Below are 57,671 nucleotides of genomic sequence, written 5' to 3' on the forward strand. Positions count from 1 at the left end.
CCCCGAACGGTGATCGCGTCCGGATTCCAGCCGGGGACGACCTCCGGGCCCTCGGCATAGGGCAGCGCGTAGCCGTAGAACGGCCCGACCGTCTGCGACGGCGTCGGCGCGAGTGCGGGAGCCGGCTCGAGGATGTCGGTCAAGACGCCTCCATCGGGGTGTCGCCGAGAACGATGTCCCACTGGTAGCCGAGGGCCCACTCCGGGGTGGTCGTGTCCAGGTCGAAGCGGGACACCAGCCGGTCGCGGTCCCGCTGCTCGGGGATCGACTGCATGATCGGGTCGTGGGCGAACAGCGGGTCGCCCGGGAAGTACATCTGCGTGATCAGGCGCTGGGTGAACGCCGTCCCGAAGACGGAGAAGTGGATGTGCGCGGGCCGCCAGGCGTTCGGGTGGTTGCGCCACGGGTACGCGCCCGGCTTGATGGTGACGAACCGGTAGCGGCCGTCGTCGTCGGTCAGGCAGCGTCCCGCGCCCGTGAAGTTCGGGTCGAGCGGGGCCGGATGCTGGTCGCCGAGGTGGGCGTACCGTCCGGCGGCGTTGGCCTGCCAGACCTCGACCAGCGCGCCGCGCACCGGACGTCCCGCCGAGTCCAGCAGCCGTCCGGTCACGATGACGCGCTCGCCGATCGGCTCGCCGGAGTGCTGCCTGGTCAGGTCGCCGTCCAGGAGGCCGAGCTCCTGGTGCCCGAACACCGGGGACGCGAGCTCGATGGCGTCCGGCCCGAGCGTGGGCATCACGAGCTCCTGCGCGGGCGCGCGCAGCACCGTGCTCTTGTAGCCCGGGGACAGGTACGGGGGGTGGGTCATGCTGCTCTCCTACGCGCGGATGGGCGCGGCGGTCCGCTCGCGGACCTCGGCCTCGGTGACTCCGGGGGCGGTCTCGACGAGCGCCAGGCCGCCGGGCGTGACGTCCAGGACGGCGAGGTCGGTGATGATCCGGTCCACGCAGGCCGCGCCGGTCAGCGGCAGCGTGCAGGTCTCCACGATCTTGGACGCGCCGGACCGGTCGGTGTGCGTCATGACCGCGATCATCCGGCGCGCGCCGTGCACCAGGTCCATCGCGCCGCCCATGCCCTTGATCATCTTTCCGGGGACGGACCAGTTGGCGAGGTCGCCGCGCGCCGACACCTGCATGGCGCCCAGCACGGCGACGTCGATGTGCCCGCCGCGGATCATCCCGAACGACAGCGACGAGTCGAAGTAGGACGCGCCCGGGAGCACGGTCACCGTCTCCTTGCCCGCGTTGATCAGGTCGGGGTCCACGTCGTCCTCGGCCGGGTACGGGCCGACGCCGAGGACGCCGTTCTCGGCGTGCAGCACCACGTCCCGTCCGGCCGGGACGTGGTTCGGGATGAGGGTGGGCAGCCCGATGCCCAGGTTCACGTAGGCGCCGTCCGGCAGCTCGGCCGCCGCGCGCGCCGCGATCTCGTCTCGGTTCCAGGGCATCAGTCCCGCGCCTCCCGGACGGTCCGCTTCTCGATCGGCTTGTCGGCGGCCTGCTCCGGCGTCAGCGGGACGACCCGCTGCACGAACACGCCGGGCAGGTGGACGTGGTCCGGGTCGATCTCCCCGGGCTCGACCAGCTCCTCGACCTCGGCGATCGTGATCCGCCCGGCCATCGCGGCCAGCGGGTTGAAGTTGCGGGCGGCCTTGTCGAACACGAGGTTGCCGCGCCGGTCGCCCCTCGCCGCCCGGACCAGCGCGAAGTCGGTGGTGATGGACTCCTCCAGCACGTACGGGCGGCCGCCGAACTCGCGCACCTCCTTGGCGGGGGAGGCGACCGCGACCGAGCCGTCGGGCGCGTACCGCCAGGGCAGCCCGCCCTCGGCGACCAGCGTGCCGACGCCCGCGGGGGTGTAGAACGCGGGGATGCCCGCGCCGCCCGCGCGCAGCCGCTCGGCGAGCGTGCCCTGCGGCATCAGCTCGACCTCGATCTCACCGCCGAGGTACTGCCGCGCGAACTCCTTGTTCTCGCCCACGTAGGAGCCCATCGCGCGGGCGATCCGGCCCGCCGCGAGCAGCCGCCCGAGGCCCCGGCCGTCCAGCCCGCAGTTGTTGGACACCACCCGCAGGCGGCCCGAGCCGCGCTCGTGCAGCGCGTCGATGAGCACCGCGGGGACCCCGCAGAGCCCGAACCCGCCCACCGCGAGCGAGGCGCCGTCGCCGATGTCGGCGACCGCCTCGGCCGCCGAGGCCACGACCTTGTCCGAACCCACTGCCGCTCCGCCTCCCGATCCGCCCGAGCGCTCCGGGCGCCGTCCGCTCCGGGCGCCCGGCCGTGCGCGCGGACGCGCGGAACCACCGGGCGTGCCCATCGGGACACACCCTCCCAGCGGCGCGTGAACGGACAAAGCCCGGTTTTCCGTCCAGCGGAAAACCCGCTGGACGGAAAACCGGGCTCCGGGGCCTCGAGGCCCCTTCCCATCGGGCCTACAGCGGTCTCAGACCGCCTCGGGCAGGCCGAAGAACGCGAACAAACGGGTGTCGAAGAACGCCGACGCGTGCTGGATGCCACCGCGCGCGATGTCGAGGACCTGGATCTGGAAAGGGCGGAACGCACCGTCCCCGGCGCGCTTGTAGACCGCGTAGCCGGGCTGCCCGTTCGCGCCGATCGGCCGCAGCCGGAACGTGGCGGGCCCCGCCCCGCACTGCGACCTGATGAGCCGCGCGATGCGCTCGGGGCCGACGAACCACTCGGGGAAGGGCGGCATCTCCCACACCGCGTCCTGCTTGAACAGCTCGACGAGGCCGTCGATGTCGGACTCCTCGAACGCCTTGGCGTAGCGCTCCAGCAGGTCGCGCTGCTCCGGATCGGTCGGCTCGACGAGGTGGTCGCGCTCGGGGCCCGCCTCGGCGAGCTGCGCGCGGGCGCGCTGGAGGGCGCTGTTCACCGCCGCGGTGCTGGTGCCGAACAGCTCGGCGACCTCGGCCGCCTTCCAGGCGAGGACGTCCCGCAGGATCAGCGTGACCCGCTGCCGCGCGGGCAGGTGCTGGAGCGCCGCGACGAACGCGAGCCGGGTGCTCTCACGGGCCGCGACGATCGACGCCGGGTCGGCCGGGTCGGCGCCGAGCAGGCCGTCCGGCACGGGCTCCAGCCACGGCACCTCCGGGGTGGCGGTGAGCGGCCGCTCGGGCTCGTCGGTCGGGCCGCCGAGCCCGGTCGGCATGGGCCGCATGCCGCGCTGCTCGATGGCCGTCAGGCAGGCGTTCGTCGCGATCTTGTAGAGCCACGTGCGCAGCGAGGAGCGGCCCTCGAAGTTCCCGTAGGAGCGCCAGGCCCGCAGGTAGGTCTCCTGGACCAGGTCCTCCGCGTCGTGGACCGAGCCCATCATCCGGTAGCAGTGCGCGAGGAGCTCGCGGCGGTAGGGATCGACGAGCTCCTCGAACTCCCGTTCCTGCGCGATGGTGTTGTTCGCCATTCGGGGTCACCCTCACTGACCGGGTCGGTGGTTGTGGGACCGATGGCCCGACCGTAGGCGACGCCACCGACATTTTCGGCCGAGGTCACGCTCCGAGCCTCTCACCCTACGCGTACCCGCAGGTCAGAACCCGAACGCGGCACTTCGTCCGCCGGTCGGCGCGGCGTTCGCGGCGATCCGCCCCGCCGACGGCGCGGAGGGCGGCGTGGTGCCCGGCCGGGCGAGCAGGCGGCGGGCGGTCGCGAGCAGCCGGCGGCTGCCGTCGAAGGCCGCCTCCAGTTTCTGGTCCAGACTCGTCCCCGAGCCTCCCTGCCGCAGGACGACCCCGAGGACCAGCCGCGAGCCGTCACCGGACGGCACGCGCGCCGCCCACATCAGCGCCCCGCCCGCGGGAGTGCTGGACCCGGTCTTGAGGCCGACCACGTCCGGTTCGTCGAGGAGCCGGTTGGTGTTCCGGACGACCCCGACGCCCGGCACGGTCGCCTCCCTCGCGCCGACGACGGCGGCCAGCGCGGGCTCGCGCATCGCCGCCCTGGCCAGCGCGAGCTGGTCGACGGCCGTGCTCACCGTGCTCGCCTCGTAGCCGCTGGCGCCGGTGTAGACGGTGTCCCGCATGCCCAGCCGCGCGGCGGCCGCGTTCATCTTCCGGACGAAGGCGCCCTCCGACCCCGCGTCCCAGCGGGCCAGCAGCCGCGCGACGTTGTTCGCCGAGGGGAGCAGCATGAGCTGGAGCATCCGCCGCTGGCTGAACCGCTGCCCCTCCCCCAGGAACACCGTCGACTCGTCCCGGTTGCCCGACTCCACCGACGCCGTCCGGTCGATCACGATGGACGGCCCGTCCTCGCCCGCCCGCAGCGGATGCCCGCGCAGGACGAGGTAGGCCGTCATCACCTTCGTGACGCTCGCGATCGGCACCCGCTTCCGCTCGCCCCCGGCGACCGGCCCGCCCATGCCCTCGATCTCGACCGCCGCCTGCCCGGTCTTCGGCCACTCCATCCCGAGCCGGTTCCCCGCCTCCGCGTCGCCGGCGTCCGGAACCGGCCCCAGGCCGAGGGCGAACGCGAGCCCCACGGCCAGCAGCCCGACGAACATCGCACCCACCAGGACGATCGGGTTGAGCACCCGCAGGCGCCCGCGCCGAACGGGCGAAGGAGAAGTCACGACATGCCTCCAAGGGATCCATGTGCGCCATTCGCGCACATGGATCACCTTGCGAGCCGCGCATGTCGGCCCCGTCGGAACCGTGTAGCGACCACCGCTTGATCGCGTATCAGCCGTGTATCAACCGGCCGGGGCGTCGACCACCGGGACGTCGGACGCGGGGAGCCGGACGGTCACCATCGCACCCCCGTCGGACGCGTTCGCGAACCTCAGCCGCGCGCCGATCACGCCGGCCTGCCCGGTCGCGATGGTGAGGCCGAGGCCGTGCCCGTGGCCGCGCTCGGGCGTCCCGGTGCGGAACCGCCGCGGCCCGTCCGCCCGCAACTCGGCGAGCAGTTCGTCCGGAAAACCGGGCCCGTGGTCACGGACGGTGACCACGACGTCCCCGGCGTCCCGGGCCACCCGCACCTCCACCGGCGCGCGGCCGTGCCGGTGCGCGTTGATCACCAGGTTCGCCACGATCCGGTCGAGCCGGCGCGGATCGGTCTCGGCGACGGGAGTGCCGACCACCTCGACCCGCGCGTCCAGGCCGGTGCGCCGCACCGACTCTGCCACGACCTCGCCCACCGGCATGGGCTCGGGGTCGGCATGCTCGGCCCCCGCGTCCAGGCGGGAGATCTCCAGCAGGTTCTCCACCAGCGCGCGCAGGACGCCGACCCGGTCCCGGACGAACCCGGTCGCCTCCCCCTCGGGCAGCAGCTCGGCGGACGTCACGAGGCCCATCAGCGGCGTGCGCAGCTCGTGCGCGACGTCCGCGGTGAAGGACCGCTCGGCGCGCAGCCGGTCCTGGAGCGCGGCGGCCATCGTGTCCACGGCCGCCGCCATCTCGGTGATCTCGTCGTGGCCCCGTCCGCGCGCGCCGATGCGCGCGTCCAGGTCGCCGTCCGCGATGCGCCGGGCCGTGGCGGCCGCGCCCCGGACCCGCCGCCGCAGCCGCAGCGCCACCAGGATCCCGGCCGGGACGACGACCGCGAGCGCGAGCGCGCCCGCCCTGACGAGGTTGCGGTCGAGCGCCTGGAGACTGCGCTGCTCGGTGCCCATGTCCGTCCACACGGCCACCATCGCGCCGCCGTCCTGGGGGCGGACCGCCCACATCCGCGGGCCGTTCCGGGCGTGCTCGTCGTACCAGACGTCCTCCTGCCCGGACCGTGCGATGGCGACGACCTCGGGCGGCATCGCGTGCGGATCGGTGATCACGTCCCGCATCGCCTCGCCCGTCCGCTCGTGCGCCGTGATCTCTTGCGTCAGGCCGCTCAGCGCCCGGCTCCGGCCCTCGGCGAGCATCCGGTCATGGCTCAGCCGGTGGACGAGCAGGCCGTCCGCTACCGCGACCGCCAGCGCCGCCGCCGCGACGAGCGAGCCGATCTTCCAGGGCAGCGACCGGAAGGCGAGCCACCGCGACACCGGACCCCAGGGACCGGACCTCCCGCTCCCCACGTCAGCGCCGCAACTTGTAGCCGAAGCCGCGGACCGTCTCGATCCGGTCGGCGCCGATCTTGGCCCGGAGCCGCTGGACGGCCAGGTCCACGACCCGGGTGTCGCCGTCCCAGGCGTGGTCCCACACGCTGCCCAGCAGCGTCCGGCGGCCGAGCACGACGCCGGGCTGCCCGGCGAACTCCAGCAGCAGCCGCAGCTCGGTCGGGGTCAGCGCCACCGGACGGCCGTCCCGCCGCACCTCCATGCCCGCGGTGTCGACGGTGACGTCCCCGAAGGCCAGCACGGTCGCGGACTCCCCCGGCCCGGTCGCGGACTCCCCCGGGCCGGTGGCGGCGGCCCAGTCCGAGCTGCGCCGCAGCACCGACCGGATCCGCGCCACCAGGACGGCCGTGTCGACCGGCTTGACCACGTAGTCGTCCGCGCCCGCCTCCAGCCCGGACACCACGTCCAGCCCGTCGCCGCGCGCCGACATCATCACGATCGGGACCAGGCTCGTCTCCCGGATCCGGCGGCACAGCCCGATCCCGTCCAGTCCCGGCAGCATGACGTCCAGCAGCAGCACGTCGTGCGGCCGCCCCCGTTCCCCGCCCGCGCGGAACGCCTCCAGCCCGGCGAGCCCGTCCGGCGCGGTCTCGACGGTGTAGCCGTAGCGCTCGAGCGCCAGCCCGACCGCCTTGCGGATCACCTCGTCGTCCTCGACGAGGAGCACGTGCGTCATGGCACCCCGTCCCCTGTGTCGTCCCCGGCGCACGAGGCTACCCGCCCCACTTCCACACCCATGTGACCCGGCGGACCGGTGGACCTCACCGGAGGGTTATTCACGTTCGGAGTCCACGTCACTACGTTTTGTAATCGCGGCGTGACGGTCACGTCCGGTCGTCCCTCCCGGCGGAAGGCAGGTCAGTGGTGGACACCCGTTCCGAAACGGCCCCCGCGGCAGTCCTGATGGATCCGTCGGAAAGGATCGGCGGCCTGCCCAGCGGGCCCAGCGGGCTCGGCACCTCCGGCTGCCGGCTCGGCCCCATCACGCCGGTCCTGGACGTCCCCGAGCCCCCGGCGCCGCCGGCACCGGCGCCGACGCCGGAACCCGCCCAGGCCCTCGAGGCCCCCGAGGCCCCGCCCGCCGAGCTCATCGCCCCACCCGAACCGGAACCGACGCCGGAACCGGTTCTGGAATCGGTTCCGGAACAGGCTCTGGAACCGGAGGCCGCGGCCCGGGACGAGGACGACGTCTCGTCCCGGCGCATCGAGGGCCTGAAGTTCCGTCCGCCGCTCCGGGACGACCGCGCCCTGGCCGACCGGGTCAACGAGCGGCTCATGGGGTGGGCGGAGAAGGAGGTCGAGCTCTACCCGGGTGACCGGCTGCGCGCGATGTTCCTCGCCTTCGACCCGGGCCGCTCGGTCGTGATGTGCCACCCGGACTCGGCGTCCTTCGAGCACCTGGTCGCCGCCGGGATGCTCTACATCGGCGAGAACGCCGTGGACGACTACTTCTGCGAGCCCGACCTCGGCGGCACGCCCGAGGGGCTCGGCGCGCGGCTGCTGGTCGCGCAGACGGCGATCGACCCGCTGCACACGGCCAAGGAGCAGGTCCCGAAGTGGCTGGCGGGGCTCGCCTCGCACCCGGCGCTGCGCTGCATGCGGTCGGCCATGAACTACTTCGAGCGGATCGCGACGCCCGCGCAGGCGCACCGGTACCGGCACGACATCTGCAACCTCTACCTCGGCTACTGCGCCGAGGCGGCCTGCATCCAGACCGGCCGGACGCCCTCGGTGTGGGAGTACCTGGCGCACCGCCAGTTCAACAACTTCCGGCCCTGCCTGACCATCACCGACGCCGTCGGCGGCTACGAGCTGCCCGCGTCGATGTTCGCCCGTCCGGACGTGCAGCGCGCGACCGCCCTCGCGTCGAACGCCACCACGATCGTCAACGACCTGTTCTCGCTGCGCAAGGAGATGGCGCAGGAGCGCGTCCACCACAGCCTTCCCACCGTCATCGCCGACGAGGAGGGCTGCGGCATCGAGGAGGCGTTCCAGAAGACCATCGACGTCCACAACGAGCTGATGGACGACTTCGAGTCGCTGTCGGCGCTGCTCGCCCCCACCGACCCGGTGCTGGCCCGCTACCTGGCCGGGCTGTCGAACTGGGCCGCGGGCAACCACGAGTGGCACTCCGGGCTGGTCGGCACCAGGTACGCCACCTCGCCCTGAGCCGCCGCCGCATCCGAGCCTCTCCTTTCCCCCCTTCCGAGAACATCGAGGAGATGATCCATGTCCCAGCCCGCTCTGACCTCCTATCAGGGTGACGTCGCCGCCTACTGGAACGCCGAGGCCGACCCGGTGAACATCCGGCTCGGCGAGGTGGACGGGTTCTTCCACCACCACTACGGCCTCGGCGACCCGACCCCCGGCGTCGCCGAGGCGGGCGACGAGGCGGTGATCGCCGACCTGCACCGGCTGGAGTCCGCACAGGCGCAGCTGCTGCTGGACAACCTGGCCTTCGCGGGCGGCGGGCTCGGCCCCGAGCACCGCGTGCTCGACGCCGGGTGCGGACGGGGCGGCAGCAGCTTCCTGGCCAACCAGCGCTTCGGCTGCCGGGTGGACGGCGTGTCCATCTCCGCCAAGCAGGTCGACTTCGCCAACGAGCAGGCCGCGCAGCGGGGCGTCGCCGACCGGGTCGGGTTCCACCTGGCGAACATGCTCGACACGGGCCTGCCCGCCGGTCAGTTCCACTCGATCTGGAACAACGAGTCCACCATGTACGTCGATCTCCACGACCTGTTCGCCGCGCACGCCAGGCTGCTGGCGCGCGGCGGACGCTATGTCACCATCACCGGCTGCTACAACGACGTGTACGGGCAGATCCCGTCCAAGGCGGTCTCGACGATCAACGCGCACTACGAGTGCGGCGTCCACTCGCGGCGGACCTACTTCGCCGCGATGGCCGCGAACCGGATGATCCCCGCCCGCGTCATCGACCTGACCGCCGCGACCATCCCCTACTGGGAGCTGCGCGCGAAATCGTCGGTGGCGACGGGCATCGAGGAGGCGTTCCTGTCGTCCTACAAGGACGGCTCGTTCCAGTACCTGCTGATCGCGGCCGACCGGGTCTGAGGGGCGGCGGAGGACGGCGGCGCGCGGCCCGATCGGAGCCCATCGGGCGGGCCGCGCGCTTCAGGTGGACGTCTCCGGCGAGAAACCCGCGGTTCAACGCGTGTAAACACTTCCGCCTGAGCGGGTAAGGCTGCACCCTGGATGGCACACATGCCGCAGGGACCGTGGCAGGCTCCCGCAGGAGGGGACCGTGATCGTGAGACCGGAGGGCGGACCGCGCGTCGTCGTGGGCGTGGACGACTCGCCCGGGGCGCGCTGCGCCCTGTCATGGGCCATCGGCGAGGCCCGGCTCCGGGGCCTGCCCTTGCTGGTGGTGCACTCGGCCCCGCTGCCGCCGCACGTGTCGGCCGCGGGGCAGATCGGCTGCGGCATCACCGACGCGCTGCGCGCCGCGGGCACCGAGCTGATCTCCCGGACGCTCGCCGAGGTGGCGGGCGGCGCCCCGCCCGGGGTGGAGCTGACCGAGCTGGCGCTGGTCGGCGAGCCGGGCGCGACGCTGGTCCGGCTGGCCCGCGACGACGACATCCTGGTGGTCGGGCACGGCGACCGGAGCCTGCTGTCCCGGATCGTCCGGCCGTCGGTGCGGCTGCACTGCGCCCGGCGGACGCGGGCGACGCTGGTGTGCGTCCGGCCGCCGTCGTTCGACTCGCTGCTCGACTCGCTCACCGTCCCGGACCATCCGGAGCTCGCGGCGTCCGATCCGCCGCTGTTCCGCCGCCTGGCCCGCCGTCGCCGCCGGACGGTGTGACCAGGGCGTCCCGATGATGTGAGCGGCCCTGGAACCAGCCGGTTCCAGGGCCGCCGTCATGCGTGGGGGGTCAGGAGAAGGACCAGGCGAAGACGTGCAGGGAGCCGCCGCCCGATGCCGGGGCGTTCAGCGTGAAGCTCTTGACCTGCTTGCCCGCGGCGAGGTCGATGGGGGTCGCGGCGAACACGTAGATGTTGATCTTCTGCGTGCCTCCGTCGGACGAGTTCCGGTAGGGGGTCTTGAGGACGGTCTGGTTGCCGTAGCGGGGCGGGTAGGCGTCCGCGCCGAGCGCCCAGTCGGAGAAGCTGAGGTCGGACTTCTGGGTCGTCCCGTCGGTGTAGGTGATCGTGACGCTGGACGCGCTGTCGCCGTTGCCGCCCGCGCCGAGGAAGGCCAGCTTGGCGCCCTGCGGGGGTTGCGCCAGGTCGATCGTCTGGCCCTGCGCCTGGACGTTGTCGAACTGCCCCGGCTGCCGGGACGGCCAGGTGAAGGTGAAGCCGTTCCAGGTCACCGGGGATCCGGGCTTGGCCCCGGCGGCCGCCAGCGCCTGCGCCGAGTAGGACCAGCCGCCGCCGTCGAAGTCGGCCGCGCCGGAGGTCCCGTCGGAGGAGGTGCCCGCGTTGTTCTGGTACCACTCGATCGTGCCCTTGTGGGCGACGTTCACCGACACCGCGGCCTGTCCCGCGCCGGAGATGTCGAACGGCACGGAGTAGATGTCGACCTTGGCGTCGGCGGCGACCGACAGTGTGACCTGCTGTTCCGCCTGGCCGTGGTCGGGCACCGCGAGGGTTCCCGAGGACGGGCTGACCGTGACGCCCGCCGGCGGTTTGGCCGTCCAGGACACGGACCCGCCCTTGCCCAGCGCCTGCACCTTCAGGGTCGTGGTCGTGGCGCCGCCCGGCTCGACCGCGGCGATGCCGGGGTCGGCGGCCGAGATGAACGCGTGCGCCCCCTCGTTGAAGGACGGTGGCTGGTCGCCGTCTCCCGTGCCGAGTGCGGTGTTCGGCTGCGCGCCCATCGTGTAGTCGAGCCGTCCGCCGCCGTTGGTGAACGACTCGGGCAGCCACAGCCTGGACGAGTCCTGGCCGTTCACCTTGAGGGACTGGATGTAGGGGTTCGCCGACGCGCCCGGCGCGTTGATCGTGAAGCGCTGCCCGGACGAGCGGCTGATCTCGACCCGGTCGAAGGCGGGGCCGTTGACGACGAGCTCGGCGCGTCCGGGGATCACCGGGAACATGCCGATCGACGCCCACACGTACCAGGCGGACATCGTGCCCAGGTCGTCATTGCCGACCAGGCCGCCCGGCGTCGGCTTGTACAGCTCGTTGCGCGCGCGGTTCACCACGTCCTGCGTCTTGTAGGGCGTGCCGCTCCACGCGTACAGCCACGGCGTCTGGATGGACGGCTCGTTGCCCAGGTAGGCGTAGGGCTCGTGCGGTCCGGCGTTGAGCTTGGTGAAGAAGGTGTCGAGGCGTTTGGCGGCCGCGTCCCGTCCGCCGATGAGGTCGAACAGGCCGCCGACGTTCTGGTAGGCCATCCAGCTGTACTGGGCGCCGTTGCCCTCGACGTACTGGCTGGAGTCGGCCGGGTCGAACGGGGTGAGGAACGAGCCGTCCGACTGGCGCGGCTGGATCCAGCCGTTCGAGGGATTGAAGACGTTCTGCCAGTTCTGCGCCCGGCTCATGAACGTGTCGGCGGTGCCGGTGTCACCGAGGCGCTTCGCGAGCTGGGCGATGCCGAAGTCGGCGAGGCCGTACTCCAGCGTCGTGGAGGTGTCGCCCGGGACGAAGCCGCGCTGGAGGTACTGGCCGTTGCCCGGACGCTCGGTGTAGTTGGACTTCGCGCCGACCCGGTTCGCGCCGTCCACCATGGCGGCGAGCGCGCCCTTGGCGTCGAAGTCGCGCGCGCCGAACGCGTAGGCGGACGAGACGATCGAGTGGTAGGGGTCGCCGACCATGACGCCGGTGACGGTGTTCTGGTGCGACCAGCGGTCCCACACGTTCCCGATCTGGTGCGCGTCGTCGTACATCGACTGGGCGATGTCGGAGCCGACGTCCGGGGCGAGGAACGAGATGAGCTGCGCCTCGCTGCGGTAGATGTCCCAGCCGGAGAAGGTCGCGTACTGGTGGTGGCCGGGCCGCACCTTGTGCGTGCGGTAGTCGAAGCCGGTGTAGGTGCCGTCGACGTCGTCGAAGACGTAGGGCTGGAGCAGCGCGTGGTAGAGCGCGGTGTAGAACGTGCGCAGGCGGTCGTCCGAACCGCCGGTGACCTTGACCTGGTCCAGCCTGCTCCGCCACGCGTCGGCGGCGGAGGCGCGGACCTGGTCGAAGCCGTGTCCGCCGATCTCGGCCTTGAGGTTGGCGGCCGCGCCGGCGACGCTCACGTACGACAGTCCGGTGCGCATCTGGACGGGCTTGCCGGGGTCGAACTGCAGGTAGACGCCGGAGCCGGGGCCCTTGACGTTGACGCCGCCGGTGAAGGCGCGCTGGTTCTGGACGGGCTTGCCGCTCGGCGTGTTGTTGAGGCGCCCGTTCGGCTTGGGCGACTGCGGGACGCGGTCGGGCGACTTGCCGCGGGCGACGGCGTCACCGGGCTCGACCGAGTCGTCCTTCCAGGTGCCGAACGCCTTGACCGGCTGGTCGAAGGTGGCGTGGAAGTACACGTAGTAGCGGGTGGACGCGCCGCAGAAGCCGCCGGTCTTGGCCCAGCCCTCCACGGTGTTGCCCTTGACCGTGGCCTCGGCGTCGTCCACGCCGTGGATGGAGCCGGTGACGTTCAGCAGGAGCGTGCCGGGCTTGCCGGTCGGGAAGGTGAATCTGCCGACGCCGCCGCGCGTGGACGCGGTCAGCTCGGTCTTCACGCCCGCGTCGTCGGTCACCGAGTAGGAGCCGGGACTGGCCTTCTCGTTGTCGTGCTTGAACGTCTGGACGTAGTCGTCGCCGTGGGTGGCGGGAGAACGTCCGACCGTCCCCGATAGAGGGATGACCGGGAAGTCCTGCGCGCCGGTGCAGCCCGGGCCGGAGATGTGGGTCATCGAGAAGCCGCGCAGGCGGTCGTCCTCGTACTTGTAGCCGCCGCCCGCGTTGCGCACGGTGTCGGGGCTCCACTGCATCATGCCGAACGGGGTGACCGCGCCGGGGAAGTTCTCCCCCGCGCCGCCGCCGTGGCCGAAGTCGGGGCCTCCGTCCTGGGTGCCGACGAACGTGTTGACGTAGGAGGCCGGATCGGACGCGGCCTGGACGGTCTGCGCGGCCGCGACCGGGAGCAGAGGGATGAGGAGCAGAGCGGACGGGACGGCGAGACGTCTTCCTAGGCGGGATCCTTGCATACGCGCTCCCTCGAGACAACGTTGTCAGGACGCCCTAGATCGTGCGGCCCGACCACGGGCGCGTCAAGGGCCCAATCAAGCACCAAGGGCCTCAACCAGGCGGAAAACACGCACGGGCCTCGGACAATACCGATGACAACGTTTTCCTGATCTTGACCGTCAGCGGGGCTGCGGGCCGCGGCGGACCAGGTGGGTGGGCAGGACGGTCTCGGCGGGCCAGGAGCGGTCGCCGCCGATCCGGTCGAAGAGCCGCGCGGCGGCGGTGCGGCCGAATTCGCCCACGTCGTAGGCGATGACGGTGAGCGGGCGGGGCATGAGGTCGGCGAGCTCGAAGTCGTCGAAGGCGAGCAGGTCGACGTCCTGGTCCAGGCCGCCGAGAGCGGCCAGCACGCCGACGGTGATCCGGTTGTTGCCGCAGAAGAACGCGGTCGGCGGGTCGTCCCCGCGCGTCATCGCGGTCGCGGCGGCGGCCGCCTGGTCGGGGTGCGCGACGTCGGTCCTGACCAGGGCCTCGTCGTAGGGCACGCCCGCCGCGGCGAAGGCGGCGCGGACCCCGGCGAGGCGCTCGCGGGCGGTGTAGATCGTGGTGGAGTCGCTGATCACGCCGATCCTGCGGTGGCCGCGTCCGAGCAGCGCCTCGAGCCCGGCGCGGGTGCCGCCCGCGTTGTCGACGAGCACGCTGTCGGCCAGGATGCCCGCGGGCGGCCGGTCCAGGAACACCACCTGGGTGTTCATCTCCAGTTCGGGGCGCATGTAGGAGTGGTCGCCGCCGGCCGGGACGATGATCAGGCCGTCCACCCGGCGCTGGCACAGCTCGAGGAAGAGCCGGCGTTCGAGCTCGGGGCTCTCCTCGGAACTCGCGGTGATGAGGTGGGTGCCGCGTTCGCGCGCGTACCGTCCGACGGCGGCGGCGATCGCGGAGTAGAACGGGTTGGCCAGGTCCTCGATGATGAGGCCGATCGTGGCGGTCGACTGGCCCGACCTCAGCGAACTCGCGATGTGGTTGCGGCGGAAGCCGAGCTCGCCGATCGCCGCGAGCACCCGGTCGGTCACCTCGGGCCGCACCGAGGGGGCGTTGTTGATGACCCGGGACACCGTCTTGACGCTCACCCCCGCGGCCGCGGCCACGTCGGAGATGGTCGGGCGGCGGGGCTTGTCCTCGTTCGTCACGGTCCAACGTTATCCCCGCCGGACCGGACGGGACGACGGCCCGGGCCGATCACATCGGCCCAGGGCCCCCGCACGAGCGGGGATTTCGCGGGATCGCCCGGAGCGCGGGCGAATTCGGAGGTCGCCGAGTATTGACAACGATGTCATTTCGGCCCGATGGTTGCGGCGACGACCCCGAACGAGAGGCGAATCGACGCGTGCGCCCCCTCCCCCTGCCCGCCAACCAGCCGCGCCACTTCTACCGGGGCGGCTCGTCGATCGCCCGGTTCCGCGGCGTGCGGCCACCCGACGACCGGCGTCCCGAGGACTGGGTCGGTTCGGCGACCGGCCGGATCGACGACGCGTCCGTGGGGGTGACCGTGCTCCCGGACGGCCGCAGGCTGCCCGACGCGGTCGCCTCCGACCCGGCCGGCTGGCTCGGCCCCGAGCACCTGCGCCGCTGGGGCCCTTCGACGGCCCTGCTGGTCAAGCTGCTGGACGCCGGGCAGCGGCTCCCGGTGCACTGCCATCCGAGCCGCGCGTTCGCGCAGACGCATCTCGGCAGCGCGTTCGGCAAGACCGAGGCGTGGCTGGTGCTCGAGACCCCCGACCCCGACGGCGGGTGGGTGCGGCTCGGGTTCCGCGACGAGATCCCCGAGGAGCGGCTGAGCGCCTGGTCGGCCGAGCAGGACGTCGGCGCGATGCTCTCCGCCACCAACCTCGTGCGGGTGCGGCCGGGTGACGCGGTGCTGATCCCGGCCGGGATCCCGCACTCGATCGACGCGGGCGTGTTCGTCGTCGAGCTCCAGGAGCCGACCGACTTCAGCGTGATGCTGGAGTGGAAGGGGTTCGCGCCGGACGGCGACGAGTCCGGGCACCTGAAGCTCGGATGGGACGTCGCACTGCAGTGCGTCGACCGGAGAGCCTGGACACCGGACGACGTGGCGGCGCTCGTGCGCACACGCGACCAGATGCCGGTCGTGGACGAGGGCGCACGACGCGTCCTGCCAGAGGCCGCCGACCCGTACTTCCGCGCCGAGCTCGCCGGAGACGGAGCCGGGTTCTCGCCGAGCTTCGCGGTGCTGGTCGTCCTGCGAGGCGAGGGCGAGCTGCGGTTCGAGGGCGGTAGCGAGCGCCTGCGGAGCGGGCAGACCGTGCTGGTGCCCTACGGCGCGGGCCCGACGAGCCTGCACGGGCGCGAGCTGGACGTCCTGCGCTGCCTGCCACCTGCGCTTGGGGAGGCCGAATGAACGCCGGAGCGGACACGCCGCAGTCCGGGACGCCGTCGCCCATGGGCCTCTCACAGGAGGCGCCGTTGCTGGAGGCGAGCGGCATCATGAAGAGCTATGGGCAGGTGGAGGCGCTCCGCGGGGCGGACTTCACCGTCCACGCGGGCGAGGTCGTCGCGCTGATCGGCGACAACGGCGCGGGCAAGTCCACCCTCACCAAGATCCTGTCCGGGGTGGAGCGGCCGGACGCCGGGACGATCCGGATGGACGGCGCGCCCGTCGCGTTCGACCGGGTGGAGCGGGCCCGCGCGGCCGGGATCGAGACCGTCCACCAGGACCTCGCGCTGTGCGCGCAGCTCACCCCGGCCGCCAACTTCTTCCTCGGCCGCGAGGTGCTGCGCGGCGGACCGCTCGGGCGGCTCGGCTTCCTGGACCACCGTGCGATGCGCGAGCGCGCCCGCGCCGAGTGCGAGCGGCTCGGCGTCCGGCTGAAGTCCGACACCGTCCCGGTCTCGACGCTGTCCGGCGGGCAGCGGCAGGGCGTCGCGGTGGCGCGCGCGGTGACCTGGGCGCGGCGCGTGGTGTTCATGGACGAGCCGACCGCCGCGCTCGGCGTCGTGCAGACCGGGCGCGTGCTGGACCTCATCCGGCGCGTCCGGGACAGCGGGGTGGCGGTCGTGCTGATCAGCCACAACATGCAGGACGTCAAGGCGGTGTCGGACCGGATCGAGGTGCTCCGCCTCGGCGCGCGTGTGGCCCGCTTCGACACCGCGCGGGTCTCCATGGAGGAGCTGGTCGCGGCCATGACGGGTGCCACATCGGAATCGGACACGGCGTCCGGCGCCGGATCCCGGGAGGACGGATGAGCGTGGACGTGGGCGGGCCGGTGACCGCGCCCGACGAGGGCGTCCGGGGCCGGGCGGTCCTGGAGCGGGTCGCGGGCAGCCAGGTGGTGTGGATCGCGCTGGTGCTGGCCGTGATGCTCGTGGCGTTCGGGGCGCTGCGGCCGCACAGCTTCGCGACGAGCTTCAACCTGCTGAACCTGGCGAGCGACGCGGCGATCCTGCTGCTGCTCGCGGTCGGCATGACGTTCGTGATCGTCACGTCCGGGATCGACCTGTCGGTGGGCGGGGTGCTGGTGTTCTCCGGCGTGACCGCGGCGAAGGCGATGAGCGCGGTCGGCGCGGAGTCCGGGACGGCACTGTGGCTGGGGCCGCTGGTGGCGGTCGCGACCGGGCTGGCCTGGGGCGCGCTGAACGGGTTCATCGTGGCCTACGGGCGGATCCCGGCGCTGATCGTCACGCTCGGAACGCTCGGGATGTCGCTCGGCGGCGCGCTGCTCATCACCGGCGGCGTGGACCTGCGGGCGCCCGAACGACTGAACCTCGGACTCGGACTGGACCGGGACCTCGGCGTCCCGGACATCGTGTGGATCTCCGGGGCGGTGACCGTCGCGCTCGCCGTGCTGCTCGCGCAGACCCGGTTCGGGCGGCACACCTACGCGATCGGGTCCAACACCGAGGCGGCGCGGCGCGCGGGCGTGCGCGTCGAGCGGCAGCTGGTGAAGGTGTACGGGCTGGCCGGGCTGCTGGCCGGCCTCGCCGGGTACCTGTCGCTGGCCAAGTACGGGATCACCGGGGTGTCGGCGCACTCCACTGACAACCTGTCGGCCATCGCGGCCGTGGTGATCGGCGGGACGAGCCTGTTCGGCGGGTCCGGCATCGTCCTCGGAACGGTCATCGGCGTGTTCATCCCGGCCGTGCTGCAGAACGGCTTCCAGATCCTCGGGGTCAAGCCGTTCTGGCAGCAGGTCGTCGTCGGCGCGGTGCTCATCGTCGCCGTCTATCTGGACCAGTGGCGCCGCCGCGCGAGCGACCACTGACCCCCCACCCCCTCAGGAAGGCGAAACATGCGCAGGTTGATCGGCGTGCTGACGGCGGCGGCACTGGTCGCGGCGTCGGCCACGGCGTGCTCCGACTCGGGCTCTGATTCCGGGTCCGGGTCCGGCGGCAAGGTGAAGCTCACGCTCGTGCAGGGCATGGCGGGCGAGGAGTTCTACGAGACGATGGCGTGCGGCGCGAAGCGGCAGGCCGCGGCGATGGGCGTGGACCTGAAGGTGCAGGGCCCGCAGAAGTTCGATCCGACGCTCCAGACCCCGATCGTGAACTCGGTCGTGGCGAGCCGTCCGGACGGAATGCTCATCGCGCCGACCGACACCAAGGCGCTCATCGCGCCGCTGCGGCAGGCCAAGGCGGCGGGCATCAAGACCGTCCTGGTGGACACGGTCGTGGACGACCCGTCCATCGGCGTGTCGCGGATCAGCACCGACAACGTGAAGGGCGGCGCCACGGCCGCGACGGCCCTGGCCAAGCAGATCGGCGACAAGGGCAAGGTCCTGGTGATCTCCACCGATCCGGGAGTGAGTACGGTGGACGCGCGCATCAAGGGATTCGAGCAGGAGATCAAGGCGAGCCATCCGAACGTGAAGTACATAGGGGTGCAGTACTCGCACAACGACGTGTCCGAGGCCAGCAAGATCGCCAACGCGGCGCTGGCCAAGGACCCGGACCTCGCCGGGGTGTTCGCCACCAACCTGAACTCCGCGACCGGGGCCGGGTCGGCGCTGCAGCAGGCGGGCAAGCTCGGGAAGGTGAAGATGGTGGGGTTCGACGCGGGCCCGGCGCAGGTGAAGCAGCTCCAGGACGGAGTGGTGCAGGCCCTCGTCGCGCAGCTGCCCGGCGACATCGGGGCGAAGGGCGTGGAGCAGGCCGTGGCGGCCGTGAAGAAGCAGACGGTCACGCCGTCCATCCCGACGGACGCGACGGTCGTCACCAAGGAGAACCTGAACCAGCCCGACATCCAGAAGGTCCTCTACAAGGCGACCTGTTGAGCCGCGTCACCGTTCTCGGCGAGGCGCTCGTGGACCTGGCCCCGGCCGGGGACGAGCGCCTCTTCCGGGCCGTCCCGGGCGGGAGCCCCGCGAACGTCGCGGTCGGGCTCGGGCGGCTCGGCGTCCCGTCCTCGCTGGTCACCGGCCTCGGCGCGGACGCGTTCGGGCGGCTGGTCGTCCGGCACCTGGAGGACGCGGACGTCTCGGTCGTCGTCCAGCCGTCGCCGTTCACCGGCACGGCCGTGGTGACGCTGGACGACGCGGGCGTCCCGTCCTACGACTTCGCGCTGTCGTGGGAGCCCGCCGAGGAGCCGCTGCCGGACGGCACGGCCGCCCTCCACACCGGCTCGCTGGCCGCCGCCCTCGGCGAGGGGCCCGCGCACGTCGAGGCCGTGATGGCGGCGGCGCGTCCGGTCGCGACGGTGTCGTTCGACCCGAACGTCCGTCCGGCGCTGATGGACGACCGGGCGCGCGAACTCGACCGCGTGGCGCGGCAGGTCGCGCTGAGCGACGTGGTGAAGGCCAGCGAGGAGGACATCGCCTGGCTCCACCCGGGCGCTGATCCGCTCGACGTCGCCCGGGGCTGGCGCGCGCTCGGTCCCGCGCTGGTCGTGGTGACGCACGGCGCGGGCGGCGCGACGCTGCTGGGCGACGAGGAGGTGCACCGTCCCGCGCCTCCCGTGCAGGTCGTCGACACCGTCGGCGCGGGCGACGCGTTCACGGCCGCCTTCCTGGCCGGGCTGAGTGACGCCGACCTGCTCGGGGCGGGACGCCGGGACGCCTTGTCCCGCGTACCCGTGAACGTCCTGGAAAAGGCCGTCCTCGCGGCGTCGCTGACCTGCACGCGGCCCGGCGCGGATCCGCCGACCCGCGCCGAGCTGAACGCCTTCGCCGCCGTCTGACCCGCGCCCGGCTCGTGCGCGCGGTCCGGACGGGCGTGCGGGTCAGACGGGCGTGCGGGTCAGGCCGGTGGGAGGTCCACGAGGCGGGCGAGGGTGGCGCGGTGGTGGCCGGGCGTGCCGAGGGCGATCGCGTCGGCCTTGGCGCGCTTGAGGTAGAGATGCGCGGGGTGTTCCCAGGTGAAGCCGATGCCGCCGTGCATCTGGACGCACTCCTCGGCGGCGAGGACGGCGACCCGCGAGCAGTGCGCCTGCGCGAGCGCGGCGGCGACCGGCAGGTCGGTGTCGCCGGCCGCCAGGCAGGCCGCCGCGTGGCGGGCGACGGCGCGGGCCTGGGTGACCGACGTCCAGAGGTCGGCGAGGCGGTGCTTGAGGCCCTGGTACGAGCCGACCGGACGGCCGAACTGGTAGCGCGTCTTGAGGTAGGCGACCGTGATGTCGAGGCAGTGCTGGGCCAGGCCGAGCTGCTCGGACGCGAGCATGGCCGCGCCCGCCGTGAGCGCCGCGCGGACGGCCTCCTCACCGGACGCGACGACGCGTCCGGGGGTGTCGGCGAGGGTGACGTCGCCGAGCCGCCGGGTCATGTCCAGCGAGGTGACCGGGGCGCGGACGACGTCGTCGGCGTTCACGGCGTAGAGGGCGTCCGGCGCGGGGACGAGCAAAACGTCGGCGGCCAGGGCGTCCGCAACGTCGCGGATCCCTCCGGTCAGGCGGCCGCCGGACACCCGGACGGAAGGGAGCGGCGCGTCCGGCGCGGTGCCGAACGGGACGGCGAGCACGGCCGTCCGCTCCCCCGAGGCGAGCGCGGGCAGCAGTTCGTCACCCGCCGCCAGCAGCGCGGCCGTCGCCATCGCCGAGCTGGTCAGGAAGGGGACGGGCGCGACCGCGCGTCCCAGTTCCTCCATGACGACGGCGGTCTCGCGCCAGGTCGCGCCGGCGCCGCCGTGCTCCTCGGGCACGGGCAGGCCGAGGACGTCGAACCCGGTCAGCACGCCCCACAGGGACGCGTCCGACGGCTCGTCCTTCTCGGCGCCCGCGAGCACGTCCGGCCAGGCGCAGCGCTCGTCCAGCATGCCGCGCAGGCCGGAGCGCAGGTCGTCCTCGATCTCGCCGTACAGCAGGTCGCTCACTTCGGCAGGTCCTTCCACGGGACGTCCTTGTCCACCCGGATCTCGCCGGGCAGGCCCAGCACGCGCTCGGCGATGATGTTGCGCAGGATCTCGGACGTGCCGCCCTCGATGGAGTTCCCCTTGGCGCGCAGGTAGCGGTAGCCGGGCGAACGGCGGGTGAAGTCCACCTCGGCCGGGCGGCGCATCGTCCAGTCGTCGTAGCGCAGGCCCTCGGACCCGAGCAGTTCCAGCTCCAGGCCGGAGGCCTCCTGGTTGAGGCGGGCGAAGGCGAGCTTGGCCGCCGACCCCTCGGGACCGGGAGTGCCCGCCGCGAGCTGCTGGCGCAGCCGCTCGCCGGTCAGCCGGGCGGCCTCGGTCTCCACCCACAGCCGCAGCAGCGCGTCGTGCGCGGCCGGGGTGCGCAGCTCGGGACGGTCGCGCCAGAGTCCGGTGACGACGCCGATCATGCCGCCCTCGCGGAGCGCGGCGCGGCCGCCGATCGCGACGCGCTCGTTCATCAGCGTGGTCGTGGCGACCCGCCAGCCCTCCCCGACCTCGCCGAGGCGGTGCTCGTCCGGGATGACGACGCCGGTGAGGAACACCTCGTTGAACTCGGCCTCGCCGGTGATCTGCCGCAGCGGCCGGACCTCGACGCCCGGCGCGCGCATGTCGCACACGAAGTACGTCATGCCCCGGTGCTTGGGGACGTCCGGGTCGGTGCGGGTGACCAGGATGCCCCAGCGCGCCTCGTGCGCCATGGACGTCCAGACCTTCTGCCCGTCGACCGTCCAGGAGTCGCCGTCCCGGACGGCGCGGGTGCCGAGCGCCGCGAGGTCCGAGCCCGCGCCGGGCTCGGAGAACAGCTGGCACCAGACCTCCTCGCCCGTCCAGAGCGGGCGCAGGAAGCGGCGTTTCTGCTCCTCGGTGCCGAACGCGAGGATCGTCGGCGCGGCCATCCCGAGGCCGATGATGTTGCCCTCGGGATGGTTGGACGGCGCGCCCGCCCGCTGGAACGCCTCGTCCACGCCCTGCTGGAGCGCGACCGGCGCGCCGAGCCCGCCGAGTCCCTCCGGGAAGTGGACCCAGGCGAGCCCGGCGTCGAACCGCGCGCGCAGGAAGTCGAGCGGCTCGGTGGCGGCCGGGTCGTGCGCGGCGAGGAACGCGGCGACGCGCCGTTCCAGTTCCTCCGCGCCGGGCGGTGCAGTGCTCACGGACGGACCTCCGCAGGGGACATGCCAACCGGTCGGTACGCGTCACCCTAGGGAGCCGTCCGCGGGCCCGTCAACGACGCGGCGCCTCCGCCAGCGGCGCGGGGAGGGGCTCGCTGTGCAGGACGGTCAGGGAGGTCACCGCGCGGGTCAGCACGACGTAGAGCCGGGCGAGGCCGCGCTCCTCGGCGGCGGCGATCGCGGCGGGCTCGGCGACGACGACATGGTCGAACTCCAGACCCTTGGCGAGGGTCGCCGGGACGACCTGGAGCCGCTCGTCCTCGCCGGTGGACGCGTCGTCGAGCACGCCGTGCGCGATCCCCGCGGTGGCGAGGGACTCGGCGTGCGCGGCGACGGCGGCGTCCGGGACGATCAGCCCGACCGTCCCCTCCAGCTCCAGCAGGCCGCGGGCCGTGTCGGCCGCGTCCTTCGTGGTCTCGTCGCTCCGCCGGACGGTCAGCGCGCCCGCGCCCGGACGCAGCGAACGCGGCGCGGCGAGGCCGGACGCGATGTGCGGGAGGAGGGCGGCGGCGAAGTCGAGGACGGTCCCGGGGACGCGGAACCCGACGGCGAGCTCGGTGACCTCGCCCTCCTGCCCGAGGTGGCCGAGGACCTCGTCCCAGGAGCGCGCCGACCAGGGCGTCGTGCCCTGCGCGATGTCGCCGAGGACGGTCGCGGACCCGGAGGCGCAGCGCCGGCCGAGGGCCCGCAGCTGCATGGCGGACAGGTCCTGCGCCTCGTCCACGACCAGGTGGCCGAGGGAGCGGGTGCGCTCGATGAGGTCGCCCAGCTCGTCCAGCAGGGCGCGGTCGGCGGCGGTCCACTTCGCGGAGCGGTGCGAGCGCGGGGGCTTGGCCCACAGGATCGCGGCCTGCTCCTCGTCGGTGAGGATCCCGCGCGCGGCGGTGCCCAGCGCGTCGGCGTCGGAGAGCAGGGCGTGCAGGGCGATCTCGGGCGTGAGCTTCGGCCAGACCGCGTCGAGCAGCTGCTTCATCGGACGCGACCGGACGACCTGGTCCTGGACGCGGTCGTCGGGGGCTCCGCCGCGCTGCTCCATCCCGACGAGGATCCGGTGCGCGAGACGCTGCGCGAACATGTCGCGTCCGGCGGCGTAGCGGGTCGTGCCGCGCAGGCCGGCGGCGATCTCCCGGACCTCGTGGTCGGGGACCCGGAACTTGGCGACGCCGCTCGTGTAGACCAGCCCCTCCTCGGGCTTGCGGATGTGCCGCCAGACGGCCTTGCGCAGCACCTCGGCCATCCGGGCGTCGCCCTTGACGGCGGACACGGCGGCGGGCTCGGTACCGGTGGGCGCGCCCAGCAGGTCGTCCACGGTGGCCTGGTCGACCCGGACCTCGCCGAGCGCGGGCAGGACCGAGGAGATGTAGGCGAGGAACGCGCGGTTCGGCCCGACGATCAGCACCCCGGACCGGGCGAGCCGCTCCCGGTGGGTGAACAGCAGGTAGGCGGCGCGGTGCAGGCCGACGGCGGTCTTGCCGGTGCCGGGCGCGCCCTGGACGCACACCGTGCGGCCGAGGTCGGCGCGGACGATCACGTCCTGCTCGGGCTGGATGGTGGCGACGATGTCGCGCATCGGGCCGGTGCGTGGACGCTCGATCTCGGCGGTGAGCAGCGCCGACGTGTGGACGGGCGCGTCGAGCGGCTCGTCCTCGAACGCGGTCAGCTCGCCGCCGTGGAACCCGAACCGGCGGCGCAGCCGCCAGCCCATCGTGTCGGCCGGGCCCGCCTGGTAGAACGCGCGGCAGACCGGGGCGCGCCAGTCCAGCACCAGCGGCCGCCGCTCGCCGCCGTCGTCGTGGACGTGCCGCCGCCCGACGTACATCATGGCGAGCCCCGCGCCCTCGCCGTCCTCGTCGTCCCCGGTGGGCGACGCCGAGGACTCGTCGTCCGGGCTGTCGCGGGCCTGCTCGGCGTCCCGGTCCATGCGGCCGAAGAACAGCGGGGTGTCGGGGTGGTCGGCGAGCGCGGCGACCCTCTGGTCGAGCAGCGATTCCAAGTACTTCCGCGACACCCAGTCCGCGGCCATGTCGGCCGACAGGCCCGCGGCGTGCTCGCGCATCCGGCGCAGGGCCTCGCGGGCCGCCGCGAGATGATCGCGCTCGGCGGTCAGGACGTCGGGCGCCACTGTGGGCAGGGTTTCTCCGGGCATGCGAACGGACCTCCGGTCGGAGAGTGGTCGATGGCGAAACCATCGACTTTACCGGCCCGGACGGTCTGCGAGCCCCTCGGCGACCGCCGCCACGGCCCGCGGGCCAGAGGGCTACAGCTTGCGGGCCACTCCGGAGAGGAGCCAGTCGGTGCGGTACTCGGCGGCCTCCTCGTCCGGACGCCAGTCGCAGGCGTGGACGACGCCCGGCTCGGCGAGCTCGAAGTCGCCGAAGAACCCCGCGATGCGGTCGTGGGAGCGGAACGTCAGCGGCGAGCTCGCGCCCTTGTAGACCGACTCGGCGGCGGCGCGCCCGGCGGGGTCGGTCCCGGTGTCGGTGAGGTGGGTCAGAACCAGGTGGCTGCCGGGCGCGAGGGCGTCCCGGTAGGCGGCGACCAGGCCCTCGGGATCGTCCTCGTCCGGGACGAACTGGACCATCGCGACCAGCAGCAGCGCCACGGGCTGCGACAGGTCCACCAGCTCGCGCAGCTCGGGGTGGCCCAGGATCGTCTCCGGATGCCTCAGGTCGGCGCGGATGACGCCGGTGCTGCTGTCGTCGGCGAGCAGCGCCCGGCCGTGCGCGAGGACGATCGGATCGTTGTCGACGTAGACGACGCGGGCGTCCGGGACCGTCCGCTGCGCGATCTCGTGCACGTTGCCCTGGGTGGGCAGGCCCGCGCCGATGTCCACAAACTGGCGGATCCCGAGGCCGGTGAGGTGGTCGATCGCGCGCCGCAGGAAGCGGCGGTTCTCCCAGACCAGCTCGTAGGTGTCGGGCACGACCGCCTTGATCCGGTCGGCGGCGGCGCGGTCCACCGCGAAGTTGTCCTTGCCGCCGAGGAAGTAGTCGTACATCCGGGCGACGCTGGGCTTGGAGGTGTCGACCTCCGCCGCGGGCTGGTGCTGGGCCATCCGTCCTCCGGATCTCGGGCCGCTTCGCGGGCGGCCCTCGGGGGGCGCGGCGCCGCCCGGCCGCGCGCCAAGATCGTAGACCGGACGGACCGGGGCGGGTGGGGAATCGCGGTGATACGTCCCGTCCGGAGGGGTCGATCCGGGACCGGCCGCGCCGCTATCGTAGGCTCGTCGTGATCTGGATCACGTGATGGGAATCACATGGCGATGCGGACGGGCGAACGGCGGGCCCCGGTCCTGACGGCTCCGGGCGAGGGGCTGCGGGCAGCGGGCGTGACGGTGCGGTTCGGCGGGGTCACGGCCGTGGACGGCGCGGGGCTGACCGCGCCGCCCGGCGCGGTGACCGGCCTGCTCGGCCCGGACGGCGCGGGCAAGACGACGCTCTGCGACGTGATCTGCGGGCTGTGCCGCCCGGCGGCCGGCAGCGTCCGGCTGGACGGCGCGGACCTGCTCGGCCGCTCCCCCGGCGAGGTCGCCCGGCACGGTGTCGCCCGCACCTTCCAGGAGCCGCCCCCGACGCGCGGCCGGTCGGCGCGGCGGACGTTGCGCGACGGTGTCCGGGCCGCCGCCGAGGCCGAGGTCGCCTGCCGCGAGATCGCCGGACGCGACCGACGCGACGCGCGGCGGCGTCGCCGGGACGCGGTGGCCCGCGCCGGCGAGACCGCCGACCTGCTGCTCGCCCGGCTCGGCATCGCCGAGTTCGCCGCGCACCGGGCGGACGCCGTGCCACCGGAGGTCGCGCGGCTCGCCGGGCTGGCGGGCGCCCTCGCGGCCCGTCCGCGCGCGCTGGTGCTGGACGAGCCGTCCGCCGGGCTGGGCGAGGCGGCGTCCCGCTCACTGGAGGTGCTGCTCGGCGACCTCGCCGCCGAGGGACTCGCCGTCGTCCTGGTGGAACGCGAGCTGGAGCGCGTCCTCGGCGTGTGCGACACCGTCCACGTGCTGTCGCGGGGACGCGTCGTCGCCTGCGGCCCGCCGGCCGAGGTCCGCGGCGACACGTTCGTCCGGACGGCCTGCGCGGGCTGAACCGTGGATCAGGCGCGCGTGGCGCGGAGGGAGTACATCAGGGGGATGCGCGGACGGCCCTCCGGAAGCCGGTAGATCGGGCCGTCCTTCTCCGAGGCCCCGTATCGGGCGAAGAGCGTGTGGCTGTGCTCGTGCAGGAACTCCAGGCGCAGCCCGGCGGCGGCGACGGCGCTGACGACATCGCCGATGCCGTGCACGAACGAGATCGACCGGTTGTTGCGGGTCTCGGCGTCGCGGTCGGCGTAGGTGCCCGGCTCGTCCCCCTCCTGCGGCGACTGGTCGAAGTAGTCGAACTCGACGGTCGTGCCGGTCTCCTCGTCCAGGGCGTCCGCGAACGGGTGGAACTCGGTGAGGTAGAGGAACCCGCCTGGGTTCAGCAGCGCGGCGACGGTCTCGGCCCAGCGGCCGAGGTCGGGGAGCCAGGGCAGCGAGCCGATCCCGGTGTAGACGATGTCGAAGGTCGCGCCGAGCGCCTCGCGCGCGTCGTAGACGTCGGCTTGGACGAACCGGGCGTCGATGCCGGTCTCCGCCGCGAGGCCCCGGGCGACCTCGACGCCGGGCTCGGAGAAGTCGAGCCCGGTGACCGTCGCGCCGCGCCGGGCCCAGGACAGCGTGTCGAGCCCGAAATGGCACTGGAGGTGCGCGAGCGTCCGGCCGGAGACGTCCCCGACCTCGGCGGTCTCGAAGTCGCGCAGCGTGTCGACGCCCGCCCGGAACCCGGCGACGTCGTAGTAGTCGCTGCCGAAGTGAATGGGGACGCGCTCGTCCCACAACTCGCGGTTGACGTCCAGGTATTCGTCGCTCGTCACGTCGGTGATCATATGGAGGACCGATCCTTGACAGCGAGCGGATTTCCGTGAGCCCATGCGTACGTCACCGTCCGCTGCCCACCGTCTCCCGCCCGTCTCCGTCCCGGACCCGCCCGCAAGCCCGGAGTCGTCGATGACCCCGTCCGAACCCGCCGCTCCCGACCGTTCGAGTCCGGTCCGCGAGGCGCTGCTCGACGCCGCCGCCGAGCTCCTCGTCCAGAACGGCTACAAGGGTTTGCGCATGCGTGACGTGGCGGAGGCCGCCGGGGTGAGCCGGCAGACCGTCTACAACGAGTTCGGCGACAAGTGGGGGCTCGCGCAGGCCGTGGTGCTGCGCGACAACGAGCGCTACCTGGACGGCATCGACCGGGTGCTGGCCGAGCACGACGACCTGTACGCGGCGGTCGCGGAGGCGGTCCGGTACACGCTGCTCACCTCGGCGAACGACCCGCTGAAGAAGGTGGTGCTGACCGGCGCGGGGGGCGACGAGCTGCTGCCGCTGCTGACCACGCAGGCCGAGCCGGTGCTGTTCACCGCGTCCACGCGGATCGTCGAGCACGCCCACGAGCAGTGGCCGCACCTGGATCGGGAGGCGTTCGCCGAGGTCACCGACGCGGCCGTGCGGCTGACCATGAGCCACCTGATCCTGTCGGACGGCCCGCCCGACCAGATCGCCCGGTTCATCGCCCGGATGTTCGTCCGCTACCTCGGCGTCCCGGAGCCGGAGGACGACTCCCTCTAGCTCCGTGCGAGGCACCCGGATCCGGCCATGCTCCAGACGGCCTCCGGTCGCCCTCGACGTCCGGCGGGTCGTCCGGGAGCATGGAGGAGCCGGACGAGGGAGGCGGTATGAACTCCGAACCCGCAAAGGGCTCCGAACCAGCGAACGGCGCTGGACGCACGGGCGGCCTGCCGGAGGTCAGGGTGCCGAGTGGGGACGTGATGCGGGCGGTGTCCGCGCACGGGGACGTCCGGCAGGTGCTGTCGGACCCGCGGTTCAGCCGCGAGCTGCGGCGTGGCGGGCCGCGCCTGGCCCGGGGCGGCGACGTCAACGACGACCGGTCCTCGATGCTGAACATGGACCCGCCGAGGCACACTCGGATCCGGCGGATCGTGTCCGGCGCGTTCACGCCGCGCCGGACGGCCGCGTGGCGTCCGCGCGTCGAGGCGATCGCGGCCGAGCTGGCGGACGGGATGGCCGGGCGGGAGCCGCCGTGCGACCTGCTGACGGCGTTCGCGTTCCCCCTTCCGGTGCGGGTGATCTGCGAGCTGCTGGGCGTCCCGGACGGTGACCGCGAGCGGTTCCGGCGCTGGGCGGACGTGGCGCTGTCCACCGGCACCGAGGGGGCGGCGCGGCGCTCGGCGAGCGGGGTCGAGTTCCGCGGCTACGTGGAGGAGTTCGTCGAGGCCCGCCGGGAGGAGCCGGGCGACGCGCTGATCGACGTGCTGATCGCCGCGCGCGACGAGGGCGAGGACGGCGACGGCCGCGGGCTCACCGGGCCGGAGCTGGTCAGCATGGTCATCAACATCATCACGGCCGGGCACGAGACGACCGCGCACATGGTCGCGTCCGGGGTGTTCACGCTGGTGACCGCGGGCCGCTGGCCCGCCGCCGCGGATCCCGCGCTGCTGGAGGAGGTGCTGCGGCACGACACGCCCGCGACCGTCGCGATGCCGCGGCTGGCGACCGAGGACGTCGAGCTCGCGTCGGGGACCGTCCGGGCCGGGGAGACCGTCCTGCCGATGCTCGCCGAGGCCAACCGCGACGCCGCCGTCTACGACGACCCGGACGCGTTCGTCCCGGACCGGCGGACGGGCGGCGTGCCGCTGGTGACGTTCGGCCACGGCCCGCACTTCTGCCTCGGCGCGAACCTGGCGCGGCAGGAGGTCGAGGTCGCGCTCGGCACGCTGGCCGAGCGGTTCCCGAAGCTGGAGCTGGCCGTCCCAGCAGACGAGGTCCCGTGGCGCACGGGCGGCATCGTGACCGGCCCCGCGAGGCTCCCCGTCCGCTGGTGACGCGGCGGCCGTCACCCGTGGTCGACGGTGATGTGGGGTGAGAGGGCCGCCAGGAAGTCGCGGGCGTCGAAGAGCTCGCCGGCCGAGGCGACGCCGGTCGTCCTGGTGCGGCCGGTGAGGATCCGGTCGACGGCCTCGACGGCCAGGGGCGCGGTGACGGCGTAGATGTCGCGGCCGGACGCCGTGGCGCGGCGCTCGGTGAGGCCGGAGACCACGACGACGTCGACGACGAACGACTGCGCCGACCGTCCGTCCTCGCCCGCGGGAGTGGGGGCGGGCGTGTCGGGGGACGACAGGTCCTTCGCCGCCTCGACGGTCATGTACGTGCGCACCTCGGGGACGGGCAGGTGGCTCGGGATCGTCACGACGTCGGCCATCGTGAACTCCCCGTGGACCTCGCGGGCCCCGGTCGGCTCGGGGAAGGTCCACTTGCGGGTCCACGGCTCGTCGTCGTGGTACTGCAGCCGGCCCGCGGTGAAGCGGACGCGCTTTCCGTTCCGGCGGCGGTGGGAGACCTCGCCGGCGGCGCGGGTCCCGGACGTCGGGTGCCAGCTGTCGAGGCCGTAGGCGACGTGGACCTCGTCCGCCTCGGTCCAGTCGTCCATCGCGGCGGTGGCGAGCAGGTCGCCGAGCCCGCCGTAGAAGGCCATGGCGGGGAGGACCACGGTCCCGGCGGCGCGCGCCCGGTCGGCGAAGAGGTCGAAGGTGTCGTGGTTGGCCTCGATCTCGGCCGCGACGTCCACGTAGGGGATCCCGGCGCGCAGCGCCGCCTCGATCAGGGGCGCGGCCGTGACGGCGAACGGCCCCGCGGCGTTGATCACGGCGTCCGCGCCGGCCAGCGCGCGGTCGAGCGCCGCCGGGTCGTCGGCCGCGGCGGGCCGGGTGTCGAGCCCGGGGTGGGCGGCCGCGAGGTCGTTCAGCTTCGCCGCGTCACGGCCCACCAGGACGGGCACGAAGCCGCGCGCCAGGAGCTCCGCCACGACGAACCGGCCCGTGTGCCCGTACGCGCCGTAGACCGCGACCGTCCGGCCGTTCTCAAGAAGTTCGTTCATAGGGAAATCGTCGCGGCCCGCGGGGGTACCGCACGAGTGTCCGGAACGACAAGATGCGTACACTTCCGGACATGCCCAAAGATGTACACACGGTCGCGGTGGCCGTCGCGGACGGGATCCTGCACTTCGAGCTGGCCTTGGCGTATGAGCTGTTCAGCTCCCCTCGACCGGCCTTGGCCGGGTCCTGGTATGAGCCGGTCATCTGCGGCGCGGGCCCGTTGCGCGCGGACGGCCGCTTCCTCCTCGAGCCGGACGACGGGCTCGACCGGCTCCCGCTCGCCGACACCGTGATCGTTCCGGGCTGGGCGGAGGTGGACGCCGATCCCCCGCCCGACCTGGTCGCCGCCGTCCGCGCGGCGCACGAGGCGGGCGCGCGGGTGGCGTCGCTGTGCACGGGCGCGTTCGTGCTGGCCGCCGCCGGCCTGCTGGACGGACTCCGCGCCACGACGCACTGGGCGCACACCGAGGCGCTGGCCGTCCGCCATCCGGACGTCGAGGTCGACCCGGACGTCCTGTACGTCGACAACGGCAGCGTCCTGACCTCGGCGGGGAAGGCGGCCGCCCTGGACCTGTGCCTGCATCTCGTCCGGCTCGACCACGGCTCGGCCGTCGCGAACGCGGCGGCACGAAGGCTCGTCGTGCCTCCGCATCGTCCGGGCGGGCAGGCCCAGTTCGTCGCGACGCCGGTCCCCGAACGCGGCGACCATCCGCTGAGCGACCTGCTCGCCTGGGTCTCCGAACGGCTCGACGAGCCGCTCACGGTCGAGGACCTGGCGCGGCGCGCGAACATCAGCTCCCGCCACCTGGGGCGGCACTTCCGCGCGACGGCGGGCACGACGCCGCTGCAGTGGCTCCTGACCCAGCGCATCCGCCGGGCCCAGGAGCTCCTGGAGACCACCGACGAGAGCGTGGACGCCATCGCCGCGGCGACCGGTATGGGCACCGCGGCGACGCTCCGGCGGCACTTCAACCGGACCGTCGGCGTCCCGCCGGACGCCTACCGCCGCACCTTCCGCAGCCGGTGGGCGAACGTCGGTCAGGCGTAGGGGCGGAGGGCGAGGAGCAGGTCGTCCGGGATGGCGGCGGGCGCGAGGCCGGAGGGGGTGCGGGCCATGCAGGCGATGGTCTGCGCGCCCCGCGCCGCGAGCAGCGCGGGGCCGCCTCCGGTGCGGTAGTAGTCGAAGCCCATCGTGACGCGGTTGTCCTCCAGCTCCGACAGCGTCATGCGCACCGAGACGTGGTCGAAGGCGCTCAGTTCGGCCAGGTAGTCGCAGGCGCACGACACGGTGACGAGGGCGAGGTCGCCGTCCAGCCGTTCGACGACGCCGGGGGCGTGGTCGGCGAGGAACAGCTCGCGGCAGGCGCCCTGCCAGGCCAGGTAGGAGGCGAAGTAGACGTTGCCGACGACGTTGGTGTCGGAGAACGTCACGCGGTGGCTGTACTCGTAGAAGCGTCGCGTCACGGGCCCGTCCCCTTCCTGGCCGCCGCGGCGAGCACCAGCGGCGCGTCCCGGCCGGTGACGGCGACGACGGCCGAGGCGATCTCGTGGGTGCCGGTGCTGAGCGTGACCCAGCCGTTCTCGTACACGCCGCCCGCCGTCGGACGTTCGAACGGGTCGCCGCCCGCCGCGCGCACGCACGCCGCGACGGTCCGGAGGCGTTCGAGGGACCGCGCGGACGGCTCGCCGACGAGCCGGGCGAGCCGTTCCGCCTCGCCGGGCCAGGGGTCCGGGTCGCCGTCGGGGGTGGTGGCGAGCGCGGCTCCTGCGGCTCCGGCGGCGAGCCCTCCGGAGCCGGGGCGGACGGCGGCGCGGGGCAGCAGGTCGTCCAGGTGGCGCTGGACGTAGGGGCCGACGAGGACGGACGGGAGGTCGCGGCCGTCCAGCAGCGGTCCGACGTCCCGCAGCCGCAGCCCGGCCCAGCTCAGCACCGGGGCGCCGGACGCGTCGGTGAGCAGGACGTCGTAGGTGTGGTCGGCCTTGTGATGCGAGCGCTCACTGGCCGTCAGGGTCAGCGGGCCGTCCGACTGCGCGGCGGCGTGCAGGGTGAACCGGTCGCAGCCGACCGGCAGGAGGCGCCGGTGCGGCACGCACGCTTGCAGGACGTGGATGGACGCGTCGTTCCGGAACAGGTCACCAAGATCCCCGTCCCTCTCCGCCTGGACGACGCCGGGGTCGAGGACGGCACGGCAGCCGCGCGCCTCGAGCCGCTCGTAGTGCCGGAGCCGCTGGAACGCCGGGCCGTGGAAGAACAGCGGCCCATAGAGCGTCCTGCCGTCGTGAACTGGGACGACGCCCTCGGAGGTGGGCACTGCGGGCAGGGCGGACGCGGCCGTGACGGTGCCGGTGAAGTGGTCGGCGTCGAAGCCCGTCTCGTCGCTGCGCAGCGCGACGCGGACGCCTCCGCCGTCCTCGTCCGTGAGCGCGCACACCCGGACGACGCGCTCGCCCCCGTCCGGGATGGTGAGCGGCCGCGTGAAGGTGCCGTCCGTCACGCTGGTGAGCGGTTCGCCCGTGAGCGCGCGGGCGGCGCGCGTCATCAGCTCGAGCGCGGCCACGGCCGGGAGGACGAGCAGGCCGTCGATCCGGTGGTCGGGCAGCCACGGCAGGTCCGCCACGCTCAGCCGGGTCTCGGTGACGGCCTCGACGCCGGGCGTGTGCGTCAGCGCCGCCCCCGCCCGGACCTCCAGCTCGGGTGCCGCCCCCGCACGAGCCTCCAGCGCGGGTGCCGCACCCGCACGGACCTCCAGCGCGGGCAGCCGGCCGCTGGCGACGACGGTCGCGGGTCCGGCGGACGACTCGGCGACGCGTGCGAGCAGCCGGACGCCCGCCTCGACCGGGATCGGGTCGACGCCCGTGCGGGTCAGCGTGGACAGCACCGCCAGCCGCTCCCCCATGCCCGCGCCGGACCAGGCCGTCCAGTCGATGTTCCGCACCCGGCAGCCCGGCAGCTCGCGCGCCAGGACGCGGGCCAGTTCGCGCTGCCTGCCGTTGGCGAGGGCGTAGTGGGCCTCGCCGGGGAGTCCGAAGCGTCCGATGACCGAGCCGTAGGTGACCAGCAGGCGCAGCCCGGCCGGGTCCAGGACGTCCAGGAGGGTGCGGAGGCCGAGCCGCTTGGGCGCGTCGTGGTCGGCGAAGTCCCGCTCGCCGAGGTCGGTGAAGCGGGCCGGGCGGTTGACGGCGCTGCCGTGGACGACGCCGCGCACCGGGCCGAGCCGGGCGGTCAGCCGACCCAGCGCGGACCGCACCGAGCGTGCGTCGCGGAGGTCGGCGGACGCGTAGCCGAACGTCGCGCCCTCGTCGTCCAGTCGCGCCAGGTTCGCGGCGAGCCCGGGGTCGTCTCCGGGGTCCGCGCGGCCGAGCAACGCGAGCCGGACCTTCCAGCGTTTCGCCAGGTAGGACGCCGTTTCCAGGCCGATGCCGCGGCCTCCTCCGGTGATCAGCAGGACGTCGCCGGACGCGAGTGGCGGACCGTCCGCAGACAGCGCGAGCGGCCGGTGCACCGGTTCGAACCGGGTGCCGGACGCGTCGACGAGCACCTCGGCGAACCCGTCCCACGCGCCGGACAGCGCCCCCGCGACCGTCGACGCGGGGACGTCCTCGACGGCGATCCGGCGCAGCGCGAGCCCCGGGTGTTCGAGCGCGAGGCCGCCGAGGAAGCCCGACGCGGTGTCGCCGTGGTCGACCACGGTCAGCGCGACATCGTCGCGGACGGCCTCGGCCGCCGCCGCGAGGAGGTCCGAGACGGCCTGGTCGGCCGGGTCCTCGGGGAGGAACACCGCGTGGGCGGGCGGAGCGCCCGGATCGTCCTGGAGCAGGGGCGCGACGGCCTTCCAGAGCGGGCCGTGACCGCTCAGCCGCCATGCCCGCGCTCCCCCGTCCGCCGCCGGACGCGCCGGACGCGCCGGACGGCGCCCCAGCGCGAACACGCGGAACCAGCGGTCGACTCCTTCGACCGTGTCGCGAGCGCCGTCCGAGACCGGGAGATCGGCGATGGCCTCGGCGAGTGCGGCGACGGTCGCGGACGCGAGCCGCGGCGGCGCGGACGGGGCCGTCCGGCCGCAGCGGACGGCGGCCTCGGCGGCGAGCTGGGTGACGCGCAGCGAGTTCAGGTGCAGGTCGGCGAGCAGCCCGTCCCCGTCCCCGATCATCCCGGCGGGCAGCTCCAGCGCCTCGGCGACCAGCGCGCGGACGACCGTGAGCGGGTCGCCGCCGTCCGGCGCGGGCTCCACCGGACGCTCGGCGGCCGCCTCCGTCCTCGGAACCGGAACGGCAGGGGCGCTCTCGCACGGGTTCGTCAGGAAGACCGGCGGCCGGCCGAGGTCGATCGGCCGGTGGGAACGCCCCGCGAACAGCGGCCGGACGTCGCGGACGGCCCCGGCGGCGAACAGCGCGGCGACCGTCCTCGCCATCGGCTCGCCGTAGGCCGAGCCCGCGTCCAGCGTCACGACCGGGACGTCGGTGATCTGCTCGGCCGACGCGGTCAGCGAGTGGCCCGGCCCGCACTCCACCAGCAGGTCGCAGGTGGTGGCGAGGGCCGTCAGCGCCGCCTCGAACAGCACCGGGGCCGTGACCTGCCGGACGAGGAGTTCCCGCAGGTCATCGACTTGATCGAGGGCGCGTCCGGTGACGGTCGAGAACACCGTCCGGCGTGGCCGGCCGAACTCCGTGCGCTCCAGCGCCCGCGCGATTCCGGGCGCGGCGGCGGCGACGGCCGTCGTGTGGAAGGCGTGGCTGACGCGCAGCGTCCGGGCGCTGATCCCGGCCCGCCCGGCGCGCTCGGCGACCGCTTCGAGATCGACGAGCCGACCGCCGACCACCTGGACGGGCCCGTTGTCGGCGGCGACCGTGACACCGGTGCCCGCGACGAGGTCGGCGACCGTGCCGGACGGAGCCGCCAGCGCGGCCATCCCGGTGCCCTTGTCGCCGGTGGCGGCCATGATCCGGCCGCGTTCGGCGGCCAGGTCCACGGCCTGCCGCGCGCCGATCGCGCCCGCCCAGCACAGCGCGGTGATCTCACCGAGGCTGTGCCCGGACGCCCCGGACGCCACGACCCCGAGCGCGTCCAGCAGCCGCAGCCCGGCCAGCGAGGACCGCAGCACGGCGGGCTGCGCGACGGCCGTGTCGTGCCCGTGCGCCTCAACGGCCGAGGGGACGGGTTCGAGATCGGGCAGCAGCACGCCCAGCGCCCCGTGGGTGCTCCGAACGGGCGCGCCCTGCCCGGGGAACAGCAGCCCGACGCGTCCGGACGGCCCGCTCCCCAACCAGTACCCGGGCCCGCTGACCAGCCCGAACACCCCACCCTCCGTCAACCGCGCCGCTACCCGCCGAGCACGTTCGGCGACCTCGGCGGGCGTCCTCGCAACGAGCGCGGCGCGCACGGCCATGTCCGCTTCATCGTCGTTGTGCGCGATGTCCGCGAGGGCGGCCGCCACGTCGAGGTGTTCGGCGAGAGCGCAGATGTCGGCGCGCTCGGCCAGCCGTTCCAGTTTCCCCGCGAGAGCCTCGGCGGACGCCGCGCCCACCACGAACACCTCCGCGTCCAGGGCGCCCCGCGGGAGGCGGCGCGCACGCGTCGGCCTCCGGGGCTCGGCCGCCTCCAGGACGACGTGGGTGTTGATCCCGCCGAACCCCATCGCGCTCACCCCGGCCCGCAGCGGCGCGTCCGGCCACGGGGTGGCCTCGCGGACGGTCCGCAGCGGCGCGTCCGGCGTGCGCAGCAGGTCGTGCTCGGTCTCGCAGCCGACCGTCGGCGGGATGGTCTGGTGGTGCAGCGCCAGGACGGCCTTGAGTAGCCCGGCGGCGCCGGCCGCGGCCTTGGTGTGCCCGATGTTGCCCTTGACCGAACCGAGCGCGGCGGGCGGAAGGCGCCGCCCGTCCTGGACGGCGATCAGCGCCTCCAGCTCCGTCCGGTCGCCGACCTCCGTCCCCGTGCCGTGCCCCTCGAACAGCGCGACGGTGTCCGGCCCGAACCCGGCCCGCGCGTACGCCCGGCGCATCGCGAGGACGTGCCCGTCTCGGGCGGGCCTCGTCAGTCCCCCGCTCCCGTCGGACGACACGCCCCAGCCACGGATCAGCGCCAGCGGGACGCGTCCCGCCTCCGCCGCGTCCTCGGCGCGCATGAGGGCGACCATGCCGCAGCCCTCGCCGGGCAGGAACCCGGTGGGCCGCGCGTCGTAGATCCGCATCTCACCGGTGGCCAGCGCGCCCAGCCGCGCGAAGCCGACCAGCTCGAACGGGTCGAGGCTGGCGTCCACGCCGCCCGCCAGCACCAGGTCCAGGTCGCCGGACGACAGGGCCGCGCAGGCCGTGGTCACCGCCAGCAGCGACGACGCGCACGCGCCGTCCACGGTGAAGCCGCCGCCGCGCAGGTCGAAGTGGTTGCAGACGCGGCCCGCGACGGCGTTGGCGAGCCCTCCGACCAGGGTCTCGTCGGTCGGCTCGGGGAAGGGCGCCTTGAACCCGCGTTCCAGCCGGGCCATCAGCGCCGCGGCCTCGGCATCGCCGAGACCGCCGTCCGCCAGCGCGTCCCGGACGACGCGGGCGACGTACGGCCAGCGCAGCCGCAGCAGCCCGGCCCGGCTGAACTCGCCGGTCAGGGAGTTTCCGAGCACCACGCCGACGCGGTCGCGCGGCAGGCCGCGCGCGTCCGGAAACCCGGCGTCCTCGAGGGTCTCGGCGGCGACCTGCAGCGCGAGCCAGTGCACCGGGTCGGTGACGCGGTGGCTCGCCCCGGACACGCGGTGCCGGGCCCTGTCGAACGTCCAGTCGGTGAGGACGGCGGCCTTCCGGACGTAGGTCGAATCGGGTCCGTCGCCCGCGTAGTCCGCGAGGTTCAGCCGTCCGGGCGGGAGCGGACGGAACGCGCGTCGCCCCGTCAGCACGTTCTCCCACAGCTGCGCGGGTGACGTGGCGTCCGGATAGCGGCATCCGGTGCCGACGACGGCGATCGCGGCCCCGGACGCCCCGGGCACGCCGCTCACCGTCCCTCACCGGCCGAGCCCGTCGAACCGGCGGAGTCGGCGGAATCGGCGCCGCGCTGAGCGGGGACGGCCGGAACCGCCGCGCCCGCCCGCCGCGCGTCGCGGAACGACAGGAACGCGAGGCCCGCCCCACGCAGCGCGCACACCGCGACCAGCGCGAAGAACAGCCCGAACACCACGTGGAAGGCGACCAGGACGCCGTACGCGGCGGCCGTGGCCAGACCGAACAACACCTGGTTCCGCGGCTTCGCCGGCGTCGTCCCCGGGTCGGTGATCATGTAGTTGGTGAACAGCACGAACGCGACGCCGGTCACCGGGAGCAGCGCGCTGACGATCGCGGTGTCGGTGAGGAACGCGCGCAGGACGGCCTGGAGCAGGAACCCGCCGACCCAGCCCGCGATCAGCGGCGTCTTCCGGGTGAGCATCGCGTTCAGCGCCGTCCCGGACACCAGGATCAGCGCCGGGACGACCCAGTCGAGCGGGCCTCCGACCCACTCGGTGAACTGGTAGGGCGGGGCGATCCCGACCCACGGGAACATCAGCAGCACCAGGGCGATGCCCAGGTTCGACGGGTTCAGCACGTGCCGGACCCTGCCGTTCACCCGCACCCGGACGAGGTACTTCGAGGTGATCCCGATGGTCACCGCGAACATGACCGGGCCGAGCCGGCTGTCGGCGAACAGCAGCATCGCGCAGGCGAGCGCGGTGATGTGCGCGGGCAGCAGGAAGTCCGCCAGCGCGCGCGGCCCGCCCGCGAACTTGCGCGGACGGCGGGTGGCCCACGCGTCCAGGGTCTCCAGGCCGATCTCCAGCACGTACGCCGTGGCGAGCGCGACGACCGGCGTCGCGTACGCCTGCTCGAACCCGAGGACGGTGTGCCCGAGGACGGTGAAGGCCGAGATCGAGATCGCGAACCGGCGCAGCGCGGCGACCCGCGGGTCCTTGGCGGGCCGGACGGCCCCGACCGCCGCGGTGGCGCCTCCGGTCGTGGTGGAGCTGGAGCTGGTCGTGGAACTCACAATCCCGCCTCCCGGATGGACCCGTCGGTGTTCAGCAGTGCGGTGTGCCAGCCCGGAGCGAACCGCGCCTCACCGGTGTGGAGCGTGCCGCAGGCGTCCCTCCAGGAGAGCCGGACCGGGACGTTCGCGGTGCCGCCGTCCAGGCCGAACAGCAGCTCCGGCGCGGACACGCCGGCGTGCCCGTTGGCCGGGTAGACCTGGCCCGTCCGGACGCCTCCGGTGCCCGCGAGCAGCCGCGCGGACGCGCCGATCGCCGGTGTCACCGCGCCGCTCGACCTCCCTGCCGGAGAAGGCGCGTTCGCCTTCCCGGCCGGACGCGCGGCCGGGGCGGTGCAGCCTCCCGCCGGGCGGACGAGCCGCAGCCCGAGGTAGGGCGACCGGTTCGTCCGAACGTTCCGGTAATAGAACGACTGCCGCCACTGGTTGGCGACCGCGTAGTCGAGCCGTCCGTCGTGCTGGACGTCGGCGAGCGCGATGCCGCGCGAGACGCTGTCGTCGTCGACGCCCAGGCGCCGGGAGACGTCCACGAACCGGCCGCCCGGCAGCCGCGCGAAGAACGGGTCGTGGTCCTGTCCGGAGACGTCGTCGCGGCCGGGCCTGAAGTCGGGCCACGCGCCCGGGTGGTTCAGCAGGTCGTCGTTGGTCATCGCCAGCTCCTGGAGCTGCGGCCAGCGGTTCACCCTCCCCTTGACGAACCCGGTCGCCTGGACGATCTCGGTGCCGCCGTCCCCGGCGAAGTCGCCCATCTTGACGTCCCAGGCCCAGCCGGAGCGCGCCAGCCCGAGCGACTCGCTGTGGTCGTCGTAGCGGGTGGTCCTGCCCTGGAAGACCTTCCGGCCCTGGCTCAGCCAGGCGAAGTTGCTCTCCAGCAGGCCGTACTCCTGGGTGATGTTGCTGACGAAGATGTCGGGGACGCCGTCGCCGTCCAGGTCGCCGAACGCCACGCCCATGCCCTTGAACGAGTCCTGGCCGATGACCTTGGACTTCGGCGTGGTGAAGTGCCGGACGCCCTTGACCTCCTCGAACCTCAGATGCCCGGGCGTGGACCGGTTGTGCAGCAGCCGGTCCGGGCCGAAGTCGTTGGCGAGGTAGAGGTCCGGGAGCCCGTCGCCGTCGATGTCCTGGACGCCGGTGGCGAGCGTCCAGCCCTTGGACGTCCGGTCGGGCAGCGGGCTCGGCGGCTCGGTGTAGGCCGCGGACGGATGCGCGCCGCCCTGCCCCGACCTCCACAGCAGGATGTGCTTGCGCCCGCCGTTGTAGGCCGCCGACATCGACCGCTGCATGACGAGCTGGGTCTGCCTCGCGTGCGGGTCGAGGACGCGCGCGCCGTCCGGGAAGTAGTTGGCGATGACGAGGTCGGCGTGGCCGTCCCCGTCCACGTCCGCCACCGAGACGGCGTTGGTGTTCCAGGTCTGGCGCGGCGACACGAGCTCCTGCGGGACGAACGCGCCGGGCTTCCCGAGCGGCTCGGGCGTCCGCATGAACAGCACGGGCGAGCGTCCCCAGTAGTAGACGAGGACGTCGGTCAGGCCGTCCTCGTTGAAGTCGCCGGGCGTGCAGCCCATCGGCGCCATCGTCGCGTCGAACGGCAACCCGGTCGGCGTGAGCCTCAGGGTCGGCATGCGTCCGCCGGAGCCGGGGACGGGGGCGAGCGTCACCGAGTCGTCGCGCGGGTCCACGACGCACGTGTCGACCGGGCGGCCCGCGCCCTCGATGTCGGCGAGCGCGACCGCCGCGCCGACCGAGGAGATCCAGTGGTCGATGTGCCGGTACGCGGGCGCGACCCGCCGGACGTCGCGGGGCACGGCCGTGCCGTTCAGCGGGACGCGCTGGAACGCGAACCGCCGCGCCAGCCGTGCCGCGTCGGCGTCGGACGTCTCGGGCAGGCTCGCGACGAACCAGCCCGCGACCAGCAGCAGCACCGAGCACACCTGCACGAGCCGGGAGCGCAGGAATCGGCTGTTCAGAACGCCTTTCACCGCTCCGCCACCCCGCCGTCGCCCCGCCGCCACTCCCGGCGGGTCAGAGCCCGCCAGTACTGGTAGTCCGCGAGGGTGTCGCCGTACTCGGCCGCCTGGTCGTGCGCCACGTCCGTCCACTTCGCGGCGGCTTCGGGCGACGCCGAGCACAGCGTCTCCACCGCCGCGCGGACGTCGTCGGGCACCTCGCCCCACAGCACGCGCGCCTTCGCGGCGAACGCCGCGCCCTGCGCGAGGTCGGCGCGGTGGCCGTCGGCGATCCGCCGCAGCGAGTCCAGGACGTCCGGGGGCCGCGCCCCGGTGTAGGCGGCCGCCAGCCCGATCCCCGCCCACAGGTCACCGCGGCGGTGCGGCGGGAACCCGGCGACGACGCGTCCGACGGCGTCGGGGTCGGCGCAGGCGTGGAACCACAGCGCGCGGCCGACCCCCTGGTCGCGGACGGAGGCGGCGGGACCGCGCGCGAAACGCTCCACCCGCTGCTCGTACAGCACCGGCACCGGGCGGAAGAACGCCTGGTGGAAGCCCCAGCCGTCCCACACCAGCCAGCGCGGCAGGCCGCGGGCGCCGGACACGCCGAACCAGGGGCGCATCCGCAGGCGGGCGTACGCCCAGCCCGCGCCGACGTGCACGAGGTGGAAGTGGCGGCGGCCCGGCCCCTCGAGCAGGCCCGCCACGCGGCGGCCGCGGGTGCCGGTCAGGACGTCGAGCAGCGTGCGGCTCATCGCCGCGCCCTCGTGCGCGAACCCGGCCAGCGCGGCCGGGGCGCCGGCCGGTCCCAGCGGTCCGCGGCCGGTCGCGAGGCCGGTGTTGTACCCGGCGGCGAACGCGCCGATCACCGCGTCGAGCCGTTCCCGGACGTCCGGGTCTCCGGTCGCGTGACCAGTCTTGTCGAGTCGGATAGTTCGGTCGTCAAGGACCAATGGACGGAAAAGGAGTGGGGTCCGCTGGGCAGGGACGGACGTGACCAAGGCAACCTCCTCGGCAGAACACCCACAGGACTAACAAAAACTGAAGTGAAGCGTCAAGGACGGTTATGTTGCACTGTCCGGATGCGGCCATAACGACAGAGTCTCAGCAGGTCATGGACATATCAACCACGCCCGCCGATTCCGGTGAATTATGCGGTGCGACATTCGATACGACCGGACAGAAAATGCACCGGCCGTCCCGCGACCCTGTTTCCGGTCGGCCTCATCACCCTGTCCTGGAGGCTCGTCTCACGGTTTCCCGAGCAGCCCCTCCAGGGCGTAGGGAGCCGCTTCCAGCTGGAAGTCCATGCCGGGATGGTCGCGCCTGACCGTCCCCTCGACGGCCAGCAGCGACAGCATCGGGAACGCGAACTCCGGCTCGGCGTACAGCCGGTACCGGCGCTGCAGGTCGAACAGCCGCAGGCAGAACGCCGACAGCCGGAACTCTCCCGCGGTCGCCCCCGAATTCCGACCGACCAGGTCGGCCACCTCCCGCCGGAACCCGCCGACGTCCCGCACACCTCCCGCACCCCGCACACCCGCACCCCGCACACCCACACCCCGGACGCCGCCGCGAACGCCGCCGCGGGTGGTGGCCAGCAGCGCGTCGGCGCACACGCCGCCGTCCCCGCGGACCATGCCGCCGAAGAACTCCGCGAACCCGTGCCGCGCCGCGGCGCTGAACCGCCGCACCAGGCCCGCGTCCAGCAGCACGACCGTGCCGTCCGGGAGGAAGTAGACGTTGCCGTGGTGCAGGTCGACGTGCACCAGGCCGTCGACGAACAGCAGCCGGTAGACCGCGCGGACCAGTGTCGTCGCCCGCGCCCTGCGCGCCTCCGGCGGCAGGTTCGCGGGCGTCCGCCGGTCCAGCCCCGGGACGAACTCCATCGCGATCACGTCGTCGTCGCACCACTCGGGCAGCGGCGCGGGGACGAGGACGTCCGCCTCGTCCGCCAGCGCGTCCCGCAGCCGTGCGAGGTTCTCGGCCTCGGCGCGGAAGTCGAGCTGCGCGAGCAGCAGGCCGCCGAGCTCGTCCAGGATCTCGGCCAGCGGGACGCGGCGCAGCCCCGGCAGCCGCGCCGCCACCCGCGCGGCGCAGCCCAGCAGGGCGAGGTCGCCCGCGATCTCCGCCGCCACGCCCGGCCGCTTCACCTTCAGCGCCACCGGCCGGTCGTCCGGCGCGTCCGCGGGAGGCCAGGCCCGGTACACCACGGCGACCGAACCGCCCGCGACCGGACGGGCCGTCCAGTCCCGGAAGCGTTCGGGCAGCGGCGGCGCCGCGCCGGCCCGAACGTCGTCGTGCAGCCTGCCGAGGGCCGCCGCGAAGGGTTCCCCGACCAGGTCGACCCTCGTGGCGAGCAGCTGGCCGGCCTTGACGAACGCGCCGCCGAGCCGTTCCAGCAGCCCCGCGACCTCACCGGCGACGCGCGCCGACCGCGGCCGCCCGTCCGGTACCAGCGCCGCGAACGCGATCCTCGGGACGGCCGGGACGCAGAGCAGTGCGACCCGTGCGCTCCGCCGCAAAGGAAACCGTCCGCACCCGCCACCGGACGGTCCGTGACCGCGCGTGCCGCCGGACGTCCCGCTCCGCGATTCCATGGCGCGGCCCCGTCAGCGGCGCGGGGCCAGGGCGGGGATGCGGCGGCCGACCGCGTCCCACAGCGCGCGCGGCCCGTCGTCGAACGCCCCCTCGGGGACCTCCACCGGATCCCCCAGGCGGCGGAACTCCGTGGCCGTCCCCGCGTCCGGCCCGCCCACCCCGATCCGCGCGGGCAGCTCAGGCGGTCCCGGCCTCAGCACCTGCCAGCGCCGCTCGGGCACGCCGCGGCGGTCCACCGAGCGGGCGACGACCGTCCCGCTGACCGGGTCGACCGCCTCGGTCACCGTCAGCCCCGGCGTCGAACCGGGGCCCAGGTAGCAGTGGGCCCGCGCGCCGGGCCAGCCGCTCCACGACACGTCGGCCTCCCGGTCCTCCGGGACGTCGCCGAGCGCCGGGTGCCGCCACGCCATCAGGTCGAGGTAGCCGACCCGGGTGAGCGGCAGGCAGCCGAAGACGTGGCGTTCGACGATCCGCACCGCCCGGCGCATGGTCGGCACGTAGGTCCACACCTGGCAGTCGGCGCGGGCCCGGTCCTCGCGGATGGTCACGTACGTCCCGGCCAGCTGGTCCGGTTCGAGGACGAACAGGCAGGTCAGCGTGGCCGTCTCGGCGAACCTGCGGGCGACCAGGTAGCGCAGCGGGCGGTGGCCCAGCGCGGACTCGACCCCGAACGCGAACGAGGTGAGCGGGCCGGCCGTGAGGAACGGCCGCTCCGGCACCGGCGCGAGGCTCGGCGCGAGGCTCCGGGCCGCTTCGCGCGCCTTCTGCTGGAGGCCAGGCCGTTGGGGGGCCGACGTCCGGGGCACGGCGTCCGCACCCGCCACTTCCGGCATCGCGCACCTCATCCGTTCTCGGTGTGGGGCCCGAAACGGGCACCGAGGTCGCCGCCGTCGGGACGGCCACCCGGCAGGTGGGCCGGGATCCGCCCGAACGGCGCACGAGGGGACATCATTCGTGCCCGTCCAGGGGATCACTTCACTTAGATGTAGTCAAGCCAGAAGGCCCTGCCCGCGAAGAGAGACCGATGGGACGCCAGGCGCGCACACGCCGGAGACGCGGGGGCCGGGCGGGGTCAGCCGACCAGGCCGAGCAGGCGGGAGCAGCGCAGGGTGGCGTCGGCGTCGCCTTCCATCACGAGGCGGTGGGTGAGGGTGGCCTCCAGCGGGGTCAGCCGCCCGGAGCCGATCTCGACGAACGTGCGCGCGTCGGTCGTGACGACCAGCGCGGGGTCGAGCGCGGACTTGCCGTGCCTGACGCCGACCTCGCCGTCCGCGACCTCGACGTGGAAGACCTCGTCGTCGATGCGGAACTCGTAGCGCTCGTCCCGCCCGGCGGCGGACGGGTCGATCATCGCCTCGACCGCGAGCGCTCCCCAGCGCGGGCGCACGGCGTCCTCGGAGCCGGGGGCGGCGAGCAGGCCGAGCCCCCAGCGGGCGAGCGCGAGCACCGGTTCGCGCAGCGCCTCGCCCTGCGCGGTGAGCTCGTACATCCTCACCTTCGAGCCGTCCTTGGCGCGCTGCCGGACGAGCCCGGTGTCGACCAGGAAGCGCAGCCGCTCGGCGAGCAGGTTGGTGCCGATGCCGGGCAGGTTCGCCTGGAGCTCGTTGTAGCGGCACGGCCCGGTGAGCAGCTCGCGGACGATCAGCAGGGTCCAGCGCTCGCCGACGACGTCGAGGGCGCCGGCCAGCCCGCAGTACTGACCGTAGTTGCGACGTTGCTGCTTCATGACCGAACCTCCACGTTCCACTTCACAACCATATCTCGATTGGAAGCGTCGACGCATGCGCGTCCCCCGGCCCGGCGGCCCCGGCCGGGCTCGGCCCGGAGGCCCTCCGCGCCGATGGGCAGGCGGGAACGGAGGTTTCGTGTCGCCTCCCTGGATAACTCCCGAGGGTCGGGATCGTCAACCTCGGAGTTCTCCTGAGCTTCATGTAAATATAGTGACCCGGCGTGCGTACCCGGAGGTGATCATGACCCTGGATCCCGCGTTCACCGACGTGCCTCCCCCGGCGGTCGCGGCCGCCGCGCTCGACCGTGCGGCGGCGCTCGGCGCACGGCACGCGGCGGTGCGGGTCGAGCGGCGCCGCTCCGGGCTGGCCCTGCTGCGGGACGGGCGTCCGGCGGGCGTCTCCGACGAGGTCCACACGGCCGTGGGGGTGTCGGTCGTGTGGGAGGGGTTCCGGGGGTTCGCGGGCGTCGCCGGGCCGTCCCGGGAGGCCGCGGCGTCGGCGGCCGAGCGGGCGGTGGCGGTGGCGCGGGCCTGCCGGGCGGCGGGTGGCGAACGGGTCGAGCCGGTCGGCGAGCCGGTGCACCGGGACGCGGAGTGGACGTCCGGGCACCGCGTCGACCCGTTCACCGTCCCGCGCGGCGAGTGGACCGAGCCGCTGGCCGCCTGGAGCCGGGCGCTGCTGGCCGTGCCGCACGTCGCGCACGTCCACGCCAAGCTCAAGGTCGCGGACGAGACCACTTACTACGCCGACCTGGCAGGAACGGTGACGCTCCAGCACCGGCTGCGGATCCATCCGCAGCTCCTGGCCGTGGGGATGGACGAGCGCACGGGCGCGGTCGCGACCCTGCGGACCCTCGGCCCGCCCACCGCGCGCGGCCTGGAGTACCTGGCGGGCGAGGGCTGGGACTGGGCCGGCGAGGTCGCCGGGATGCCCGCCCACCTGGCCGGGAAGCTTTCCGCGCGGCCGGTCGAGCCGGGCCTGTACGACCTGGTGGTCGACCCGTCCAACCTGTGGCTGACGATCCACGAGACGGTCGGCCACGCGACCGAACTGGACCGCGCGCTCGGCCACGAGGCGGGCTACGCCGGGACGACGTTCGCCACACCGGACCGGCTCGGGCGGCTGCGCTACGGCTCGGAGCTGATGAACGTGATCGCCGACCGCACCACCCCGCACGCGCTGGCGACGACCGGCTTCGACCACGAGGGCGTGGCGGCCACGTCGTGGAACCTGGTCACCGAGGGCGTCCTGACCGGCTTCCAGACCGACCGGGCGACGGCGCGCGCCGTCGGCGCGGACCGCTCGACCGGCTGCGCGTACGCCGAGTCGGGCCTGCGGGCGCCGCTGGCGCGGATGCCGAACGTGTCACTGCGTCCCGCGCCGGACGGGCCGTCCACGGAGGAGCTCGTCGCGGGCGTGTCCCGGGGGCTGCTGGTCGTCGGCTCGGACGGCTGGACGATCGACGGGCGGCGGCGGAACTTCCGGTTCACCGCGCAGCGATGCCACCTGATCCAGAACGGGCGGCTCGCCGGGCAGGTCCGGGACGCCGCCTACCAGGGCGAGACCACCGAGTTCTGGCGGTCGCTGCGGGCGCTGGGCGGACGGGCCGACTACCGCGTGTTCGGGGCCGACCTGTGCGGCAAGGGGCAGCCCGTCCAGGCGTCGGCGGCGAGCCACGGCGCGCCGCCCGCCGTGTTCGCCGGGATCGAGGTCGTCAACACGGCGCGGGAGGCGGGAGCATGACCGGTGCCGAGGATCCGGCGGCGGGCGCGGCCGAGCGCGCTGCCTGGGACGTCGCGGAACGCGCGCTGAAGGCGAGCCGGTCCGAGGGCTGCGTCGTGATCGTGGACGTGGAGGACGCCGCGCAGTCGCGCTGGGCGGCGAACGCGGTGACCACGGCGGGTCTCGTCCGCGACCACCGGGTCACGGTCGTGGCGTTGGCCGCGGGACGCCGCGGCACGGCCACCGCGGCCCGGCCCCCGGCCGCCACGGCCGCGATGACTCGGCACGGTGATCCGGGCGAGGATGTCGCGCGCCTCGTCGCGGAAGCCGAACGCGCGGCGCTCGAATCCCCGGCCTCCCCCGACACGATGCCGCTGCTCACTCCTGCCGAAGCCGGACACGAGGCCGTGGAGAACCTTTCCGAGCAGGACGGCGCGGAGTGGCTCGCGGGCTTGGGCGGAGGATTGAAGGCCGCCTTCGCGCAGGCGCGTGAGGACGGACAGCAGCTCTACGGCTATGCCGAGCATGTCGTCCGGACCACCTATCTGGCCACGTCGACAGGGGTGAGGCTGCGGCACCGGCAGCGCGAGGGGCTGATCGACCTCACCGCGCGCGACACGACGGACGGGCGAGCCTCCACCTGGGGCGGTGTGCCGTTGCCGAGCACCGGGCCGTTCGACTCGGCGACGGCCCTCACGCGGCTGCGCGAGGACCTATCCCAGCGGATCCGGTGGGCCGCACGACGCGTCCCCCTGCCGAAGGGCGACTACGAGGTGCTGCTCTCGCCGTCCTGCGTGGCCGACCTGCTGCTGCACGTCTACCAGGCCATGGACGCGCGCGACGCGCTCGAGGGCGCATCGCCCTTCGCCACCCCGGACGGAACGCCGAGGCTCGGCGAGCGCCTCACCGCGCCCGGCCTCACGTTGCGCGGCGACCCCGCCCTGCCGGGACTGGAGTGCGCGCCGTTCGCGCTGGTCCGCGCCCCCGGCGGCGACATGTCGGTGTTCGACAACGGGCTTCCGCTGCGTCCCACGCGCTGGCTGGACGACGGGGTGCTCACCGCGCTCGTCCAGACGCGGCACTCGGCCGGAGCGTGCGGGCTGCCGCCGACGCCCCGGATCGGCAACCTCGTCCTGGACGGCCCGCCGGACGGCCCCGGCCTCGCCGAGATGGTGTCGACCACGCGGCGCGGGCTGCTCGTGAACAGCCTCTGGTACCTGCGCCCGACCGATCCGCGGACGCTCGCGCTGACCGGATCCACCCGGGACGGCGTGTACCTCATCGAGCACGGCGAGGTTGTCGGATCCGTCGACGACTTCAGATTCAGCGAGCGGATCGTCCGGATGCTGGAGCGGGTCACGGAGATCGGGCGGAGCGCGCCCGCACTGGCCCGGGAGTGGGACGACGGCCTCTCCCGCACGTCCGTCCCGCCGCTCCGGGTCACGGACGTCACCGTTCGCGACACTAGATAATTTTAAAGTGAAATTGTAGAGTGCGGGAGCAGTCGTGACCGTGTCCCGAGGGAGGCTTCTCGTGGAGGACAAGGGAACCGAGTCGGCGATCGTGGCGATGGCGCGCCGCCGCACCGAGGGCGAGACGGGGGCGTCCGCACCGGCTCCGAGCGGCCCCCGGGAGTGGGCGGACCGGGTCCCGTCCGGCCCGCTGGACGACCCGGCCGTCCACGCGGGACTGCGGCGGCTGTTCCCGCTCACCCCCGACCTCGTCCACCTGAACGTCGGGACGCTCGGCTCCACCCCGCACCCGGTGCTGGACATCCTGCGCGCCGCCGACGCCGAGTACGCCCGCTACCCGCGCGACCCGTACCCGCCGACCACGCTCACCGAGCCGCGCGCGACGCTCGCCCGCTGCTACGGCTGCGACCCGGACGAGATCGCGATCGTGCAGGGCGCGACCGACGGCAACGCCCGCATCCTCAACGGCCTCGACCTGGGCGAGGGCGACGAGGTCGTCACGACCACGCACGAGTGCTACACGATGCAGGCGCCGCTGAACCTGCTGCGCAACCGGCGCGGCGTCAAGGTCACCAAGCTCACCCCGAGGCTCGGCCCGGACCAGACCGCCGAGGAGATCGTGGAGATGTTCGCCGCCGCGATCACCCCGCGCACCAAGGTGCTGGAGTGGGCGGCGGTCACCTTCACCGTCGGCACGACGATGCCGACGCGGATGCTCGCCGAGCTCGCGCACGAGCACGGCCTGACCACCGTCGTGGACGGCGCGCACCTGCCCGGCCAGTTCGACATGAGCCTGCGCGAGCTGGGCGTCGACTTCGTCAGCGGGTCCGGCGCGAAGTACCAGTGCGGGCCGATGGGCACCGGCGTCCTGTACGCGCGCAACAAGGTGCTGCCCGAGCACAACCCGCTGCCGCTGCCCGGCTTCTGGCCGGTGATCTCGCTCTGGTACCCGATCGAGGGCGAGCTGCCGCCGCGCGCCACCGGCCGCGAGCCGACCTACGACATCGGCACGTTCCTGCAGAAGACCGGGTCCGCGGACCTGTCGCGCGGCCCCGCGCTCCAGACGGCCGCCGAGATCTGGGAGCACATCGGGCGCGCGGAGATCCAGCGGTACGTCCACGGGCTGTGCGACCACCTCAAGGAGCGGATCGCGGCGCACTGGGGCGAGGAGTCGTTCTTCAGCCCGCTGCACGACCGGCGGCTGCACTCGGGGATGGTCGCGTTCCAGCCGTTCCGCGACCCCGCGCACGCGGTCGACCCGCAGCGGTTCATGGAGTTCGAGGAGCGGATGGAGACCGAGCACGGGATCAACCTGCGCTTCACGTTCTTCCCCGTCCGGGACGACGGCTCCGAGCGGTTCGCGATCCGGCTCGCGCCGCACCTGTACAACGACCGCGAGGAGCTCGACCGCGCGGTCGACGCGATGATCAAGCTGACCGACGAGATGGAACGCCGGTGACCCCGACCGGCGCGGGCGGCGCGGACGCCCCGGCCGGGAACCGCGTCGTGGACGGGTACCTGACGCTCGGGCTGCGGCTCGGGCGGCTGGTGGACGGGTTCGTCGACTGCTGGTTCGGCGACCCCGCCCTGGCCGCGCGGGTCGCGTCCGAGCCCGTCCGGGCGCCGCGCGAGCTGGCCGCCGACGCGATCCTGCTGCTGCGCGCGCTCCCGGACAGCGGGCTGCCGGAGCCGCGCCGGGCGTTCCTGGAGGCGCAGCTGAGGGCGCTGGAATGCGTCGCGCGGCGGCTGGACGGCCGTCCGCTGGGGTTCCTCGCCGAGGTGCGGGCGTACTTCGAGGTGGACATCGAGCCGGTGCCGACCGACCGGTACGCGGCCGTGCACGACAGGATCGGCGAGCTGCTGCCGGGGCCTGGCGGGCCGCGCGCGAAGCTGGCCGCCTTCCGGGAGCGGGACCGGCTCGCCCCGGACGCGCTCGGACGGGCCGTCCGGGTGCTGTCGGACGCGCTGCGCGGGCTGACGGCCGAGCGGTTCGGCCTGCCGCCTGGTGAGACGGTGGAGTACGAGGTGGTCCGCGACCGTCCGTGGAACGCCTTCAACCACTACCGGGGCGGCTTCCGGTCGCTGGTGACGATCAACGCCGACGCCGGCCACGGCCTGTCGGCGCTCCCCCACCTGGCGACGCACGAGTGCTATCCGGGGCATCACACCGAGCGCTGCGCGAAAGAGGCCGGGCTCGTGCGCGCGCAGGGGCAGGACGAGCAGGCGATCGCCCTGGTCAACACCCCGCAGTGCCTCATCGCGGAGGGCATGGGCGAAGCGGCGCTGGACGCGGTCCTGGGCGAGGGCTGGGGGCCGTGGACCGCGGAGGTCCTGGCCGCCGAGGGCCTCCACCTGGACGGCGAGCTCGCCGAACTCCTGCTCCCGCTGACCGCGCAGCTGCTGTCCGCGCGGCAGGACGCGGCCATCATGCTGCACGACCGGCACGTCGATCCCGAGACGGCCGTCGCCTACCTCGAGCGGTGGATGCTCGTGGACGAGCCGCGGGCGCGGCACATGGTCCGTTTCCTGACCGATCCGCTATGGCGTGCCTACACCGTCACCTACATCGCGGGCTCCGCGCTCGTGCGCGCGTGGATGCACGCGGGCCGGGACGAGCCGGCGGCCGACCGCTACCGCCGCCTCCTGACCGAACCCCTGCTCCCCTCGACCTTGACCGCCGATCTGGCGGCCGCGCGTCAGGGAGCCGCATGACCTCGTCCCGGCGCGAACCACCGGCCGTCCTCAGCGGCGGTGGCGGCCGGGCGCACCCCGCCGACGGCGCGGAGCCGCTTCCTGTGCGGCTCACGCGCTCGGCGCTGTGCCCGGACGGCCTGACCAGCCCGGACGCCGTGGAGGATTGGCTCACCGAGGCACGCGACGGCGACCGGATGACCGTCCGGCCGACCCCCCTGGACGAGATGCCGGGATGGAACGTCGATCCCGGCACCGGCGACCTCACGCACGAGAGCGGGGCGTTCTTCACCGTGCACGGCCTGGCGGTCGAGCACGGCGGCGCGCCCGTGCCGCGCTGGGAGCAGCCGATCATCGACCAGCCGGAGATCGGGATCCTCGGGCTGCTCGTCCGCGAGTTCGACGGGGTGCCGCACTTCCTCGTCCAGACGAAGGCGGAGCCGGGCAACTTCGGCGGTGTGCAGGTCGCGCCGACCGTCCAGGCGACGCGCAGCAACTACACGCGCGTCCACCGGGGCAGGCCGGTGCCCTACCTGGAGCATTTCCGGACGCCCTTCCGGGGGCGGCTGCTCGTGGACGTCCGGCAGTCCGAGCACGGCGGGTGGTTCCTGCGCAAACGCAACCGGAACATGGTCGTCGAGATCACCGAGGACGTCGCGGTCCTGCCGGGTTTCCGCTGGTTGACGCTGCACCGGCTGCACCGGCTCCTGGGCCGCGACGACCTGGTGAACATGGACCTGCGGTCGGTGCTCGGCTGCCTTCCGGTCGCCGGGACGGACGCGGCGGCGTGCGCGCCCTCCGACGGGTTCCACCGCGCCCTGACCCGGTCCCTCGAGGCGTCGCGGAGCCTGCACCCGGACGCCGACGTCCTGCACTGGCTCACCGAGCGGCGGACGTGCGCGGACGTCCGGGTCCGGCGCGTCCCGCTGTCCGGGATGGCCGGGTGGCGGCACGACGGCGCCGCCGTCACCCCCGAGGGCGGCGGCTCCTTCGAGGTCGTGGGGGTGACGGTCGGGACGGCCGGACGCGAGGTCGACGGCTGGTCGCAGCCGGTGATCCGGCCGCTCGGGACGTCCGTCGCGGCGTTCCTGGTGAAGCGGTTCGACGGCGTCCTGCACGTGCTCGCCCAGGCGCTCGCCGAGCCGGGGTGCAGCGACGTGCTCGAGCTCGCCCCCACCGTCCAGTGCACCGCCCGGGAACTCGACGGACCGAACCGGCCGCCGTTCCTCGACGACGTGCTCGCCGCCGTCCCGGAACGCGTCCGCTATGCGGCCACGCTCTCCGAGGAGGGCGGACGGCTCTTCCACGCGCGCGGCCGCTACCTGATCGTCGAGGCCGCTCCCGGCGACGGCCACGAGCACCCGGAGTTCCGCTGGCTGACGCTGCGCCAGTTCGCGGCGCTCCTGCCGCACAGCCACTACGTCAACATGCAGGCGCGCAGCCTGCTCACCTGCCTGTTCTCCCTGGCCTGCGAATGACCCCGCCTTGCTCCCCAAGGGAGGGACCCGTCGATGACGAGATGCCGCATCTGCTCCGGTCCGGTCCGCGAGTTCCTCGATCTCGGACGGCAGCCCAGGTCCGACGCGTTCCTGCCGCCCGGTGAGCTGGACGGGGAGTTCTTCTTCCGGCTGGCCGTGGGCGTGTGCGGGGACTGCGGCATGGCCCAGCTGACCGAGCCCGTCCCCGCCGAGGCGATGTTCCACCGCGAGTACCCCTACCGGACGTCGCAGTCGGCGCGGATGAGCGAGCACTTCGCCCGCACCGCCCGGCGGCTGATGAAGTCCGTCCGGGACCGTCCCGACCCGTTCGTCGTGGAGGTCGGCTGCAACGACGGCGGAATCCTGCCGACGCTCGCGCGCGCGGGGGTGCGGCACCTCGGGGTCGACCCGTCCGGACGGGCGGCCGGGGAGGCGGCCGGACGCGGCGCGCGGGTGCTGACGGCGTTCTTCGACAAGGCGTCCGCCGCGGAGATCCGGAGTGCCGAAGGGCCCGCCGACCTGGTCTTCTCGGCCAACACGGTCAGCCACGTGCCCGACCTGGCCTCGGTCTTCGCCGGCGCCGACCTCCTCCTCGCCCCGGACGGACGGATGGTCTTCGAGGACCCCTACCTCGCCGACGTCCTCGCCCGGACGGCGTTCGACCAGGTCATCGACGAGCACGTGTACCTGTTCACCGCCGCGTCCGTGCGGGAGGCGGCGCGCCGGTTCGGTTTCGAGCTGATCGCCGTCGAGCCCCTGGACGTGCACGGCGGGCAGCTCCGGTTCACCGTCGCGCGGCCCGGCAGGCATCCGGTGGGCGGGACGGTCGCGGAGGCGCTGCGCCGCGAGGAGCGGACCGTCCCGGCCCTGGACGGGTTCGCCGCGCGGGTCGAGCGCGCCCGGGACGAACTGGTCACGCTGCTGCGGACGCTGCGCGACGACGGGCGCAGCGTCGTCGGGTACGGCGCGACCGCCAAGAGCGCGACCGTGACGAACTACTGCGGCATCGGCCCTGACCTGCTGCCTTTCATATGCGACTCCACTCCCGCGAAGCAGGGCCTGGTCACCCCCGGAACGCACATCCCGGTGCGTCCGCCGGCCGCGTTCGCCGACCCGTATCCCGACTTCGCGCTGCTGTTCGCCTGGAACCACGCCGAGGAGATCATGGCCAAGGAGCACGCCTTCGGCGCGGCGGGCGGACGGTGGATCCGCTATGTCCCCGACGTCCGCATCGTGTGAGGAGGCCGTCCGATGCAGCTCACGGGATGGGCGGGGGTGCTGCCCGGCCTGGCGTTCACGGGCGCCGCGGTCGTCGCCGTCGCCACGTGCGCGCGTCCGTTCACCGGCCCGCCGAACCGGGTCGTCGGACGCGCCGTCGCGGTCGCGGCGTTCGTGGCGGTGCCGTGCGCGCTGCTGGGCGTCCGGCCGCCCGCGCTCGCGGTCCTGCTGATCACGCTCACGCTGCTGGCCGTCCTGTCGCTCCCCCGGACGCGCTGGACGCCGCTGCTCGGGGTTCCCCTGGCCGGAGCGGTCCTCATCGGAACCATGGTCCTGCCCGACGCCGACGGCACCGCCAGGCCCGGCGTGCCGCTGGCGCGCGTCGTGGTACGCGACGGAGGGCCGGTCGTGGTCGTCCCGCACCGTCCGGGCTGGAACATCGTCGGGGTGGACGCGCGGACCACGGCCGTCGGCACCGACCGAGGCCACCTGATCGCGACCGAGCCCGTCGCCGGGGCGGAAGGTCGCTGGGCGAACGTCCTGCTGCCGCCCGGACGCGGCCACCTCTGGGTGCAGGCGGGCGGCCGGACGGTCTCCCTCGCCATCGCCCCAGGTCACGGCGCTCCGGCATCGGCGCCCGCCCCAGGTGACGCGCCCGAGTGCGCCAGCGCCGCCGTCGCCGCTCTCGCCACCGGAGGCAGCAAACGGTTCGGCGCGTGCCCCTCAGCAACGCTGCACCCCGAGGACGCCGCCGACCTGCGCGCGGTCGTCGCCTACGTGGCCGCCCGCCGCGTCCCCGCGATCACGCTCGTCGCGGACGGCTCGGCCCGTTCGCAGGCCGCCGCACAGGTCGTCCGGAGAGCGGCACAGGAGGGACATGTCACCGTGACCCCGGAACCGCGCGCCGACCGGCCGGCCTTCCTGGTCTCCGGCTGGGCGACCGCGTACACGCGACTCATGGACATCGCCCGCGGACGGACGCCGTCCCAGGGCAGCTACCTCGCGCCGTGGCTGCTCGCGTCGCCGCTGCTGACCGTCCCGGCGGGGCAGCTCGTCCCGCTGCGCTTCACGCCGGAGGACCCGATGCCGCAGCGGTACGAGGCCGCCCTCGAACGCCGCTACCCGGGCCAGTCGCCGACCGCGACGGGCTACACGGCGTGGCTGTCGGCACTGCACGTCCGGCCCGCGGCGGCGATCCGGCTGTACGCGGCGTCGACCGTCCAGGTCCCGGGGCCGATCGGACATGACCACGGCGCCGGCGGCGCGTGGCTGCCCGGCGGCACGATCACCGAGGTCGCGGGCCCGCTCGGCGTCCCGGCGTGACGTCCCGCGCTAGGGCGCGGGGATGCTCGCGGCGGCGCGGACGGCGTCGAGGAGCGACGCGCACCTCACCGCGTCGTCCAGCGCGTTCTCCACCGCGGCGCGCTCCGGACCGTCCTCGCGGACGGCCCCCACGAAGCCCTCCAGGGCCGCCTGGTAGTGGTTCGCGGGACGCAGGGTCAGCCGCTCCTCACGGTCCTGGTGCTCAAGGTGGAGGACGGGCTGCCAGGTCGCGGGCGGGGTGAACGCGCGCTCCAGGATGATCCGCCCCCGGCTCCCCCACACCTCGTACCGCGACCGGTAGGCGTGCCGGAATCCGAACGTCAGGTGCGCCGCGACATCGCCCTCGCCGCGCAGCAGGACGTCCCCGCCGGTGTCCACGCCCGCGCCCGCGTCATGGTGGAGCACCGCCCCGGCGACCGTCAGCGATCCCGGCAGTAGCATCATCGCGGCCTGGACGGGGTAGTAGCCGATGTCCAGCAGCGCGCCGCCGCCGAGCGCCGGGTCATAGCGGATGTCGTCCGGCGGACGCGGCGGGAAGGCCAGCGCGGCGTTCAGCGACCGCAGCTTCCCGACCGCGCCGTTCGCGATCAGCTCGCGGACCCGGGTGTGCTGCGGGTGGTGAGTGAACATGCGGTTCTCCATCAGCCGCAGCCCGAGCGTCCGGGCGAGCGCCGCCAGCCGCGCGGTCTGCTCGCGTCCGGTGGTCAGGGGCTTCTCCACCAGCACGTGCTTGCCGGCGTGAAGGGCCTGCTCCGTCCATTCGGCGTGCAGGGCCGCGGGCAGCGGGACGTACACGGCGTCCACGTCGTCGCGGTCGAGCAGCCGCTCGTACCCGTGGACGGGCGAGCCGCCGAACCGGGCGGCGAACTCGCGCGCCCGCGCGATGGACCGGCTCGCGACCGCCGTCAGCGTCGCCGCCGGCACGTGCGCGAGCGCGGGCAGTACCTGACGTGCGGCGATGTCGGCGCAGCCGAGCACCCCGATCCGCAGCGGTCGCCGGTCGTCCACGGGTCCTCCCGGACTCGTCAGGCCGGGGCCACCAGGTCCAGCAGACGCGGAACCATGGCCGCCGGTGACGGCAGTGTCTCCATCTCGGCGCGCACCTGGTCGGTCGCCTTCCGGATCGCCTCGTCCGCGAGCAGTGTACGCAGGAGGGCCGGGGTGACGGTGTCCTGGAGCGCGACCAGGCCGACGCCGCCCTTCTCGACGGCCGGGGCGAGGGTCTTGTGGCCCAGGTAGCGGGGGTCGAGCGCGATCAGCTGCGGGATGCCCGCGCAGATCGCGGCCAGGGCCGTCCCGCCGCCGCCGTGGTGCACGACTCCGGCGCAGGTCGGGAGCAGCAGGTCCATCGGCGTCCAGCCGATCGGGCGGACGTTGGACGGCAGCGGGCCGAGCGGGGCCGGGTCGGCGTCGCCGAGCGCCAGCAGGAACTCGGCGTCCACCTCGGCCGCCGCCGTGACGGTCGCCTCCAGCGGGCCGAGCCCGTGCATGTCGGGCCGGACGCTGCCGAGCGTGATCACCACGCGCGGACGGTCGCCGGGCGCGGGCAGCCGCGCCATCCCCGCGCCGCCGCTGTACGGGACGTACCGCATGAACTCGCCCTCGGGCGCCGGGAACGGCAGCATGCCGGGCGGGACGAACTCGATCGTCAGCGCGGGCCGGGACGGCACCTCGGTGACGCCGTGCCGCACCAGGTCGCCGGCGAGGAGGCCCAGCACCGCGTCGTGCGTCCCGGCGGTGCGGATCGTGCCGAGGTTGCGCTGGACGGCGGGCACCCGGGCGCGCGCGGCGGCGACCAGCCCGTACGGCGCGGACTGCTCGAACACCACCAGGTCGGGCCGCCAGTCGTCGGCGAGCTCGATCGCGGCCGCCAGGAACGGCCGGTTCAGCGCGGCGACGCCGGGCGCGAGCTTGGCCGGGTCGTCGCCGAGCGGCTCCATCCAGCGCTCGACCAGCTCCGGCCGCGCGGCGAACAGCTCGGCCAGGATCGCGTTGCCGGACGTGCCGGGCGCGGCGTCCACGACCGGCAGGCCGGTCCCGGCGGCCAGGGCGGTCTGCTCGGAGTAGGTCAGCAGGGTCTCGTGGCCGGCCGCGCGGAGCGCCCAGGCCAGCGGCGCGAGCGCGAACACCTTGCTGATCGGCGGGGTGGCGGCGAACAGTACGCGCATCCTGCGCGCCCCTTCCTGGAGTCCCGGGAGGTCAGTGAACGCAGAGCGACAGTAACGCTACTACAAATTCAAGTCAATCTTGCGGTTCACGGGGGCGTACCCGGGTGTTACCGTGCCGGAGAGTGACGGAGCACACTATGGTTTGGGATAGTCAGGGCCCGGCCCGCCGACACAGCCGACACCGCCCGCCGGACCGTCCATCGCGTCCGCGGCCCGCTTCCCGCCGCCGACCCCGCTGCCTGGAGGACGTCTTGGCCCCCGCATCCGACCTGGCCATCGAGACGTCGGGCCTCGTCAAGACCTTCGGCGAGACCCGGGCGGTGGACGGCGTCGACCTCGCCGTCCGGCCCGGCACCGTCCAGGGCTTCCTCGGGCCGAACGGCGCGGGCAAGACGACCACGATCCGCGTCCTCGCGACGCTGCTGCACCCCGACTCCGGCACGGCCCGGGTGTGCGGCCACGACGTGGTGCGCGAGGCCGCCGCGGTCCGCTCCAGGGTGAGCCTCACCGGCCAGTTCGCCTCCGTCGACGACGACCTCAGCGGATCCGACAACCTCTTCGTCCTGGCCCGGCTGCTCGGCTACCGGCCCCCGCAGGCCCGCGCCCGCGCCGCCGAACTGCTCTCCGCGTTCGGCCTGGAGGAGCAGGCGGACGTGCTGGTCAAGAACTTCTCCGGCGGCCTGCGCCGCCGCCTCGACGTCGCCGCGAGCCTGGTCGTCCGGCCGGACGTGCTGTTCCTGGACGAGCCGACCGCGGGCCTCGACCCGGTCAGCCGCAGCCGGGTCTGGGCGGTCGTCCGCTCGATCGTCGACACCGGCACCACGGTCGTCCTCACCACCCAGTACCTGGAGGAGGCCGACCAGCTCGCCGACCGCATCGCGGTCATCGACCGCGGCCGGATCATCGCCGACGGCACGTCCGACGAGCTCAAGGCGTCGGTCGGGACGAACGCGCTGCGCGTCCGGCTGCGCGACCCGGCGCAGCGCGGGATCGCCGTCCGCGTACTGGAGCGCGAGCTCGGCACGGACGGGGAGCCGGCCGCCGACACCTCCCGCCGCGGCCCCTCCCCCGGCGCGCGGACCACCGAGCCGTCCGGCACTGGACGCTCCGAGAGCGGGCCGTCCGGCGGCGGGCCGTCGAACGGCGATCCGGCCGCGCTGTCGGTGCGCGTGACCGACGGCGGCGACGGCAAGGGCGTCGAGCGCGCCACCAGGGCGCTCGCCGAACTCACCCGCGAGGGCGTCGCGCTCGCGGACTTCACCTTCGAGCGGCCGAGCCTGGACGAGGTGTTCCTCGCCCTCACCGGCCACCACGCCGAGACCCGCGGCAAGGCCGGGAAGAGCGACAAGAGCGACAGGGCCCGGAAGAAGGACCGCGCGGCGGGCTCCCAGGACGGACGGGACGGATCATGAGCGAACCCGGCATCGGCGGCGCGGCCGCCCCCGCGCTCGCCCTCGACGGCGACGGCCTCGACGCGGCCGTGCGCACCGCGCTGCGCACCGGCGAGGCGCGGCCGTCGCGCCCGGGCGGGTTCGCGATGTGCCTGATCTTCTGCCAGCGGGCGCTGTTCAAGATCCGGCGCGACCCGCAGCAGGTGTTCGACGCGGTGCTGTTCCCGGTCATGGTGACGCTGGTGTTCACCTTCCTGTTCGGC

The 57,671-nt window shown here is 74.0% G+C and carries 47 protein-coding genes (2 of these 47 only partly in view); 21 read left to right on the forward strand and 26 right to left on the reverse strand.

Features of this window, described 5'->3' with window-relative positions; all coding sequences use genetic code 11:
• From pcaG to cseB, 8 genes are all read right to left on the reverse strand, one after another.
• Positions 1-143, reverse strand: partial view of a protocatechuate 3,4-dioxygenase subunit alpha gene (gene pcaG, locus AB0L06_RS07765; RefSeq protein WP_500230138.1) — the beginning only. The gene continues 427 nt to the left of window position 1, outside the view; the window shows 143 of its 570 coding nt (coding positions 1-143); the start codon lies at positions 141-143; the stop codon falls past the left edge of the window.
• Positions 140-808, reverse strand: coding sequence for a protocatechuate 3,4-dioxygenase subunit beta (gene pcaH, locus AB0L06_RS07770; protein WP_500230139.1), 669 nt, complete (start codon positions 806-808; stop codon positions 140-142). The genes pcaG and pcaH overlap by 4 nt, the downstream gene beginning before the upstream one ends.
• Positions 809-817: 9 nt before the next feature.
• Positions 818-1,447, reverse strand: a complete 630-nt coding sequence (locus AB0L06_RS07775) for a CoA transferase subunit B (protein WP_500230140.1) — start codon at positions 1,445-1,447, stop codon at positions 818-820.
• Positions 1,447-2,217 carry a CoA transferase subunit A gene (locus AB0L06_RS07780; protein WP_500230141.1) on the reverse strand — a complete coding sequence of 257 codons (771 nt, stop codon included), beginning with the start codon at positions 2,215-2,217 and terminating at the stop codon, positions 1,447-1,449. The genes AB0L06_RS07775 and AB0L06_RS07780 overlap by 1 nt, the downstream gene beginning before the upstream one ends.
• A 225-nt stretch (positions 2,218-2,442) precedes the next feature.
• Positions 2,443-3,420 (reverse strand): sigma-70 family RNA polymerase sigma factor, encoded by a 978-nt coding sequence (locus AB0L06_RS07785; protein ID WP_500230142.1) that lies wholly within the window; start codon positions 3,418-3,420, stop codon positions 2,443-2,445.
• A 123-nt stretch (positions 3,421-3,543) separates the two neighbouring features.
• Positions 3,544-4,581: a D-alanyl-D-alanine carboxypeptidase family protein gene (locus AB0L06_RS07790; protein WP_500230143.1), complete on the reverse strand. Its 1,038-nt coding sequence runs from the start codon at positions 4,579-4,581 to the stop codon at positions 3,544-3,546.
• A gap of 120 nt (positions 4,582-4,701) precedes the next feature.
• Positions 4,702-5,985, reverse strand: coding sequence for a sensor histidine kinase (locus AB0L06_RS07795; RefSeq protein ID WP_500230144.1), 1,284 nt, complete (start codon positions 5,983-5,985; stop codon positions 4,702-4,704).
• Between the two features lie 34 nt (positions 5,986-6,019).
• Entirely contained in the window at positions 6,020-6,736 is a 717-nt protein-coding gene (cseB, locus tag AB0L06_RS07800; RefSeq protein ID WP_500230145.1) for a two-component system response regulator CseB, read from the reverse strand.
• A 227-nt stretch (positions 6,737-6,963) separates the two neighbouring features.
• Between cseB and AB0L06_RS07805 the strand changes: the two genes are divergently transcribed.
• The 3 genes from AB0L06_RS07805 (at position 6,964) to AB0L06_RS07815 (ending at position 9,880) form a co-directional block, all read left to right on the forward strand.
• Positions 6,964-8,229 (forward strand): family 2 encapsulin nanocompartment cargo protein terpene cyclase, encoded by a 1,266-nt coding sequence (locus AB0L06_RS07805; protein ID WP_500230146.1) that lies wholly within the window; start codon positions 6,964-6,966, stop codon positions 8,227-8,229.
• A 60-nt stretch (positions 8,230-8,289) separates the two neighbouring features.
• Positions 8,290-9,132 carry a geranyl diphosphate 2-C-methyltransferase gene (locus AB0L06_RS07810; RefSeq protein WP_500230147.1) on the forward strand — a complete coding sequence of 281 codons (843 nt, stop codon included), beginning with the start codon at positions 8,290-8,292 and terminating at the stop codon, positions 9,130-9,132.
• A gap of 190 nt (positions 9,133-9,322) precedes the next feature.
• On the forward strand, positions 9,323-9,880 hold the full coding sequence (locus AB0L06_RS07815; RefSeq protein ID WP_500230148.1) for a universal stress protein: 558 nt from the start codon (positions 9,323-9,325) through the stop codon (positions 9,878-9,880).
• A gap of 70 nt (positions 9,881-9,950) precedes the next feature.
• Here AB0L06_RS07815 and AB0L06_RS07820 read toward each other — a convergent pair whose 3' ends face one another.
• Together AB0L06_RS07820 and AB0L06_RS07825 are read right to left on the reverse strand one after the other, a co-directional pair.
• Complete coding sequence (locus AB0L06_RS07820; protein ID WP_500230149.1) at positions 9,951-13,208, reverse strand: GH92 family glycosyl hydrolase; 3,258 nt, start codon at positions 13,206-13,208, stop codon at positions 9,951-9,953.
• A gap of 159 nt (positions 13,209-13,367) precedes the next feature.
• A complete protein-coding gene (locus tag AB0L06_RS07825; RefSeq protein WP_500230150.1) occupies positions 13,368-14,378 on the reverse strand; it encodes a LacI family DNA-binding transcriptional regulator in 1,011 nt (336 codons plus the stop codon).
• A 197-nt stretch (positions 14,379-14,575) separates the two neighbouring features.
• Here AB0L06_RS07825 and AB0L06_RS07830 point away from each other — a divergent pair, with 197 nt between their 5' ends.
• Genes AB0L06_RS07830 through AB0L06_RS07850 form a run of 5 tightly spaced genes read left to right on the forward strand, consistent with a single transcriptional unit; the run spans position 14,576 to position 19,378 of the window.
• On the forward strand, positions 14,576-15,607 hold the full coding sequence (locus AB0L06_RS07830; RefSeq protein ID WP_500230151.1) for a class I mannose-6-phosphate isomerase: 1,032 nt from the start codon (positions 14,576-14,578) through the stop codon (positions 15,605-15,607).
• A complete protein-coding gene (locus AB0L06_RS07835; RefSeq protein WP_500230152.1) occupies positions 15,604-16,452 on the forward strand; it encodes an ATP-binding cassette domain-containing protein in 849 nt (282 codons plus the stop codon). The genes AB0L06_RS07830 and AB0L06_RS07835 overlap by 4 nt, the downstream gene beginning before the upstream one ends.
• Positions 16,449-17,468: an ABC transporter permease gene (locus AB0L06_RS07840; protein ID WP_500230153.1), complete on the forward strand. Its 1,020-nt coding sequence runs from the start codon at positions 16,449-16,451 to the stop codon at positions 17,466-17,468. Before AB0L06_RS07835 ends, AB0L06_RS07840 begins: the two co-directional genes overlap by 4 nt.
• Positions 17,469-17,495: 27 nt before the next feature.
• Positions 17,496-18,476: an ABC transporter substrate-binding protein gene (locus AB0L06_RS07845; protein WP_500230154.1), complete on the forward strand. Its 981-nt coding sequence runs from the start codon at positions 17,496-17,498 to the stop codon at positions 18,474-18,476.
• Positions 18,473-19,378 carry a carbohydrate kinase family protein gene (locus AB0L06_RS07850; protein WP_500230155.1) on the forward strand — a complete coding sequence of 302 codons (906 nt, stop codon included), beginning with the start codon at positions 18,473-18,475 and terminating at the stop codon, positions 19,376-19,378. Before AB0L06_RS07845 ends, AB0L06_RS07850 begins: the two co-directional genes overlap by 4 nt.
• A 59-nt stretch (positions 19,379-19,437) precedes the next feature.
• On the opposite strand, the gene AB0L06_RS07855 is transcribed toward AB0L06_RS07850, so the two are convergent.
• The 4 genes from AB0L06_RS07855 to AB0L06_RS07870 form a co-directional block, all read right to left on the reverse strand.
• Positions 19,438-20,505 carry an acyl-CoA dehydrogenase family protein gene (locus AB0L06_RS07855; RefSeq protein WP_500230156.1) on the reverse strand — a complete coding sequence of 356 codons (1,068 nt, stop codon included), beginning with the start codon at positions 20,503-20,505 and terminating at the stop codon, positions 19,438-19,440.
• Positions 20,502-21,695 (reverse strand): acyl-CoA dehydrogenase family protein, encoded by a 1,194-nt coding sequence (locus AB0L06_RS07860; protein ID WP_500230157.1) that lies wholly within the window; start codon positions 21,693-21,695, stop codon positions 20,502-20,504. The genes AB0L06_RS07855 and AB0L06_RS07860 overlap by 4 nt, the downstream gene beginning before the upstream one ends.
• 70 nt (positions 21,696-21,765) lie before the next feature.
• Positions 21,766-23,859 carry a HelD family protein gene (locus AB0L06_RS07865; RefSeq protein WP_500230158.1) on the reverse strand — a complete coding sequence of 698 codons (2,094 nt, stop codon included), beginning with the start codon at positions 23,857-23,859 and terminating at the stop codon, positions 21,766-21,768.
• Between the two features lie 111 nt (positions 23,860-23,970).
• A complete protein-coding gene (locus AB0L06_RS07870; protein ID WP_500230159.1) occupies positions 23,971-24,768 on the reverse strand; it encodes an SAM-dependent methyltransferase in 798 nt (265 codons plus the stop codon).
• Positions 24,769-24,969: 201 nt separating this feature from the next.
• Here AB0L06_RS07870 and AB0L06_RS07875 point away from each other — a divergent pair, with 201 nt between their 5' ends.
• Positions 24,970-25,791 (forward strand): ATP-binding cassette domain-containing protein, encoded by an 822-nt coding sequence (locus tag AB0L06_RS07875; RefSeq protein ID WP_500230160.1) that lies wholly within the window; start codon positions 24,970-24,972, stop codon positions 25,789-25,791.
• Between the two features lie 8 nt (positions 25,792-25,799).
• Here the strand turns inward: AB0L06_RS07875 and AB0L06_RS07880 are convergent, their stop codons facing one another.
• Positions 25,800-26,600: a class I SAM-dependent methyltransferase gene (locus tag AB0L06_RS07880; RefSeq protein ID WP_500230161.1), complete on the reverse strand. Its 801-nt coding sequence runs from the start codon at positions 26,598-26,600 to the stop codon at positions 25,800-25,802.
• A 133-nt stretch (positions 26,601-26,733) separates the two neighbouring features.
• On the opposite strand from AB0L06_RS07880, the gene AB0L06_RS07885 reads away from it, so the two are divergent.
• Positions 26,734-27,342, forward strand: a complete 609-nt coding sequence (locus AB0L06_RS07885) for a TetR/AcrR family transcriptional regulator (RefSeq protein WP_500230162.1) — start codon at positions 26,734-26,736, stop codon at positions 27,340-27,342.
• Between the two features lie 107 nt (positions 27,343-27,449).
• On the forward strand, positions 27,450-28,616 hold the full coding sequence (locus tag AB0L06_RS07890; protein WP_500230163.1) for a cytochrome P450: 1,167 nt from the start codon (positions 27,450-27,452) through the stop codon (positions 28,614-28,616).
• A gap of 11 nt (positions 28,617-28,627) precedes the next feature.
• On the opposite strand, the gene AB0L06_RS07895 is transcribed toward AB0L06_RS07890, so the two are convergent.
• On the reverse strand, positions 28,628-29,668 hold the full coding sequence (locus AB0L06_RS07895) for a saccharopine dehydrogenase NADP-binding domain-containing protein (RefSeq protein WP_500230164.1): 1,041 nt from the start codon (positions 29,666-29,668) through the stop codon (positions 28,628-28,630).
• Between the two features lie 71 nt (positions 29,669-29,739).
• On the opposite strand from AB0L06_RS07895, the gene AB0L06_RS07900 reads away from it, so the two are divergent.
• Positions 29,740-30,714, forward strand: a complete 975-nt coding sequence (locus AB0L06_RS07900) for a helix-turn-helix domain-containing protein (RefSeq protein ID WP_500230165.1) — start codon at positions 29,740-29,742, stop codon at positions 30,712-30,714.
• Here AB0L06_RS07900 and AB0L06_RS07905 read toward each other — a convergent pair.
• The 8 genes from AB0L06_RS07905 to AB0L06_RS07940 form a co-directional block, all read right to left on the reverse strand.
• Positions 30,705-31,130 carry an acyl-CoA thioesterase gene (locus AB0L06_RS07905; RefSeq protein ID WP_500230166.1) on the reverse strand — a complete coding sequence of 142 codons (426 nt, stop codon included), beginning with the start codon at positions 31,128-31,130 and terminating at the stop codon, positions 30,705-30,707. The two genes, AB0L06_RS07900 and AB0L06_RS07905, sit on opposite strands and share 10 nt — an antisense overlap.
• Positions 31,127-36,649 (reverse strand): SDR family NAD(P)-dependent oxidoreductase, encoded by a 5,523-nt coding sequence (locus tag AB0L06_RS07910; protein ID WP_500230167.1) that lies wholly within the window; start codon positions 36,647-36,649, stop codon positions 31,127-31,129. The genes AB0L06_RS07905 and AB0L06_RS07910 overlap by 4 nt, the downstream gene beginning before the upstream one ends.
• Positions 36,646-37,668: an enediyne biosynthesis protein UnbU gene (locus tag AB0L06_RS07915; RefSeq protein WP_500230168.1), complete on the reverse strand. Its 1,023-nt coding sequence runs from the start codon at positions 37,666-37,668 to the stop codon at positions 36,646-36,648. The genes AB0L06_RS07910 and AB0L06_RS07915 overlap by 4 nt, the downstream gene beginning before the upstream one ends.
• Positions 37,665-39,647, reverse strand: coding sequence for a CRTAC1 family protein (locus AB0L06_RS07920; protein ID WP_500230169.1), 1,983 nt, complete (start codon positions 39,645-39,647; stop codon positions 37,665-37,667). Before AB0L06_RS07920 ends, AB0L06_RS07915 begins: the two co-directional genes overlap by 4 nt.
• Positions 39,644-40,567 (reverse strand): DUF1702 family protein, encoded by a 924-nt coding sequence (locus tag AB0L06_RS07925; RefSeq protein ID WP_500230170.1) that lies wholly within the window; start codon positions 40,565-40,567, stop codon positions 39,644-39,646. Before AB0L06_RS07925 ends, AB0L06_RS07920 begins: the two co-directional genes overlap by 4 nt.
• Positions 40,568-40,864: 297 nt before the next feature.
• Entirely contained in the window at positions 40,865-42,139 is a 1,275-nt protein-coding gene (locus tag AB0L06_RS07930) for an ABC1 kinase family protein (protein ID WP_500230171.1), read from the reverse strand.
• Positions 42,140-42,226: 87 nt separating this feature from the next.
• Positions 42,227-43,048: a hypothetical protein gene (locus tag AB0L06_RS07935; RefSeq protein WP_500230172.1), complete on the reverse strand. Its 822-nt coding sequence runs from the start codon at positions 43,046-43,048 to the stop codon at positions 42,227-42,229.
• A 239-nt stretch (positions 43,049-43,287) separates the two neighbouring features.
• Positions 43,288-43,941 (reverse strand): winged helix-turn-helix transcriptional regulator, encoded by a 654-nt coding sequence (locus AB0L06_RS07940; RefSeq protein WP_500230173.1) that lies wholly within the window; start codon positions 43,939-43,941, stop codon positions 43,288-43,290.
• 244 nt (positions 43,942-44,185) lie between these two features.
• On the opposite strand from AB0L06_RS07940, the gene AB0L06_RS07945 reads away from it, so the two are divergent.
• The 7 genes from AB0L06_RS07945 (at position 44,186) to AB0L06_RS07975 (ending at position 53,849) form a co-directional block, all read left to right on the forward strand.
• Positions 44,186-45,688, forward strand: coding sequence for a TldD/PmbA family protein (locus tag AB0L06_RS07945; protein WP_500230174.1), 1,503 nt, complete (start codon positions 44,186-44,188; stop codon positions 45,686-45,688).
• The gene (locus tag AB0L06_RS07950) at positions 45,685-47,139 is read left to right on the forward strand and encodes a metallopeptidase TldD-related protein (RefSeq protein ID WP_500230175.1); all 1,455 of its coding nucleotides are present in this window, start codon (positions 45,685-45,687) and stop codon (positions 47,137-47,139) included. The genes AB0L06_RS07945 and AB0L06_RS07950 overlap by 4 nt, the downstream gene beginning before the upstream one ends.
• A gap of 61 nt (positions 47,140-47,200) precedes the next feature.
• Complete coding sequence (locus AB0L06_RS07955) at positions 47,201-48,598, forward strand: aminotransferase class V-fold PLP-dependent enzyme (RefSeq protein WP_500230176.1); 1,398 nt, start codon at positions 47,201-47,203, stop codon at positions 48,596-48,598.
• Positions 48,595-49,851, forward strand: coding sequence for a hypothetical protein (locus AB0L06_RS07960; protein ID WP_500230177.1), 1,257 nt, complete (start codon positions 48,595-48,597; stop codon positions 49,849-49,851). Before AB0L06_RS07955 ends, AB0L06_RS07960 begins: the two co-directional genes overlap by 4 nt.
• Positions 49,848-51,308 (forward strand): NDP-hexose 2,3-dehydratase family protein, encoded by a 1,461-nt coding sequence (locus tag AB0L06_RS07965; RefSeq protein ID WP_500230178.1) that lies wholly within the window; start codon positions 49,848-49,850, stop codon positions 51,306-51,308. Before AB0L06_RS07960 ends, AB0L06_RS07965 begins: the two co-directional genes overlap by 4 nt.
• A gap of 33 nt (positions 51,309-51,341) precedes the next feature.
• A complete protein-coding gene (locus AB0L06_RS07970; RefSeq protein WP_500230179.1) occupies positions 51,342-52,547 on the forward strand; it encodes a class I SAM-dependent methyltransferase in 1,206 nt (401 codons plus the stop codon).
• Between the two features lie 12 nt (positions 52,548-52,559).
• Positions 52,560-53,849 (forward strand): hypothetical protein, encoded by a 1,290-nt coding sequence (locus AB0L06_RS07975; RefSeq protein WP_500230180.1) that lies wholly within the window; start codon positions 52,560-52,562, stop codon positions 53,847-53,849.
• A gap of 9 nt (positions 53,850-53,858) precedes the next feature.
• Here the strand turns inward: AB0L06_RS07975 and AB0L06_RS07980 are convergent, their stop codons facing one another.
• Together AB0L06_RS07980 and AB0L06_RS07985 are read right to left on the reverse strand one after the other, a co-directional pair.
• Positions 53,859-54,857: a Gfo/Idh/MocA family protein gene (locus AB0L06_RS07980; protein WP_500230181.1), complete on the reverse strand. Its 999-nt coding sequence runs from the start codon at positions 54,855-54,857 to the stop codon at positions 53,859-53,861.
• 17 nt (positions 54,858-54,874) lie between these two features.
• Positions 54,875-56,017, reverse strand: coding sequence for a nucleotide disphospho-sugar-binding domain-containing protein (locus tag AB0L06_RS07985; protein ID WP_500230182.1), 1,143 nt, complete (start codon positions 56,015-56,017; stop codon positions 54,875-54,877).
• 251 nt (positions 56,018-56,268) lie between these two features.
• On the opposite strand from AB0L06_RS07985, the gene AB0L06_RS07990 reads away from it, so the two are divergent.
• Both AB0L06_RS07990 and AB0L06_RS07995 read left to right on the forward strand, forming a co-directional pair.
• Positions 56,269-57,429 carry an ATP-binding cassette domain-containing protein gene (locus AB0L06_RS07990; RefSeq protein WP_500230183.1) on the forward strand — a complete coding sequence of 387 codons (1,161 nt, stop codon included), beginning with the start codon at positions 56,269-56,271 and terminating at the stop codon, positions 57,427-57,429.
• Positions 57,426-57,671, forward strand: the start of a protein-coding gene (locus tag AB0L06_RS07995) for an ABC transporter permease (protein ID WP_500230184.1). 624 nt of this gene lie beyond the right edge of the window; only the first 246 of its 870 coding nucleotides appear in the window; the start codon lies at positions 57,426-57,428; its stop codon lies beyond the right edge, outside the window. The genes AB0L06_RS07990 and AB0L06_RS07995 overlap by 4 nt, the downstream gene beginning before the upstream one ends.

It is taken from the genome of Spirillospora sp. NPDC052269 (assembly GCF_040679435.1).
Taxonomy (GTDB): domain Bacteria; phylum Actinomycetota; class Actinomycetes; order Streptosporangiales; family Streptosporangiaceae; genus Spirillospora.

Excerpts from the sequence above, each read along its gene's own strand:
- AB0L06_RS07870 (WP_500230159.1), bottom strand. The coding sequence starts at position 24,768 with ATGGCCCAGCACCAGCCCGCGGCGGAGGTCGACACCTCCAAGCCCAGC.
- AB0L06_RS07970 (WP_500230179.1), top strand. The coding sequence starts at position 51,342 with ATGACGAGATGCCGCATCTGCTCCGGTCCGGTCCGCGAGTTCCTCGAT.
- AB0L06_RS07890 (WP_500230163.1), top strand. The coding sequence starts at position 27,450 with ATGAACTCCGAACCCGCAAAGGGCTCCGAACCAGCGAACGGCGCTGGA.
- AB0L06_RS07820 (WP_500230149.1), bottom strand. The coding sequence starts at position 13,208 with ATGCAAGGATCCCGCCTAGGAAGACGTCTCGCCGTCCCGTCCGCTCTG.
- pcaH (WP_500230139.1), bottom strand. The coding sequence starts at position 808 with ATGACCCACCCCCCGTACCTGTCCCCGGGCTACAAGAGCACGGTGCTG.
- AB0L06_RS07900 (WP_500230165.1), top strand. The coding sequence starts at position 29,740 with ATGCCCAAAGATGTACACACGGTCGCGGTGGCCGTCGCGGACGGGATC.
- cseB (WP_500230145.1), bottom strand. The coding sequence starts at position 6,736 with ATGACGCACGTGCTCCTCGTCGAGGACGACGAGGTGATCCGCAAGGCG.
- AB0L06_RS07885 (WP_500230162.1), top strand. The coding sequence starts at position 26,734 with ATGACCCCGTCCGAACCCGCCGCTCCCGACCGTTCGAGTCCGGTCCGC.
- AB0L06_RS07975 (WP_500230180.1), top strand. The coding sequence starts at position 52,560 with ATGCAGCTCACGGGATGGGCGGGGGTGCTGCCCGGCCTGGCGTTCACG.
- AB0L06_RS07865 (WP_500230158.1), bottom strand. The coding sequence starts at position 23,859 with ATGCCCGGAGAAACCCTGCCCACAGTGGCGCCCGACGTCCTGACCGCC.
- AB0L06_RS07785 (WP_500230142.1), bottom strand. The coding sequence starts at position 3,420 with ATGGCGAACAACACCATCGCGCAGGAACGGGAGTTCGAGGAGCTCGTC.
- AB0L06_RS07835 (WP_500230152.1), top strand. The coding sequence starts at position 15,604 with ATGAACGCCGGAGCGGACACGCCGCAGTCCGGGACGCCGTCGCCCATG.
- AB0L06_RS07945 (WP_500230174.1), top strand. The coding sequence starts at position 44,186 with ATGACCCTGGATCCCGCGTTCACCGACGTGCCTCCCCCGGCGGTCGCG.
- AB0L06_RS07805 (WP_500230146.1), top strand. The coding sequence starts at position 6,964 with ATGGATCCGTCGGAAAGGATCGGCGGCCTGCCCAGCGGGCCCAGCGGG.
- AB0L06_RS07845 (WP_500230154.1), top strand. The coding sequence starts at position 17,496 with ATGCGCAGGTTGATCGGCGTGCTGACGGCGGCGGCACTGGTCGCGGCG.
- AB0L06_RS07810 (WP_500230147.1), top strand. The coding sequence starts at position 8,290 with ATGTCCCAGCCCGCTCTGACCTCCTATCAGGGTGACGTCGCCGCCTAC.
- AB0L06_RS07935 (WP_500230172.1), bottom strand. The coding sequence starts at position 43,048 with ATGCCGGAAGTGGCGGGTGCGGACGCCGTGCCCCGGACGTCGGCCCCC.
- AB0L06_RS07875 (WP_500230160.1), top strand. The coding sequence starts at position 24,970 with ATGGCGATGCGGACGGGCGAACGGCGGGCCCCGGTCCTGACGGCTCCG.
- AB0L06_RS07940 (WP_500230173.1), bottom strand. The coding sequence starts at position 43,941 with ATGAAGCAGCAACGTCGCAACTACGGTCAGTACTGCGGGCTGGCCGGC.
- AB0L06_RS07895 (WP_500230164.1), bottom strand. The coding sequence starts at position 29,668 with ATGAACGAACTTCTTGAGAACGGCCGGACGGTCGCGGTCTACGGCGCG.
- AB0L06_RS07775 (WP_500230140.1), bottom strand. The coding sequence starts at position 1,447 with ATGCCCTGGAACCGAGACGAGATCGCGGCGCGCGCGGCGGCCGAGCTG.
- AB0L06_RS07965 (WP_500230178.1), top strand. The coding sequence starts at position 49,848 with ATGACCTCGTCCCGGCGCGAACCACCGGCCGTCCTCAGCGGCGGTGGC.
- AB0L06_RS07985 (WP_500230182.1), bottom strand. The coding sequence starts at position 56,017 with ATGCGCGTACTGTTCGCCGCCACCCCGCCGATCAGCAAGGTGTTCGCG.
- AB0L06_RS07840 (WP_500230153.1), top strand. The coding sequence starts at position 16,449 with ATGAGCGTGGACGTGGGCGGGCCGGTGACCGCGCCCGACGAGGGCGTC.
- AB0L06_RS07950 (WP_500230175.1), top strand. The coding sequence starts at position 45,685 with ATGACCGGTGCCGAGGATCCGGCGGCGGGCGCGGCCGAGCGCGCTGCC.